The 57,671-nt window shown below is 56.4% G+C and carries 47 protein-coding genes, 3 tRNA genes, 1 other RNA gene and 1 pseudogene (2 of these 52 only partly in view); 15 read left to right on the forward strand and 37 right to left on the reverse strand.

Translation table 11 applies throughout. The annotated features are described in order from the left end of the window. From clpP to CHB79_RS19540, 5 genes are all read right to left on the reverse strand, one after another. Positions 1 to 550, reverse strand: the 5' portion of a protein-coding gene (gene clpP / locus CHB79_RS19520; protein ID WP_010490214.1) for an ATP-dependent Clp endopeptidase proteolytic subunit ClpP. The gene continues 92 nt to the left of window position 1, outside the view; only the first 550 of its 642 coding nucleotides appear in the window; it begins with the start codon at positions 548 to 550; the stop codon falls past the left edge of the window. Positions 551 to 642: 92 nt separating this feature from the next. Continuing rightward, positions 643 to 1,953 (reverse strand): trigger factor, encoded by a 1,311-nt coding sequence (tig, locus tag CHB79_RS19525; protein ID WP_010490215.1) that lies wholly within the window; start codon positions 1,951 to 1,953, stop codon positions 643 to 645. 516 nt (positions 1,954 to 2,469) lie between these two features. Further along, positions 2,470 to 2,554: transfer RNA gene (locus tag CHB79_RS19530), tRNA-Leu, on the reverse strand. 59 nt (positions 2,555 to 2,613) lie between these two features. Further along, positions 2,614 to 2,689: transfer RNA gene (locus tag CHB79_RS19535), tRNA-His, on the reverse strand. A gap of 30 nt (positions 2,690 to 2,719) precedes the next feature. Beyond that, positions 2,720 to 2,796, reverse strand: a tRNA-Arg gene (locus CHB79_RS19540). Between the two features lie 280 nt (positions 2,797 to 3,076). On the opposite strand from CHB79_RS19540, the gene folD reads away from it, so the two are divergent. Further along, positions 3,077 to 3,931, forward strand: a complete 855-nt coding sequence (gene folD / locus CHB79_RS19545; protein ID WP_089361114.1) for a bifunctional methylenetetrahydrofolate dehydrogenase/methenyltetrahydrofolate cyclohydrolase FolD — start codon at positions 3,077 to 3,079, stop codon at positions 3,929 to 3,931. 78 nt (positions 3,932 to 4,009) lie between these two features. Here folD and CHB79_RS19550 read toward each other — a convergent pair whose 3' ends face one another. The 6 genes from CHB79_RS19550 to CHB79_RS19575 form a co-directional block, all read right to left on the reverse strand. Further along, on the reverse strand, positions 4,010 to 5,752 hold the full coding sequence (locus tag CHB79_RS19550) for an ABC transporter substrate-binding protein (protein WP_089361115.1): 1,743 nt from the start codon (positions 5,750 to 5,752) through the stop codon (positions 4,010 to 4,012). A 61-nt stretch (positions 5,753 to 5,813) separates the two neighbouring features. Further along, entirely contained in the window at positions 5,814 to 6,086 is a 273-nt protein-coding gene (locus CHB79_RS19555; protein ID WP_089361116.1) for a DUF2160 domain-containing protein, read from the reverse strand. Between the two features lie 10 nt (positions 6,087 to 6,096). Continuing rightward, complete coding sequence (locus CHB79_RS19560; protein WP_089361117.1) at positions 6,097 to 6,894, reverse strand: carbohydrate ABC transporter permease; 798 nt, start codon at positions 6,892 to 6,894, stop codon at positions 6,097 to 6,099. Positions 6,895 to 6,905: 11 nt separating this feature from the next. After that, positions 6,906 to 7,769, reverse strand: coding sequence for a carbohydrate ABC transporter permease (locus tag CHB79_RS19565; protein ID WP_089361118.1), 864 nt, complete (start codon positions 7,767 to 7,769; stop codon positions 6,906 to 6,908). Further along, positions 7,756 to 8,922: an ABC transporter ATP-binding protein gene (locus tag CHB79_RS19570; protein WP_089361119.1), complete on the reverse strand. Its 1,167-nt coding sequence runs from the start codon at positions 8,920 to 8,922 to the stop codon at positions 7,756 to 7,758. The genes CHB79_RS19565 and CHB79_RS19570 overlap by 14 nt, the downstream gene beginning before the upstream one ends. Beyond that, positions 8,922 to 10,016 (reverse strand): ABC transporter ATP-binding protein, encoded by a 1,095-nt coding sequence (locus CHB79_RS19575; RefSeq protein WP_010490229.1) that lies wholly within the window; start codon positions 10,014 to 10,016, stop codon positions 8,922 to 8,924. Before CHB79_RS19575 ends, CHB79_RS19570 begins: the two co-directional genes overlap by 1 nt. 385 nt (positions 10,017 to 10,401) lie before the next feature. Here CHB79_RS19575 and CHB79_RS19580 point away from each other — a divergent pair, with 385 nt between their 5' ends. Beyond that, the gene (locus tag CHB79_RS19580; RefSeq protein ID WP_089361120.1) at positions 10,402 to 12,303 is read left to right on the forward strand and encodes a sigma-54-dependent Fis family transcriptional regulator; all 1,902 of its coding nucleotides are present in this window, start codon (positions 10,402 to 10,404) and stop codon (positions 12,301 to 12,303) included. A gap of 71 nt (positions 12,304 to 12,374) precedes the next feature. Here the strand turns inward: CHB79_RS19580 and CHB79_RS19585 are convergent, their stop codons facing one another. From CHB79_RS19585 to CHB79_RS19595, 3 genes are all read right to left on the reverse strand, one after another. After that, positions 12,375 to 13,928, reverse strand: coding sequence for an arylsulfatase (locus CHB79_RS19585; protein WP_089361121.1), 1,554 nt, complete (start codon positions 13,926 to 13,928; stop codon positions 12,375 to 12,377). 334 nt (positions 13,929 to 14,262) lie between these two features. Next, complete coding sequence (gene cysS, locus CHB79_RS19590; protein WP_089361122.1) at positions 14,263 to 15,645, reverse strand: cysteine--tRNA ligase; 1,383 nt, start codon at positions 15,643 to 15,645, stop codon at positions 14,263 to 14,265. Positions 15,646 to 15,750: 105 nt separating this feature from the next. Then, entirely contained in the window at positions 15,751 to 17,415 is a 1,665-nt protein-coding gene (locus tag CHB79_RS19595; RefSeq protein ID WP_010490237.1) for a glutamine--tRNA ligase/YqeY domain fusion protein, read from the reverse strand. Between the two features lie 465 nt (positions 17,416 to 17,880). On the opposite strand from CHB79_RS19595, the gene CHB79_RS19600 reads away from it, so the two are divergent. Further along, positions 17,881 to 18,375: a peptidylprolyl isomerase gene (locus CHB79_RS19600; protein ID WP_010490239.1), complete on the forward strand. Its 495-nt coding sequence runs from the start codon at positions 17,881 to 17,883 to the stop codon at positions 18,373 to 18,375. Then, complete coding sequence (gene lpxH, locus CHB79_RS19605) at positions 18,372 to 19,097, forward strand: UDP-2,3-diacylglucosamine diphosphatase (protein ID WP_089361123.1); 726 nt, start codon at positions 18,372 to 18,374, stop codon at positions 19,095 to 19,097. Before CHB79_RS19600 ends, lpxH begins: the two co-directional genes overlap by 4 nt. Before the next feature lie 49 nt (positions 19,098 to 19,146). Here lpxH and CHB79_RS19610 read toward each other — a convergent pair whose 3' ends face one another. The 5 genes from CHB79_RS19610 to CHB79_RS19630 all read right to left on the reverse strand — a co-directional run bounded on the left by CHB79_RS19610 (position 19,147) and on the right by CHB79_RS19630 (position 24,672). Continuing rightward, on the reverse strand, positions 19,147 to 20,676 hold the full coding sequence (locus CHB79_RS19610) for a DHA2 family efflux MFS transporter permease subunit (RefSeq protein ID WP_089361124.1): 1,530 nt from the start codon (positions 20,674 to 20,676) through the stop codon (positions 19,147 to 19,149). A 56-nt stretch (positions 20,677 to 20,732) separates the two neighbouring features. Continuing rightward, positions 20,733 to 21,941 carry an HlyD/EmrA/EmrK family protein gene (locus CHB79_RS19615; RefSeq protein ID WP_089361125.1) on the reverse strand — a complete coding sequence of 403 codons (1,209 nt, stop codon included), beginning with the start codon at positions 21,939 to 21,941 and terminating at the stop codon, positions 20,733 to 20,735. Positions 21,942 to 21,957: 16 nt separating this feature from the next. After that, on the reverse strand, positions 21,958 to 23,439 hold the full coding sequence (locus CHB79_RS19620; protein WP_089361126.1) for an efflux transporter outer membrane subunit: 1,482 nt from the start codon (positions 23,437 to 23,439) through the stop codon (positions 21,958 to 21,960). Beyond that, positions 23,436 to 23,912 (reverse strand): MarR family winged helix-turn-helix transcriptional regulator, encoded by a 477-nt coding sequence (locus tag CHB79_RS19625; protein ID WP_010490249.1) that lies wholly within the window; start codon positions 23,910 to 23,912, stop codon positions 23,436 to 23,438. The genes CHB79_RS19620 and CHB79_RS19625 overlap by 4 nt, the downstream gene beginning before the upstream one ends. A gap of 154 nt (positions 23,913 to 24,066) precedes the next feature. Beyond that, positions 24,067 to 24,672, reverse strand: coding sequence for a MiaE family protein (locus tag CHB79_RS19630; RefSeq protein ID WP_010490251.1), 606 nt, complete (start codon positions 24,670 to 24,672; stop codon positions 24,067 to 24,069). A 268-nt stretch (positions 24,673 to 24,940) separates the two neighbouring features. Here CHB79_RS19630 and CHB79_RS19635 point away from each other — a divergent pair, with 268 nt between their 5' ends. Then, positions 24,941 to 25,804, forward strand: coding sequence for a universal stress protein (locus CHB79_RS19635; RefSeq protein ID WP_089361148.1), 864 nt, complete (start codon positions 24,941 to 24,943; stop codon positions 25,802 to 25,804). A gap of 27 nt (positions 25,805 to 25,831) precedes the next feature. Here CHB79_RS19635 and CHB79_RS19640 read toward each other — a convergent pair whose 3' ends face one another. Beyond that, on the reverse strand, positions 25,832 to 26,113 hold the full coding sequence (locus CHB79_RS19640; RefSeq protein WP_010490255.1) for an antibiotic biosynthesis monooxygenase family protein: 282 nt from the start codon (positions 26,111 to 26,113) through the stop codon (positions 25,832 to 25,834). Positions 26,114 to 26,614: 501 nt separating this feature from the next. Between CHB79_RS19640 and CHB79_RS19645 the strand changes: the two genes are divergently transcribed. Then, entirely contained in the window at positions 26,615 to 27,532 is a 918-nt protein-coding gene (locus tag CHB79_RS19645; protein ID WP_089361127.1) for an AraC family transcriptional regulator, read from the forward strand. 61 nt (positions 27,533 to 27,593) lie between these two features. Here the strand turns inward: CHB79_RS19645 and CHB79_RS19650 are convergent, their stop codons facing one another. The 7 genes from CHB79_RS19650 to dnaX all read right to left on the reverse strand — a co-directional run bounded on the left by CHB79_RS19650 (position 27,594) and on the right by dnaX (position 36,259). Next, complete coding sequence (locus tag CHB79_RS19650) at positions 27,594 to 28,742, reverse strand: acyl-CoA dehydrogenase family protein (RefSeq protein WP_089361128.1); 1,149 nt, start codon at positions 28,740 to 28,742, stop codon at positions 27,594 to 27,596. Positions 28,743 to 28,897: 155 nt separating this feature from the next. After that, a complete protein-coding gene (locus tag CHB79_RS19655) occupies positions 28,898 to 31,342 on the reverse strand; it encodes a TonB-dependent siderophore receptor (RefSeq protein WP_089361149.1) in 2,445 nt (814 codons plus the stop codon). 88 nt (positions 31,343 to 31,430) lie between these two features. Beyond that, positions 31,431 to 32,390, reverse strand: coding sequence for a FecR domain-containing protein (locus tag CHB79_RS19660; RefSeq protein WP_089361129.1), 960 nt, complete (start codon positions 32,388 to 32,390; stop codon positions 31,431 to 31,433). Between the two features lies 1 nt (position 32,391). Continuing rightward, the gene (locus CHB79_RS19665; protein WP_089361130.1) at positions 32,392 to 32,904 is read right to left on the reverse strand and encodes a sigma-70 family RNA polymerase sigma factor; all 513 of its coding nucleotides are present in this window, start codon (positions 32,902 to 32,904) and stop codon (positions 32,392 to 32,394) included. 158 nt (positions 32,905 to 33,062) lie between these two features. Continuing rightward, positions 33,063 to 33,665 carry a recombination mediator RecR gene (gene recR, locus CHB79_RS19670; RefSeq protein ID WP_089361131.1) on the reverse strand — a complete coding sequence of 201 codons (603 nt, stop codon included), beginning with the start codon at positions 33,663 to 33,665 and terminating at the stop codon, positions 33,063 to 33,065. A 159-nt stretch (positions 33,666 to 33,824) separates the two neighbouring features. Beyond that, the gene (locus tag CHB79_RS19675) at positions 33,825 to 34,151 is read right to left on the reverse strand and encodes a YbaB/EbfC family nucleoid-associated protein (RefSeq protein WP_010490263.1); all 327 of its coding nucleotides are present in this window, start codon (positions 34,149 to 34,151) and stop codon (positions 33,825 to 33,827) included. A gap of 20 nt (positions 34,152 to 34,171) precedes the next feature. Next, on the reverse strand, positions 34,172 to 36,259 hold the full coding sequence (gene dnaX, locus CHB79_RS19680) for a DNA polymerase III subunit gamma/tau (RefSeq protein WP_089361132.1): 2,088 nt from the start codon (positions 36,257 to 36,259) through the stop codon (positions 34,172 to 34,174). A gap of 488 nt (positions 36,260 to 36,747) precedes the next feature. Here dnaX and CHB79_RS19685 point away from each other — a divergent pair, with 488 nt between their 5' ends. Next, positions 36,748 to 36,969: a hypothetical protein gene (locus CHB79_RS19685; protein WP_010490265.1), complete on the forward strand. Its 222-nt coding sequence runs from the start codon at positions 36,748 to 36,750 to the stop codon at positions 36,967 to 36,969. A 187-nt stretch (positions 36,970 to 37,156) separates the two neighbouring features. Next, entirely contained in the window at positions 37,157 to 37,444 is a 288-nt protein-coding gene (locus CHB79_RS19690; RefSeq protein ID WP_010490266.1) for a DUF3509 domain-containing protein, read from the forward strand. Between the two features lie 228 nt (positions 37,445 to 37,672). Here CHB79_RS19690 and ffs read toward each other — a convergent pair. Continuing rightward, positions 37,673 to 37,769: signal recognition particle sRNA small type (ffs, locus tag CHB79_RS19695), an RNA gene on the reverse strand. Between the two features lie 507 nt (positions 37,770 to 38,276). On the opposite strand from ffs, the gene CHB79_RS19700 reads away from it, so the two are divergent. Beyond that, positions 38,277 to 38,555, forward strand: a complete 279-nt coding sequence (locus CHB79_RS19700) for an HU family DNA-binding protein (RefSeq protein ID WP_010490267.1) — start codon at positions 38,277 to 38,279, stop codon at positions 38,553 to 38,555. Positions 38,556 to 38,646: 91 nt separating this feature from the next. On the opposite strand, the gene ligA is transcribed toward CHB79_RS19700, so the two are convergent. The 4 genes from ligA to CHB79_RS19720 form a co-directional block, all read right to left on the reverse strand. After that, the gene (gene ligA, locus CHB79_RS19705) at positions 38,647 to 41,019 is read right to left on the reverse strand and encodes an NAD-dependent DNA ligase LigA (RefSeq protein ID WP_089361133.1); all 2,373 of its coding nucleotides are present in this window, start codon (positions 41,017 to 41,019) and stop codon (positions 38,647 to 38,649) included. A gap of 60 nt (positions 41,020 to 41,079) precedes the next feature. Further along, positions 41,080 to 41,895 (reverse strand): cell division protein ZipA, encoded by an 816-nt coding sequence (gene zipA / locus CHB79_RS19710; RefSeq protein ID WP_010490269.1) that lies wholly within the window; start codon positions 41,893 to 41,895, stop codon positions 41,080 to 41,082. 308 nt (positions 41,896 to 42,203) lie between these two features. Beyond that, positions 42,204 to 45,701, reverse strand: coding sequence for a chromosome segregation protein SMC (gene smc / locus CHB79_RS19715; protein ID WP_089361134.1), 3,498 nt, complete (start codon positions 45,699 to 45,701; stop codon positions 42,204 to 42,206). 12 nt (positions 45,702 to 45,713) lie between these two features. Next, on the reverse strand, positions 45,714 to 46,373 hold the full coding sequence (locus CHB79_RS19720) for a GntR family transcriptional regulator (RefSeq protein WP_010490271.1): 660 nt from the start codon (positions 46,371 to 46,373) through the stop codon (positions 45,714 to 45,716). Between the two features lie 541 nt (positions 46,374 to 46,914). On the opposite strand from CHB79_RS19720, the gene xdhA reads away from it, so the two are divergent. The 4 genes from xdhA (at position 46,915) to guaD (ending at position 53,184) form a co-directional block, all read left to right on the forward strand. Then, positions 46,915 to 48,366, forward strand: coding sequence for a xanthine dehydrogenase small subunit (gene xdhA / locus CHB79_RS19725; protein WP_089361135.1), 1,452 nt, complete (start codon positions 46,915 to 46,917; stop codon positions 48,364 to 48,366). Continuing rightward, positions 48,359 to 50,755: a xanthine dehydrogenase molybdopterin binding subunit gene (gene xdhB / locus CHB79_RS19730; protein ID WP_089361136.1), complete on the forward strand. Its 2,397-nt coding sequence runs from the start codon at positions 48,359 to 48,361 to the stop codon at positions 50,753 to 50,755. The genes xdhA and xdhB overlap by 8 nt, the downstream gene beginning before the upstream one ends. Positions 50,756 to 50,980: 225 nt before the next feature. Beyond that, the gene (xdhC, locus tag CHB79_RS19735; protein ID WP_089361137.1) at positions 50,981 to 51,820 is read left to right on the forward strand and encodes a xanthine dehydrogenase accessory protein XdhC; all 840 of its coding nucleotides are present in this window, start codon (positions 50,981 to 50,983) and stop codon (positions 51,818 to 51,820) included. A 59-nt stretch (positions 51,821 to 51,879) separates the two neighbouring features. Beyond that, positions 51,880 to 53,184 carry a guanine deaminase gene (guaD, locus tag CHB79_RS19740; RefSeq protein WP_089361138.1) on the forward strand — a complete coding sequence of 435 codons (1,305 nt, stop codon included), beginning with the start codon at positions 51,880 to 51,882 and terminating at the stop codon, positions 53,182 to 53,184. Between the two features lie 23 nt (positions 53,185 to 53,207). On the opposite strand, the gene CHB79_RS19745 is transcribed toward guaD, so the two are convergent. Both CHB79_RS19745 and CHB79_RS19750 read right to left on the reverse strand, forming a co-directional pair. After that, on the reverse strand, positions 53,208 to 53,540 hold the full coding sequence (locus CHB79_RS19745) for a luciferase domain-containing protein (RefSeq protein ID WP_089361139.1): 333 nt from the start codon (positions 53,538 to 53,540) through the stop codon (positions 53,208 to 53,210). 30 nt (positions 53,541 to 53,570) lie between these two features. Next, a pseudogene (locus CHB79_RS19750) lies at positions 53,571 to 54,077 on the reverse strand (DUF1993 domain-containing protein). A gap of 341 nt (positions 54,078 to 54,418) precedes the next feature. Here CHB79_RS19750 and CHB79_RS19755 point away from each other — a divergent pair. Further along, entirely contained in the window at positions 54,419 to 55,615 is a 1,197-nt protein-coding gene (locus tag CHB79_RS19755; RefSeq protein ID WP_010490278.1) for an MFS transporter, read from the forward strand. Between the two features lie 15 nt (positions 55,616 to 55,630). Continuing rightward, positions 55,631 to 55,984, forward strand: a complete 354-nt coding sequence (locus CHB79_RS19760) for an MmcQ/YjbR family DNA-binding protein (RefSeq protein ID WP_010490279.1) — start codon at positions 55,631 to 55,633, stop codon at positions 55,982 to 55,984. Here the strand turns inward: CHB79_RS19760 and CHB79_RS19765 are convergent. The 3 genes in view from CHB79_RS19765 to CHB79_RS19775 are tightly spaced (at most 30 nt apart) and all read right to left on the reverse strand, a layout consistent with a single transcriptional unit that may run on beyond the window. Continuing rightward, positions 55,979 to 56,674: a DUF1294 domain-containing protein gene (locus tag CHB79_RS19765; RefSeq protein ID WP_089361140.1), complete on the reverse strand. Its 696-nt coding sequence runs from the start codon at positions 56,672 to 56,674 to the stop codon at positions 55,979 to 55,981. The genes CHB79_RS19760 and CHB79_RS19765 overlap by 6 nt on opposite strands. Positions 56,675 to 56,704: 30 nt before the next feature. After that, complete coding sequence (locus tag CHB79_RS19770; RefSeq protein WP_089361141.1) at positions 56,705 to 57,532, reverse strand: AraC family transcriptional regulator; 828 nt, start codon at positions 57,530 to 57,532, stop codon at positions 56,705 to 56,707. 14 nt (positions 57,533 to 57,546) lie between these two features. Beyond that, positions 57,547 to 57,671 carry the final stretch of an undecaprenyl-diphosphate phosphatase gene (locus tag CHB79_RS19775; RefSeq protein WP_089361142.1) on the reverse strand. The gene runs 706 nt beyond the window's last position, so 125 of the gene's 831 nt are visible here — the last part of the coding sequence; its start codon lies off the right edge, out of view — the gene reads right to left on this strand; the stop codon is at positions 57,547 to 57,549.

The raw sequence follows: 57,671 nt of genomic DNA on the forward strand, positions 1-57,671 counted from the left end.
CACGCTCAATGGTTTCAAGCGTTTGACCGGTGTGATGGGCCAGCAAGGTATTGAGACGGTGACGAATGTGAAGGATTTCCTTCGCATGGATGTCAATGTCCGATGCCTGGCCCTGGAAGCCACCCAGAGGCTGGTGAATCATCATGCGCGAGTTTGGCAGGCAATGACGCTTGCCTGGCGCGCCACCGGCCAGCAGGAACGCACCCATGCTGCAGGCCTGGCCAATGCAGGTGGTCGACACGTCCGGCTTGATGAACTGCATGGTGTCGTAGATCGACATACCCGCAGTTACCGAGCCACCTGGCGAGTTGATATACAGGTGAATGTCTTTATCCGGGTTTTCTGCTTCAAGGAACAGCAGCTGCGCGGCAACCAGATTGGCCATGTAGTCTTCGACCGGACCAATCAGGAAGATCACTCGCTCCTTGAGCAAACGTGAATAGATGTCGTAGGCGCGCTCACCACGGGCCGACTGCTCGACAACCATAGGTACCAAGCCGCCAGCGGCTTGCATGTCAGGCATTTGTTGCATGAAAGGATTGCGGGACATTTCTTGCACTCGCTCCCTAGATAGTCATATTTCAAATACGCATAAGCCAGCACGAGGGCTGGCTTATGGTGTGTTCGAACGAGGTAAAGAAATCAGTCGGCTTTTGGAGCTTCCACCGGCTTGACAGCTTCTTCGTAAGAGACCTTTTTATCGGTCACATTCGCCTTCTGCAAAACAGTATCTACAACTTGCTCTTCGAGCACAACAGAGCGAACTTCGTTCATCTGCTGATCGTTCTTGTAGTACCAGGAAATAACCTGCTCAGGCTCTTGGTAAGCAGAGGCCATTTCAGTGATCAACTCTTTAACGCGAGCATCATCCGGCTTCAGATCGAACTGCTTGACTACCTCGGCAACGATCAAGCCCAGCACCACACGACGCTTGGCCTGCTCTTCGAACAGCTCGGCTGGCAGTTGGTCTGGCTTGATGTTGCCGCCGAACTGCTGAACAGCCTGAACGCGCAGACGGTCAACTTCGCTCGACAGCAGCGCCTTTGGCACTTCGATCGGGTTGGCAGCCAGCAAGCCGTCCATCACCTGGTTCTTGACCTTGGATTTGATGGCTTGGCGCAGCTCGCGCTCCATGTTCTTGCGAACTTCGGCGCGGAAACCTTCAATGCCGCCTTCCTTGATACCGAACAGCGCGAAGAAATCGTCATTCAGCTCAGGCAGCTTTGGCGCAGCAACAGCAGTCACATTGACAGTGAACTCTGCGGTTTTACCGGCCAGGTCGAGGTTTTGGTAATCTTCAGGGAAGGTTGGATTGATGACCTTCTCTTCACCAGCCTTGGCGCCAACCAGGGCGTCTTCAAAGCCAGGAATCATACGACCAGAACCCAGAACCAGCTGGGTGCCCTTGGCCGAACCACCTGCGAACTCAGCACCGTCGATCTTGCCAACGAAGTCGATAGTCAGCTGGTCGCCAGTTTCAGCGGCACGCTCAACAGCTTCAAAGCTGGTGTTCTGCTTACGCAGGATATCCAGCATGTTGTCGACATCAGCATCAACAACTTCAGCTTCCAGGCGCTCGACAGCTATGGTGTCCAGGCCGGTTACTTCGAACTCGGGAAACACTTCGAAAGTAGCGACGTACTCGAGGTCCTTGCCCTTTTCGAACGACTTTGGCTCTACCGCTGGCTGGCCAGCCGGGTTCAGCTTCTGCTCGACAACAGCTTCATAGAAGGTCGCCTGGATCAGCTCGCCCAAGGCTTCTTGGCGCGCCGAGTCTTCGTAGCGCTGACGAATAACGCTCATCGGTACCTTGCCTGGACGGAAGCCAGGGACCTTGGCGCGACGAGCAGTCTGCTGCAGACGCTTGTTGACTTCGGTCTCGATGCGCTCGACGGGTACACCGACGGTCATGCGACGCTCGAGTACGGAAGTGTTTTCAACAGAAACTTGCATTGATAATCCTCGTTGCACAGACATTAAGCCGACTGTTTCCAGTCCCAGATCAAGGGCATGCATTCTAGAGGGTCAATTTACAGAAGTCACCCTAGATGCAGGCGGCAAACGGGAGATAACTAATAGATGGTGCGCACGCAGAGCCTTGGACTCATGCATTGGCCACCATCGCAGCAACGCCTTTAAATACGGGCGCTGTGCTTTGTTAATCAGCGTATTTGTGTTCCCCAAACGCGGTAATGGTCTAGCCAGGTACAGCCTTCAGGGCACAGCCGGGGCGCATAATACACCTTTTGTATTGACCAATGGTAAAAAGCTATTTTTCACCAGCGCCGCAGCGACCTGCTCCGGCAAGACAATACAAATCAACGGCTTAACCAGCCCCTGCGCAATGATTCAGGCATACAGGCATCATCCGCCTGAAACACCCTTAAACGAAAAAAGGCAGCCGTTGCGGGCTGCCTTTGAACTTTGCTTTCAGATCGAACGTTTCCCGACTGAAAACACTACCTTAATTGGTGCGGACGGAGAGACTCGAACTCTCACAGCTTGCGCCGCTGGAACCTAAATCCAGTGTGTCTACCAATTTCACCACGTCCGCAAAACAAGGGGGTGAAACATAAGAGCCAGGCCTAAGGCCTGGCTCTTATTTCAGCAATATGGGGTGGACGATGGGGATCGAACCCACGACAACAGGAGTCACAATCCTGTGCTCTACCAACTGAGCTACGCCCACCATATAACTACTTGAGCCAAAGCTGCCAAATGGCACGCCCGGCAGGACTCGAACCTGCGACCATCCGCTTAGAAGGCGGATGCTCTATCCAGCTGAGCTACGGGCGCTTATCCATCTGCAGAAGCAGACTTTAAGCTTTCGGCATTCTCACAAACACTTACCAGATAAGTAGCTTGCTTGTTTGCCGTCTTACCCAGCGACTGGCTGTGCTCGACAAGCGGGGCGAATGTTAATGGCGGATTACATATCCGTCAACACTAAAATCAAAAAAAATCAGTGAGATAAAGGAGTTACACGAATTTCGTGGCTTAGCGCCTTTGCCCCACGCCTGCTCCGTGCGAGAATACGCATCCTTTTTCCACCCTCTCTAATGGTTAACCACGCGCAATGACCGCACAACTGATTGACGGTAAAGCGATTGCTGCCAGCCTTCGCCAGCAGATAGCCAAATCTGTCGCCGAGCGACGCCAGCAAGGACTGCGAGCGCCGGGCCTTGCTGTGATCCTGGTGGGCAGCGACCCTGCCTCTCAGGTTTATGTCTCGCACAAACGTAAGGACTGTGAAGAAGTAGGCTTCCTGTCGCAGGCCTATGACCTGCCAGCCGATACCCGCCAGGAAGATTTGGCGGCACTGATTGATCAATTGAACCAAGACCCAACCATCGACGGGATCCTTGTTCAACTGCCGCTTCCCGAACACCTCGACTCTTCGCTGATTCTTGAGCGAATTCGCCCAGATAAAGATGTCGATGGCTTCCACCCTTACAATATTGGCCGCCTTGCGCAGCGCATGCCGCTGCTGCGTCCATGCACACCAAAAGGCATCATGACCCTGCTCGAAAGCACCGGCGTCGACCTTTATGGCTTGCACGCGGTGGTCGTTGGCGCATCGAATATTGTCGGTCGACCAATGGCCATGGAGCTGTTGCTCGCCGGTTGCACCGTGACAGTGACTCACCGTTTCACCAAGGACCTGGCTCGCCACGTTGGCGATGCCGACCTGCTGGTGGTCGCGGCTGGCAAGCCTGGGCTGGTCAAGGGCGAATGGGTCAAGCCGGGCGCGATCGTGATTGATGTCGGGATCAACCGCCAGGAAGATGGCAAGTTGATTGGTGATGTGGTGTACGAAACCGCCCTGCCTCGCGCAGGCTGGATCACACCCGTACCCGGCGGTGTTGGCCCGATGACGCGCGCAGGCTTGCTGGAAAACACCTTGCACGCGGCAGAACACCTGCACGACTAAGCACAGGGCTTGAATAAAAAACGGCAGGCGCTTAGCGTCTGCCGTTTTTTATTTGTGCGAGCTTTACTCTGGCTTGGCTTACTTGCGCGCCTGCTCCCATGATTTCAGCAGGTCGGCGTAGTTAACCGTCTCCCCCTTGGGCTTCTCGTTAGCCAGCTTGGGCTTTGGCGCGCCCGGTTGATCCAACCAGTACTGCGGATCACGGGGCTCGTTAAGCTTGGGCCCACATTCGCCCAGTACATTGGCCCGCTCCAAACGACCGAGCATGGTGTCCTGTGCTGCGGCCAGGCCATCCAAAGCCTCTTGCGGGGTTTTGTCGCCACTGGCGGCCTCGGCAATAAACTGCCACCAGAGCTGCGCCAGGCGCGGATAATCGGGCACATTGGTACCTGTTGGCGTCCACTGCACACGCGCCGGGCTGCGATAGAACTCAACCAGACCACCCAGTTTCGGCGCGATGTCGGTCATGGCCTGCGAGTTGATGTCCGACTCACGAATAGGCGTCAGGCCAACCAGGGTCTTCTTCAGCGACACGGTTTTCGAGGTCACGAACTGCGCATACAGCCAGGCGGCAAGACGCTGTTTCTCAGGCGTCGACTTGAGGAAGGTCCATGATCCGGTGTCCTGATAACCGAGCTTCATGCCCTCTTCCCAGTACGGCCCTTTAGGCGAAGGCGCCATCCGCCACTTTGGCGTGCCATCAGCATTAACCACCGGCAAACCTGGCTTGGTCATATCCGCGGTAAAGGCGGTGTACCAGAAGATTTGCTGGGCAATGTTACCCTGTGCAGGCACGGGCCCTGCTTCAGAGAAAGTCATGCCCTGCGCTTCTGGCGGTGCGTACTGGCGCAGCCAATCGACGTACTTCTGGGTCGCAAAGACGGCCGCCGGAGCATTGGTGGCACCGCCACGGGCAACGCTCGAACCCACCGGGCGACATCCGTCTACCCGAATACCCCACTCATCAACTGGCAGGCCATTGGGCAAGCCCTTGTCGCCGCCGCCCGCCATGGAAAACCAGGCATCGGTGAAGCGCCAGCCGAGCGATGGGTCTTTCTTGCCGTAATCCATGTGGCCGTAGACTTTCTTGCCGTCGATCTCCTTGACATCTTCAGAGAAGAACTTGGCGATGTCTTCGTAGGCCGACCAGTTGACCGGCACACCCAACTCATAGCCATATTTTTCCTTGAACTTGGCTTTCAGGTCAGCGCGCTCAAACCAATCCGCGCGAAACCAGTAAAGGTTGGCGAACTGCTGGTCGGGTAGTTGATACAGCTTGCCATCCGGCCCGGTGGTGAAGGATATGCCGATAAAATCGGGCAGATCCAGGGTTGGCGAAGTGAAGTCCTTGCCTTCGTTGGCAATCATGTCGCTGATGGCCACTGCCTTGCCGTAGCGAAAGTGAGTGCCGATCAGGTCAGAGTCGTTGATATAGCCGTCGTAGATGTTTTTATCTGATTGCATCTGGGTTTGCAGCTTTTCAACCACGTCGCCTTCTTGCATCAGGTCATGGGTGAGCTTGATCCCGGTGATTTCACTGAAGGCCTTGGCCAGCACCTTGGACTCATACTCATGGGTGGCGATGGTTTCGGATGCCACGTTAATGGTCATGCCGCGAAACGGCTCTGCCGCCTTGATAAACCACTTGAGCTCGGCCAGTTGTTGTTCAGGCGTGAGTGTCGAGGGACTAAACTCACTTGCCATCCATTTCTTCGCCGCATCCTCATAAGCATCGGCCCAAGCCGCGCCACTGAGTCCGGACAACGCCAGCAAGGCAGCCAGCGCCATGCTATGTCGGGTTTTGTTGTTATTTTCGAACATAGAGACCTCCATCTCAGGGTATTTACCAAAGCCAGGAAATGCCGCTACCAACTGCCCTCCACTAGCCCCAACGCATCACTACAACCAACCACACCACGGACAGCGCCGAGGCTATCCAGACACTCCAGTCAGTCACACCTATCACCATGAGATGCAGGTATGCGCTGCCTAAAAGCCCGATAAACAAACGATCACCACGACTGGTGGCAATAGGTAAAAAGCCGCGGCGCTCAACACAGGGCGAACGCAACTCCCAAACCGTCATACCAACCAGCAACAAGCCGATACCGCCAAAAAACAGCGCTGTCGGTAATGTCCAGGCCATCCACTCCATGGGATTCTCCTTACACCCGGCCCAGGGCAAAGCCCTTGGCCACATGGTTGCGCACGAACCAGATCACCAACATGCCCGGCAAAATGGTCAAGACTCCAGCAGCGGCCAGCACGCCCCAGTCGATCCCCGAGGCTGAAACCGTACGCGTCATTACCGCGACGATGGGCTTGGCATCCACCGATGTCAGGGTTCGTGCCAACAGCAGCTCAACCCAGGAAAACATGAAGCAGAAAAATGCCGTCACTCCAATTCCGGAGCCAATCAGCGGGATAAAGATCTTCACAAAGAATTTGGGGAAGCTGTAACCGTCGATATAAGCCGTCTCATCGATTTCCTTCGGCACGCCGGACATGAAACCCTCGAGAATCCACACCGCCAGGGGCACGTTGAATAGACAGTGCGCCAGGGCCACTGCGATATGGGTGTCAAACAAGCCGATCGATGAATAAAGCTGGAAAAACGGCAGCAGAAACACAGCGGGCGGCGCCATGCGATTGGTCAGCAGCCAGAAGAACAGGTGCTTATCACCGAGAAAGCGGTAGCGCGAAAATGCATAGGCGGCCGGCAAGGCCACACTGAGCGAGATCAGGGTGTTCAAGCTCACGTAATACAATGAATTGAGGTATGCCTGATACCAACTCGGGTCGGTGAAGATCACCCTGTAGTTATCCAGCGTAAAGCTGCTGGGCCAGAGCGTCAGGCTGCCCAGAATCTCGGTATTGCTCTTGAACGACATGTTCACCAGCCAGTAGATCGGCACCAGCAGAAACAGGATATAGAGCACCAAAACCACGCGTTTACGTAACATTGCCCGCCTCCTCAACTGTTCTTATCGCTGTGGGTCATGGCGGTGTAGAACAGCCATGACACCAACAAGATGATCAGGAAGTAGACCAGGGAGAATGCAGCCGCCGGACCGAGGTCGAACTGGCCGACAGCCATTTTGGTCAATGTCTGGCTGAGGAAGGTCGTTGCATTGCCGGGGCCGCCCCCGGTCAGCACAAAGGGCTCGGTATAGATCATGAAGCTGTCCATGAAACGCAGCATCACAGCAATCAACAACACACTCTTGAGCTTGGGCAACTGGATGTAGCGAAACACCGCCCAGGATGAAGCGCGATCAATACGTGCAGCCTGGTAATACACATCGGGAATCGCCCGCAGGCCTGAATAACACAGCAGCGCCACAAGTGAGGTCCAATGCCAGACATCCATCACCAGCACCGTGACCCAGGCATCAGTGGTATTGGACGCATAGTTGTAGCTGATGCCCAGCGCATTCAGGGTCCAGCCCAGCAGGCCAATGTCGGCGCGGCCAAATATCTGCCAGATGGTACCGACGACATTCCATGGAATCAGCAATGGAATCGCCATCACGATCAAGCAGGCTGACGCCCAGCGCCCCTTGGTCGGCATGGTCAGGGCAATCGCAATGCCCAGTGGAATTTCGATCAGCAATACACAGCCTGAATAAATAAACTGGCGCAACAGGGAGTCATGCAGGCGCGAGTCACGCAGCACCTGCTTGAACCAGTCAACGCCAACGAAGAAGCGGCTGGATGAGTCAAATATGTCCTGCACCGAGTAGTTGACCACGGTCATCATCGGCACTACCGCGCTGAACGCCACCAGCAAGAACACCGGCAACACCAACCACCAGGCTTTATTGTTATGCACTTTCATGGCGCGCCTCCTGTGCGTCTACCGTGACCAGAAAGTCATCGGCATAGACCATCAGCCACTGCGCCGAAAAACTCACCGATGCCCGATGCCTGGGTACGACCTGATCCTCTTGCAGGCGCACCTTGAGCGGCTGGCCATCCAGGTTCAGGCTGAGGATTTTATATGTGCCCAAGTCCTCGACATGTACCACCTCGGCGCTAAAGGCGTCGCTGTCGGCCGCGACTTCAACCAAGGATTCAGCACCGGGAAGATCGCTGCCGGGAAGATCCCAGAGATGAACAAACTCGGGTCGAATACCTATTTTCAATTGCTGATAATCCAGCGAATCAAGTCGCTGGTTGAGCGCCGCGCCAAGGCTCAAGCGAGTGTTGGCAAAGCAGACTCCATCCGCGCAACGCTCGACTTCGATCAAGTTCATCCCGGGGCTGCCAATGAAATAACCGACGAAGGTATGGCTGGGCCGCTCGAACAGTTCACGCGGTGTACCAAACTGCACAATCTGGCCGCCATACATCACCGCGATCTTGTCGGCAAAGGTCGAGGCCTCCAACTGGTCATGGGTGACGTAGATCATGGTGATATTGAACTGCTCGTGAATCTGCTTGAGCTTGCGCCGCAGTTTCCACTTCAGGTGCGGGTCAATCACCGTCAGCGGCTCGTCAAATAGAATCGCCGAGACGTCATCACGCACCAGGCCACGGCCCATGGAGACTTTTTGCTTCTCATCGGCGCTCAGGTTGCTGGCCTTTTTCGTCAGCAAAGGATGCAAATCCAGCACTTCGGCAATCTCGTGCACCTTGCTCAATACTTGCGGTTCAGCCATGCCCTGGTTACGCAGTGGAAAGGCCAGGTTATCGAACACGGTCATGGTGTCGTATACCACTGGAAACTGGAAAACCTGGGCGATATTGCGCATTTGCGGGGTCAAGTCGTTGACCACCCTTGAATCAAACAACACCTGGCCATGGGACGGGCTGAGCAGCCCGGAGATGATGTTCAGCAGTGTCGACTTCCCACAACCTGATGGCCCCAGCAGCGCATAGGCACCGCCCTGCTCCCAGGTATGGTTCATTTCGCGAATCGCATATTCAGCGGCGCTGCTTGGCGTGCGACTGTAGCTATGGGCAAGATTCTGCAAGCGGATCTCAGCCATCAGGCAGCCCTCCCCGTGCGTCGCGCTGGGGCCTGCTTGAGTTGGCCCTGAACATCAAAGACAAATAATTTGTGGGTAGGGATATAAATCAGAATCGGTGTATCCACGTCGTACTCATGTACACCGGGAAGGTGCAGCACCAACGAGAACTGCTCGCCTCGCACATGCAGGAAGGTTTCCGAACCGCTTATTTCGGCAAGGTCAACCGTCACCGCCAGCTCGAGGTCATCATCATTGGAAGGCACCAGGCCAATATGGCTTGGGCGCATGCCAAACCGGTATTCGCCGGGCTCAAGCTGTTGCAAGTCAGGGTTCAGGGGAAAATGCACGGTATCGGCAAAACTCACTTCGGTCCCGCTGATCTGGCCTGGGAGAATATTGATTGGTGGTTCAGAAAACAGCTCTGCAGCCAATATATGCTGCGGACGGTGGTAGACCTCGGGCGTATTGCCGCTCTGGATAATGCGTCCCTGGTGCAAAATGGTTGTGGTACCCCCCAGCGCAAGCGCTTCATTCGGCTCGGTGGTGGCGTAGATGGCAATGGTATGGCGTGCGGCAAATAGCTCGCGCATCTCCTGGCGCAGCTCTTCGCGCAATTTGTAATCCAGATTGACCAGCGGCTCGTCAAACAGAATCAGGGAAGCATCCTTGACCAGCGCCCTGGCCATGGCCGTGCGCTGTTGCTGGCCGCCGGAAAGCTCCAGGGGAAAACGCTTGAGCAAGCCCTCGATGCGCAGCATCTTGGCCGTGGCGTGGACTTTCTCGGTAATTTCGGCCTCCGAGCAACGCGCCTGGCGCAATGGCGAGGCGATATTCTCGAATACGCTGAGCGTGGGGTAGTTGATGAACTGTTGATACACCATCGACACGTTGCGTTGGCGTACTGGGATGGCGGTCACATCCGCACCATTCATCAGGATCCGCCCCTTACTTGGACGGTCCAGGCCGGCCATCAGTCGCATCAGGCTGGTTTTCCCGGACAGGGTGCGTCCCAGCAGCACATTGAATGAACCAGGCTCGAAACTCAGGCAGGCATCGTCGATGTAAACCTGGTTATCAACCCAACGGCTGACATGCTCCAGCGTCAGTGACATGGCGTTTCCTTTTTTTGTTATGCCATTTCACACAACCAAGCGATGTCCGTGCCAGTTCAGCGATTATTGTTCTATGTTCTTGTCTGGCAATGCATATTTATTTATGGCCGCGGCAGTTTCTGTAGCTCACTGAACAGCTTTGAACAGTTGTGGACTGAACAACTGAACAGCCGGGCGTTGACATTGAACAGTCATCAGCGACACTCAGTAAACCGGCAAAACCACAGGGACTGAACGCGCGAAATTCGGTTTCGGCCAAGCGTTCGGCTACAAGCAAATGCCTTGCTCGGCCTGGCCAATGCTGTTGCATTGTGGGCATGAGAATAAGTGCGGCGAAGACCGTGGCTAACAACAATAAGAAACACTGCAACGGAGAACTGCCTGCATGGCTGAATCTGCCCGCATACTGACTCACCAGGCAATTGTTGAGGATTCCTGGTCACGCTGCCGCGAATTTGGCCTGACGCATCAGACAGCGCCTAGCTTTGGCTCCCCGGTGCGAGGCGAAGTCAGCGCCCTGCTTGAGCGCCATCAAAGCCTTGTCGTCACGACGCACCAGGAAGTCCTGCCGTATTACGGCAACATCCTCGCCAACTCCAATTGCCTGATCATGCTGGCGGACAACCGGGGCCAGGTCTTGCAGTCATGGGGCGATCAACGCTTTCTCGACGCAGAACGCAGTGCGGGCTTTGTCGCTGGCGCCAGCTGGCAGGAACGCCAAACCGGCACCAATGCCATAGGCACTGCCCTCAATTGTGCCCAGGCGGTACATATCCAACACGACGAGCATTACCTCAAGGCCAACCGATTCATGACCGGCTCCGCCTCGCCTATCTTCGATGAACAGCGCCAGGTGATTGCGATACTCGATGTCTCCAGCGACAGCTATTTGCCACCCTCGCACACGTTGGGCATGGTCAAGATGATGAGCCAGTCGGTGGAAAACCGGTTGATCCTGAACCTGTTCAAGCAGCACTATTTTCAGCTGACCTTCAACACCAGCCTCAATAACCTAGAAAGCCCCTGGGCGGGGCTGGTGGTGTTCGACGAAAGCGGCCAGGTGATATCGGCAAATCGTCGGGCGGACAACCTTCTCGGCACCAGCCTGGCGCTGGTCAATATCGAAATGTTATTCGATGTGCCGCTGCAGCAGTTGCTCAACCAACCCTCCGGCCAGCCGTTCAACTTGAAAGCCGGCGGACGCTTTCGTTTCCATGCCCATATCACCCAGCCACTGCAGCCCGTAGCACCAACCGCCCGTGATTTCCGGCGGCAGGCCAAGGGCGCGGCAATCTCTCAAGACGATCATGGCCTGCCCGCCGATAACCTAAGCCTGGATAACCTGAGCATGGGTGATGCCCGGGTCGACAAGGCCATCCAGCAAGCCCAACGCCTGATCGAGAAAGACATCCCCCTGCTCATCCATGGCGAAACCGGCGTGGGCAAGGAAGTTTTCGTCAAAGCCTTGCACCACGCCGGCAGTCGCGCGGCGCAGCCATTGATTGCAGTCAACTGTGCCGCCATTCCCAGCGAGCTGGTTGAGTCCGAGCTCTTTGGCTACGAGAAAGGCGCCTTCACCGGCGCCAACCAGAAAGGCAGCAGTGGCCTGATCCGCAAGGCAGACAAGGGCACGTTGTTTCTCGATGAAATCGGTGACATGCCAGCGCGGGTCCAGGCGCGTCTGTTGCGAGTGCTGCAAGAACGTTGCGTGCAACCGCTGGGCAGCAGTGAAAACTACCCGGTGGATATCCGCTTGATCTCGGCGACCAACCGTCCACTGCGAAATGATGTTGAACAGGGCTTGTTCCGCCAGGACCTTTACTACCGGATTAACGGGCTCAGCCTCGAACTGCCCCCGCTACGTGAACGCAGCGATAAAGCCGCCTTGTTCAAACGCCTGTGGCAGCAATACCGGGAACCACAGCAATGGGCAGGCTTGAGCAATGAAGTACTTGAATTGTTCAATGCGCACCCATGGCCCGGTAATCTGCGCCAGCTCAGCAGTGTGATCCAGGTCGCCCTGGCAATGGCTGATGATCAGCCGATCAGAGTCGAGCATCTGCCGGATGATTTTATTGCCGAGCTGCAGGCCCACCAGCCAGCGACAGCAAGTTCCATGGCGCAAGCAAACACCGGCGCTGGCACCCATGGTGGCATGAGCGGCGCGTCTGACCTCAATCAAAAACTACAGGCCTGCGCCGGAAATGTATCGCAACTTGCCCGGCATTTAGGCGTAAGCCGCAATACCCTCTACAAGCGCCTGCGTGAGCAAGGTGTAAAAACATAGGTCTGGTGCAAGGGTACAAAAAACCGCTCGAAAGCGGTTTTTTTGTACCTCTGGACAGCTGGCGCAAAGGCCTATTTGCCTTTGAAATCCATCAGTTTTTCAACCATTTGGTCGATCGTGAACGAGGCTGGGCGCTGACGTGGCGGGAAATCCTTGAACGTCATCAGGAACTGCTGGGTACGGAAGATCCCAGGGAAGATTGCCGACTGGGCTTTCTTGTCCCACCACACGTTGTAGCTGTTGGAATCTGTATCGGCACGCTCGAATGGATCACGACGCAGGTTGAACAGCTTTGGCGCACGCAGGTCTACGAAGGGATCGCGCCATACATCAAAGCGGTGCGCGCGCTGCTCAGCATAAACAACCTTCCAATCACCATCACGCATGCCCAGCAATTTACCGTCGTCACTGAAGTAGTAGAAATCAGTACGCGGGCCTTTAGGTTCCTTGCCCTCAAGGTACGGCAATTGGTTGTAGCCATCGAGATGGACCTTGAAACTCTTGCTACCGGCCGTGTAGCCAGTGAGCAGTTTCTCTTTGACATCCGGTACACCAGCGGCAGCCATCAATGTTGGAACCCAGTCCTGAGCCGAGACTATCTCGTTGGAAACAGAGTTAGCCTTGATGTGGCCTGGCCAGCGAATGATTGCCGGGACGCGATAACCACCTTCCCAGTTGGTGTTTTTCTCACCACGGAATGGGGTGATTCCGGCGTCAGGCCACTGGTTGAAATGCACACCGTTATCGGTGGTGTAGATCACGATGGTGTTTTTAGCGACACCCAGGTCATCAAGCTTCTTGAGCAACTCGCCGACCTGGCCATCATGCTCGACCATGCCGTCGTTATAGAAACCCTGGCCCGAAAGCCCCTTGGTTTCTTCCTTGATGTGGGTGTAGTAATGCATGCGCGTTGAGTTAAACCAGACGAAGAACGGCTTGTCTTGTTTAACCGCCTTGTCCATGAAGTTAAGCGACGCATCCAGGAATTCCTGGTCGATGGTTTCCATGCGCTTGCGGTTCAGCGGGCCAAGATCTTCGACCTTACCGTCGGCGGTGCTGTGAATGATTCCGCGCGGGCGAATGGCTTTATCGATGACCGGGTTCTTGGTCCAGTCCTCGTCCTCAGGCGCTTCCTCGGCATTGAGGTGATAAAGGTTGCCAAGGAACTCGTCAAAACCATGGTTGGTCGGTAAAAATTCGTCGCGATCACCCAAGTGGTTCTTACCGAACTGGCCGCTGGTATAACCCAATGGCTTGAGCAATTCGGCCAGCGTCGGATCTTCTTTTTGCAGCCCGACTGTCGAGCCAGGCATACCGACCTTGGTGAGCCCCGTACGTACCGGGTGCTGGCCTGTAATGAAGGCTGCGCGACCGGCGGTACAGCTTTGCTCCCCGTAATAATCGGTGAACATCATGCCTTCATTAGCTATGCGGTCGATATTGGGCGTTGGATAGCCCATCATGCCGTAGCTGTATTTGCTGATGTTAGTGATGCCAATATCATCGCCCATTATCACCAGAATATTGGGCTTATCGGCGGCAGATACCAGGGAGGCTGCGCATACCGAAGACGCTAGCAGCGCGGCCGTGCCGATGGTTTTTAGACGTACTCGTAACCAAGTCATCAGGACATCCTTTGAGTCATTATTATTAGCCTGCGGAGCAAGCGTGGGCATCGATGAACCCAGTCGTTGCTGGGCAAATGCCCACGACAATCACGCGTTAACTCCAACCTTCACAGGCACCGACTGCACGCGTGACAACGCCAGTAGGTGCCTGAGGTTCAAACGAAACAGTGCTCCAGGCTGCAAGGTACGGCTTTGCCATATGCCTGCGCTTGACATTACACGACAAAGGTTTGTTTTTACGTGACAGGTTTTGACATCAGCAACCTCTGCCCCACCATCGGCGCATAAAAAAAGCCGCATAAGCGGCTTTTCTTACAGGCTTGAAAACGCCTTACTCGGCTAAACGCCAGGTTGTACCGCCCTTGCCGTCCTCAAGAACGACTCCCATAGAGGTCAGTTGATCGCGAATACGGTCGGATTCAGCCCAGTTCTTCTCGCTACGCGCTTGCAACCGTGCAGCTATCAATGCGTCTACCTGCTCGGCATCAACCTTGCCCTGCGCTCCCGCTTGCAGGAAGGACTCAGGCTCAAGCTGCAGCACCCCCAGCACCGAAGCCAGCTGTTTCAAGCGCGCAGCCAAACCGGCGGCGGCCTCTAGGTCGGTATCGCGCAGGCGATTGATCTCACGAACCATCTCAAACAACACGGCGCAGGCTTCTGGGGAGTTGAAGTCATCATCCATCGCCTCGGCAAAACGCCCGGCATAGGCATCGCCACCAGCAGGAGCGGCCTCAGGCAACCCCTTGAGTGCGTGGTAGAAGCGCTCCAGCGCGCCCTTGGCTTCTTTCAGGCTGTCTTCGGAGTAGTTGATGGGGCTGCGGTACTGACTCGACACCAGGAAGTAGCGCACCACTTCAGGATGGTATTTTTCCAGCACCTCGCGGATGGTGAAGAAGTTGCCCAGGGATTTAGACATTTTCTCGCCATCCACGCGTACCGCGCCAGCGTGCATCCAGGCATTGGCGTAAAGCTTGCCGGTGGCGGCTTCGCTCTGCGCGATTTCGTTTTCATGGTGCGGGAAAACCAGGTCGGGACCGCCGCCGTGAATGTCGAATGTCTCGCCAAGGCAGCAGGTCGACATGACCGAGCATTCGATATGCCAGCCGGGTCGCCCTTCCCCCCATGGCGATGTCCAGCTTGGCTCGCCAGGCTTGGCGCCCTTCCACAGGACAAAATCAAGCGGGTCCTGCTTGGACTCGTCGACTTCAATGCGCGCCCCGATGCGCAGGTCTTCGATCTTCTTGCGCGAGAGCTTGCCATAACCGACAAACTTGCCCACCCGGTAATACACATCACCATTGCCCGGGGCGTAGGCAAAGCCTTTGTCGATCAGGGTTTGAATCATTTCGTGCATGCCGGAAATATGGCTTGTCGCACGGGGTTCCATGTCAGGACGCAGCACCGAAAGACGGGCTTCGTCTTCATGCATGGCAGCAATCATTCGCTCGACCAGCACTTCAAAGCCTTCGCCATTTTCCTGGGCGCGACGAATAATCTTGTCGTCGATATCAGTGATATTGCGCACATAGGTCAACTCATAGCCACGAAAGCGCAGCCAGCGTGCAATCACATCAAACGCGACCATCACCCGGGCATGACCGATGTGGCAGAAGTCATAAACCGTCATGCCGCAGACGTACATCCGTACCTGGTTGCCGACTAGCGGTTTAAGCGCTTCTTTGGTCTTGCTCAAGGTGTTGTAGATGGTCAGCATAAAAAATCCTTAAACGCGGCCCTTTAAGCCACAAAATCTGCTGCATAACCCAGGGCCGCAGGCTCACTGCGGCCCTGGATTACTCACTCAGCCCTGTGCCTGGGCTCAACCCCAGGAGTCACGCAGGGTTACGGTGCGGTTGAAGACCAGCGCACCCGGCTTGGAATCTTTCGAGTCGAGGCAGAAGTAACCTTCGCGCTCAAACTGGAAACGATCGTCAACCGTTGCGTTGGCCAGCGACGGCTCGGCGCGACAGCCCTTGAGCACGACCAGCGACTCGGGATTGATGTTGTCCAGGAAGCTACCGCCTTCATCGGCTTTTTCCGGATTGGCCGAGCGGAACAAACGGTCATAAAGCCGCACTTCACACTCAACGCTGGCAGCGGCTGGCACCCAGTGCACCACCCCCTTGACCTTGCGCCCTTCCGGGTTCTTGCCAAGGGTTTCAGGGTCGTAGGAGCAACGCAGTTCGATCACATTGCCCTCGGCGTCCTTGATCGCTTCATCGGCACGAATCACATAGCTGCCGCGCAAACGCACCTCGCCACCCGGCTCGAGACGCTTGTAGCCTTTTGGCGGGTTTTCTTCGTAGTCGCCAGCATCGATATAGATCTCGCGGGCAAACGGCAGCTCACGGGTGCCCATGTCCTGCTTTGGATGACGCGCCAGGCTGAGTAGCTGAACCTCATCCTCCGGGTAGTTGGTGATCACCACCTTCAGGGGCTTGAGCACGCACATGGCACGCGCGGCGTTGGCGTCAAGATCTTCGCGGATGGCGAATTCAAGCATACCGATATCCACCACGCCGCCGGCACGATTGACCCCGATCATGTCGCAGAAGTTACGCATCGATGCAGGCGTGTAGCCACGACGGCGATAGCCAACCAGCGTTGACATGCGTGGGTCGTCCCAGCCATTTACATGGCCTTCGTCCACCAACTGCTTGAGCTTGCGCTTGCTGGTGATGGTGTAGTTGAGGTTAAGCCGCGCAAATTCATACTGGCGTGGCTGTGCCGGTACAGGCAAATGCGCCAGGAACCACTCGTACAGCGGACGATGGTCTTCGAACTCAAGGGTGCAAACCGAATGGGTAATGCCTTCTATGGCATCGGACTGGCCGTGCGTGAAGTCATAGCTTGGGTAAATGCACCACTTGTCTCCCGTCTGGTGGTGATGGGCATGGCGTATGCGATAGAGAATCGGGTCGCGCAGGTTGATGTTTGGCGCTGCCATGTCGATTTTAGCCCGCAGCGAGCGTGCGCCATCGGCAAATTCGCCTGCTTTCATGCGGGCGAACAAATCCAGGTTTTCTTCAACCGAACGGTCACGAAACGGGCTGTTCCTGCCCGGCTCGGTCAAGGAGCCACGGTATGCCCGCGACTCTTCAGGCGACAGGTCGCAAACATAGGCATCACCGGACTTGATCAGCGCTACAGCCCAATCATGCAGTTGGTCGAAGTAGTTGGAGGCGAAACGTACGTCGCCTGCCCACTGGAAACCCAGCCATTGCACGTCCTGCTTGATCGCATCGATGTATTCCTGGTCTTCCTTGGCCGGGTTGGTGTCATCGAAACGCAAATGACAGTCACCACCAAACTCTTTAGCCAGGCCGAAGTTCAGGCAGATCGACTTGGCGTGGCCAATATGCAGGTAACCGTTCGGTTCCGGCGGGAAACGGGTAATAACCTTCGCGTGCTTACCTGACTCCAGATCAGCCTGGACGATGGGGCGAAGGAAGTTCGTTGCGGCGGGAGTCTCTGACTTGCTCATGGTGTCCTTGATCATGCAGGTTCGCGGCTTAGCAACGGCCGACTAAAACGATGAATGCGCTGAAAACCTCTAGACCAGTGTGCTGAGCGAGCGTTACAACATTGCATTGGCGCTATCGCAGAACCACGCTACCGGGGTAGCGCAAACGATAACCAAGCGGTGCACGACAATCACAATGGTGATGGTTTTCCGGCAATTGCAAAGCGCCTATCATAGCCGAAGCTGTCAACCCCCTGACAGGCCTTGAAACCAGTTCATTTGCGCTGCGTAGCACTTAAGTTACGTTTACAATACCCGCTGCACCGATGAGCGCATCTAAAACTCGCGCAAAAATGCGGCCTGCAAAGCCACGGACACGCAGATCCTTTACCTCTGCGCCATGACCTGACGCACGAGTTTCAGGGCTTTGTGGGTTGGCTTAGCGCGCCCCAGCCTCCTGCTTATTTTGATAGAGCGATTACTACCATGATCAAGCTGCACACCAACCACGGCGTTATCACCCTGACCCTGTTTGCCGACAAGGCGCCAGAAACCGTGGCCAATTTCAAGGAATACGTAAAAAGCGGCCACTACGATGGCACCGTTTTTCACCGCGTGATCAGCAACTTTATGGTTCAGGGTGGCGGTTTTGAACCTGGCATGAAACAGAAGCCGACCAACGCCACCATCAAGAACGAAGCCAACAACGGCGTTTCCAACAAAGTGGGCACCGTTGCCATGGCGCGCACCATGGAGCCACACTCGGCCTCTGCCCAGTTCTTCATCAACGTAGCCGACAACACCTTCCTCGACCACACCGCACCTACGGTCCAAGGCTGGGGCTATGCAGTGTTCGGCGAAGTGACCGATGGCATGGATGTAGTCGAGAAGATCAAGGGCGTGCCTACCACCATGAAGTCTGGCCACCAGGATGTTCCGGTGGACGACGTCATCATCGAGCGTGCCGAGATCGTTGAGTGATCCTACTGATCTCTGATCTGCACCTTGAACAGGAGCGCCCGGACATTACCCGGGCGTTTCTGCATTTCCTCGGCACCCGCGCACGCCAGGCTGAGGCGCTGTACATTCTCGGGGATTTCTTCGAGGTCTGGATTGGTGACGATGCAATCAGCCCCTTTCAACGTTCGATTGCAGACGCACTGAAACAACTCAGTGAAAGCGGCACCGCCATATTCCTGATGCATGGCAATCGCGACTTCATGATTGGCCAGCGCTTTTGTCGCGAAGCCGGCTGCACTCTGCTGCGCGACCCCAGCGTAGTCGAACTGGCCGGTGAAGCTGTGTTGCTGATGCATGGCGACAGCCTGTGCACCCGCGATGAAAACTACATGCGCATGCGCCGCTACTTGCGCAACCCCCTGAGCCTGTGGATTCTGCGACACCTTCCACTGGGGACTCGCCATAAGCTCGCGCGCAAGCTACGCAATGAAAGCCGGGCCCAAACCCGGATGAAAGCCAGCGACATTGTCGACGTCACCCCGGATGAAGTCAGCCGGGTCATGGCCGAACACGGCGTCAAGACCCTGATCCACGGTCATACCCACCGACCGGCCGTGCACAAGCTGCTGGTAAACGGCGAGCCCGCCAGGCGTATCGTCCTGGGGGACTGGGATCGTCAAGGCTGGGCCTTGCAGGTCGATGAAACCGTCTTCAACCAGGCGCCATTCAGCCTCGACGCCTGATAAAAAACGGTGCCTTTGCACCGTTTTTCTCAACCGACACTCTTCCTGATCAGTGCCCTGCGGCTGCTGGCCCTGCGTTGGCGGTAAAGGGTGGCTTGGCCAGCCATACAATGAGTATCAGGCTTATGAACACCCAGCCCATAAGGGTGAAGTAATCCACGGTCGAGACCATGTAGGCCTGGCTGGTCAGGGTCTGCTCAAGTTGGGCATAGGACTGGACGTTGGCCCCACCGAGCTGATCCAGCGCCTGGCGCGTTACCGGGTCGTACACGCTGATATGCTCACTCAAGTAGGCGTGATGCACTTCGGAGCGACGTATCCAGATCCAGGTGGTCAGCGATGCGGCAAAACTACCGCCCAGATTACGCAGGAAAGTCGCCAGTCCCGAGCCATCTGCAATCTGATCCGGCGGCAAGTCCGAGAGCAGGATGCTCAACGTTGGCATGAAGAACAGTGCGACACCTATCCCCATGAACAGCTGGACCAGGGCGATATGCTGAAAATCAACTTGCGAGTTGAAGCCGGCGCGCATGAAGCAACTCGTGCCAATCGCCAAAAATGCGATGCCTGCCAGAATTCGCAAGTCGAACTTATGCGCATAGTTGCCCACGAATGGAGACATCAGCACCGGCAAGACGCCAAGCGGCGCCACGGCCAGGCCCGCCCAGGTCGCGGTGTAGCCCATCTGCGTTTGCAGCCACTGGGGCAAGATCAGGTTGATGCCAAAGAAGCCGGCATAGCCCCCAACCAGCACTATGGTGCCGATCCGGAAGTTGCGATGGGCAAACAGACGCAGGTTGACGATCGGATGACGGTCTGTCATTTCCCAGATAATGAATATCGCCAGTGAGATCGCCGAGATCAGCGTGCCGATCACGATGAAATTCGACTCGAACCAGTCCAGGTCATTGCCCTTGTCGAGGACAATCTGCAGCGCGCCGACACCGATGATCAGGGTCAGCAAGCCAATGTAGTCGATAGGCTGATGACTGGTGACCACCGGCCGCTTGCGCATTTGCTGGGTCACCACGAAGGCGGCAAACAAACCTATTGGCACATTGATAAAGAAGATCCATGGCCAGCTGTAGCTGTCGGTTATCCAGCCGCCAAGAATTGGCCCGGCAATGGGCGCCACAACAGTCACCATCGCCAGCAAAGCCAGCGCCAGCCCCCGTTTGGCCGGGGGATACACCGCAATCAACAGGGTTTGTGTCATCGGGTACAGCGGCCCGGCCATCAACCCCTGTAGCACCCGAAAGCCCACAAGCTCAGGCATGGAGCGCGAAATCCCACACAGAAATGAAGCCAGTACGAACAGCATGGTGGCCCAGACAAACAGCTTTACCTCGCCATAACGGCGGCTCAGCCATCCGGTCAGCGGCAAGGCAATTGCGTTGCTGACGGCGAACGAAGTAATGACCCAGGTGCCCTGCTCCGCACTGACCCCGAGGTTGCCTGCGATCGTCGGCAGCGCCACGTTGGCAATAGTGGTATCGAGGACCTGCATGAAGGTCGCCAACGACAAGCCAATGGTGCAAAGCAACAAGCTGGGCGGTGTGAAAGAAGCTTGAGAGCTCATCACCACTCCTTAATGTATTAAGACTGGCCTCGCCCGATAAGCGAGGCCCGAGGGGATTAACGCGCCGCGGTTTTGGCCACTGGCTCGCTGTTGTCCTTGATCAGCTTGCTGATCAGGGCATCGGCATCAGCCAGCTGCTGCTTGTAGACATTGGTGGTGTACGAGGCCTTGACCGGCGGCTGCTGGGCCAGGACCGGGCCGCTTTGGTCGTGCAGGTTGACATTGACCAGGGTTGACAGGCCAATGCGCAGCGGGTGCTTGGCCAACTCGTCGTGGTTGATATGGATGCGCACCGGAACACGTTGCACGATCTTGATCCAGTTGCCGGTAGCGTTTTGCGCGGGCAAGAGTGCAAAAGCACTGCCAGTGCCCGCCCCGAGGCTGTCGACCGTGCCGTTGAAAGTCACGTCATCGCCATACAGGTCGCTGGTGATCTCGACTGACTGTCCAATACGCATTTTGCTTAACTGGGTCTCCTTGAAGTTGGCATCGATCCACACTTGATCCAGTGGCACCACGGCCATCAACGGCGTGCCCGGCTGGACGCGCTGGCCAAGTTGCACGGTACGCTTGGCCACGTAACCGGTCACAGGAGCAATCAAGGCACTGCGTGCATTGTTGAGGTAGGCTTGACGCAAATCGGCTGCCGCAGCCAGCACATCCGGATGCGAAGCGATAACGGTGTCATCGACCAGCGCCCGGGTGCTGTTGAGTTGTTGTTGCGCGTTATTCAAGGCGCTTTGCGCCGAGGTCAGTGCATCACGGGCGTGGGACAGTTCCTCGCGGGAAATCGCCCCGCCAGCGGCCAGGCTCTGCCGGCGCTGGTAGTCTTTCTTGGCTTTTTGCACCGCAGTCAACTGTGTTTGCACCTGCGCCTTCATGGCATCGACATTGCTGTACAAGCCGCGCACCTGGCGTACGGTGCGCGCAAGATTGGCCTTGGCGCTTTGCAACCCAACCAATGCATCGCTTGGATCGAAGTTGACCAGCACCTGGCCCTCATGCACCAGGTCACCATCATCGGCACCAATACTGACAACAGTGCCGGTAATCAGTGGCGTGATCTCGACAACGTTACCGTTGACGTAGGCATCGTCGGTGTTTTCATTCCAGCGCCCATAAAACTCGTACCAGGCCGCAAAGCCCAAGCCACCGAGAATGACCACCAGCAAGAGTACAAACAGCCAGGTTTTGCGCTTGCGCTTATTGCCCGCATCAACTGCTTGTTGGTTTTCAGCGGGTTCAGAATGAGTAGCTGTAGCCATGGCAAGTTACCTTTGATTATTCAGTGAGCGGCGCGTTGGCGTGCGCGCTTAGCGATGTGGTGTCGAGGGCTGTGGTATCAGGTTGGTAACCACCACCTAGCGCCTCCATAAGCAGGATCGACAAGTTGATTTGTTCGGCATTGAGGTTGGCCAGCTGGCGCTGTGCGCCGAGTAGCTGCTGCTCAATGCTCAACACGTCGAGATAATTGCCTATCCCCGAGCCATAGCGGTCGGCGACAGTGTCGTAGGAGTTCTGTGCAATCCGGGCAGCAAGGCTTTGCGAATCTATTTGCTGGTCAATCGAGCGCAACTGGCTGATGGTGTCACTGACCTGCCCCAGCGCCTGCACCAGGTTCTTGTTGTACTGAGCAACCGCCAGGTCGTAATCGGCATCGCGCGCATCAAGATCCGCACGTAGGCGGCCCCCGTCAAACAGCGGCAGCGACAGGCTTGGGCCTATGGAGAAAAATCGGCTGGCATTGCCAAACATGGCATCGCCCAGCAGCGATTGCACACCACCCGAGGCGCTCAGGTTGAGATTGGGGTAAAAGCGCGTCTTGCTGGCATCAATATTTTTGCTGGCGGCTTCAACTCTCCAGCGTGATGCGACTATATCCGGGCGCCGCCCAAGCAACTCAGCCGGCAACTGGCTGGGCAAGGCAACGGCACTGGCCTGCAAGATCGCAGGCCGGGCGATTTGCTCACCACGGTCAGGTCCCTTGCCAAGCAACACCGCCAGAGCAATCTTGGCGCTTTGCAGATTCTTTTCCGAGGCAAGCAACTGCTCTTTGGAACTGGCGGCAAGACTCTCGGATTGCTGGTACTGATAAACACTGTCAATACCTGCATCCATGCGGCGCTTGCCGAGCTTGACCATCTGCGTGGTGCGCTTTAGGTCTTCAAGGGCCAGGTCATGCAGCGCATGGGCTTGGCCCAGGTTGTTGTAGGCTCGGGCCACGTCGGCGGCAATCGTCAGCTGTGCAGCTTTCTGATCCACTTCCGCGGCGCGTGCCTGCCCCAGGGCGGCCTCCCAAGCGGCACGTTGCCCTCCCCACAAATCGAAGTTGTAGTTGAAGTCTATGGCTGCGCTGCGCAAGGTGCTGTAACGGCTGCCCTCGCCCGTGGGATCCTGGACGCGGGCCAAGCGCTCACGATCAACTCCGGCCTGGGCATCAATTTGCGGCATTCGCTCGGCATCCACCGCATAGGCTGCGGCACTTGCCTGGTGCGCACGCGCCTCAGCCACCTGCAGGTCCGGACTGTCTCTCAGGGCTTCTTCAATCAACCCATTGAGCTGGGCATCGCCGAGGCTTCTCCACCAGTCGCTTTTGGGCCAGCTGGCCGGGGAAACCTTGACCTCACTTAACGACTTCTGGGCTTGCAGTTCACTGGCATCAATGCCCGTGCCCGAAGTATTGAGACCTGAATAATTGGCACAGCCGGCAATACTCAGCGCCAGCAGTGCAAGGGAAAATTGCTGCCTGATTGCGCGACTCATTGATGATCACCCAGACGTTGCATAGTGATGGTGTCTCCTGCGCTGAACAGTATTTTCTTGAGGATTCTCTCGAGCATGGCGCGCTCTTCCGGCTCCAGCACCCCAAGCAACTCATCCATCGCAGCAGTACCGATTCTTGGCAGTTGATTCGCCAACGCCAGTCCGTCTTCGGCCAACGCCAGGCGCACATGACGGCGGTCTTCGGCACAGCGACGCCGGATAACCAATTGCTTGTGCTCAAGCCGATCGAGCATGCGGGTCATGGCACCACTGTCCAACGACAGTTGCCGGCAGAGCTCGGCTGGGGTATCCACCTCAAAGTGGGCAATCATGATCAGCACCTTGAACTGCGCTGCCGTGACCGAATAAGGCTCCAGGTTGCGGTCCAGGATCTGGTCTTTAAGCAATGCCGTACGACCGATCAACAGGCCCATCACGGAAAATGGAAATAATGGCGGGGTTGGATTACTCATTGCGCACCTAAAAAGCTGCCTAGGCAGAGAATGCGCTAGATATTACTGCCTAGGCAGCTATATTTCAAAACATTTTGTTGCATTTTTCAGGCGCGAGCGAGCCGCAAGCCAAGGCTTGCTGCTGAAAACCGCGTTTTAGAGGGGGTACAGCAGGTCAGGAGGCGACTGGCACGCCACTGTGAAAGCGAAACTCTGTGTCGGGGCTGGCAATCAGTTCCTGCTCGATTGCCCTTATCCGCTCGATGCTCCGCTCAACATCCGCCGCATCGCCAAACTGATAGGCAAACTTGAGGTAATGCTGGTAATGCCGAGCTTCCGACTTCAGCAAACCATGGTAGAATTTGCCGAGTTCTTCGTCCAAATGCGGGTAAATCTTGGCAAAACGCTCACAACTGCGCGCCTCGATAAAAGCACCGACCACAAGGGTATCGACCATCTTCACTGGTTCATGGTTGCGTACCCCGGCGCGTAAACCTGAGGCATAACGGCCGGCTGACAGTGGCCGCAATTCGATTTTGCGCTTTTTCATGATGCGCACGACTTGCTCATGGTGCACCAGCTCTTCACGGGCCAGGCGCGACATATAGACCACTAGGTCGGTATGGGTGTTGTACTTGGCAATCAGGCTCAAGGCGGTTGATGCGGCCTTGAATTCACAATTCTTGTGATCCAGCAGCATCACTTCTTGCTGGTCAAGCGCCGCATCGATCCAGCCTTGCGGTGTTTCACTGCCCAGAAACGCATTGATTTCAGTCAGCACAGGCACGCTCCGTAGTGATGGACACAAATAACCAAGCCAGCACTGTGGCTGACACTAGGGGCGTGCGAAGACGCGACAAACAATCAATATTGGCTGGCGGTTGCATAGGCTCACAACAATCAAGGACGAAACCGGCGTAGATACCGGCGGCACATTATACGAATGACACGGCGAACAGCTAGCCCGGCAGATTGACTTGCATCAACTACACAGTGCGCTGGTTGCATCTATAGTTGATGAAGTGGTGCAGATTCCCTGGGAGATCATCATGCAAGCAATCCGAAGCATTCTCGTTGTGCTTGACCCCGCACTGCCGGACGCTCTGGCGCTCAAGCGTGCCAAATTGATTTCCGGCGTCACCGGCTCGCACTTACACCTGCTGGTTTGCAGCCACAAAGGCGACCACTCGGCGTTTCTCGCAGACCTTTGCAGCATGGTGATTGACGAGGGCTTTAGCGTCAGTAGCAACCAGGCCTGGCGCGACAACCTGCACAACACCATTATTACCGAGCAGCAGGCCGAGGGCTGCGGCCTGGTCATCAAGCAGCACCTGCCAGACAACCCACTCAAACGCGCCCTTCTCACGCCCGATGACTGGAAACTCCTGCGCTATTGCCCCAGCCCGGTGTTGATGGTCAAGACCGATCGTCCCTGGACCGATGGAGTGGTGCTGGCGGCAGTCGATGTTGGCAACGATGACTACGAGCACAAGGCACTCCACGCCGGGATTATCAGCCACGGCTTCGAGATTGCCGGCCTGGCCCACGCCAAGCTGCACGTAATCAGCGCACACCCGACACCGATGCTGTCTGCCGCTGACCCAACATTCCAACTCAAAGAAACAATCGAGGCGCGCTACCGGGCAGCCTGCAAGGAGTTCCAGGCTGAGTTCGACATCAGCGAGGACCGCCTGCACATTGCCGAAGGCCCGGCCGACTCATTGATCCCACTTACTGCGCATAACCTTGGCGCGGTGGTCACCGTCATTGGCACTGTCGCACGCACGGGGATTTCCGGCGCATTGATCGGCAATACTGCCGAGGTGATTCTCGACGCGCTTGAGAGCGATGTGCTGGTACTCAAGCCCGACGACATTATCGACCACCTCGAAGAACTGGTCGCACAAGCCTAACCCCTCCCCTAAAGCTGCAGCGCGCCCCTAGGGCGCGTTGCAGTTGATTTCCTGGATCCAACCTTGTTGCAATGCGTGACTGAGCACCTGCGCCAGTTGCTCGCTGCCTATAAACGCGCGCATCGCCTCTGGTGATTCCCAGGTTGCACTCAACAGCCAATTGGCGCTGAGTTGCGGATCTGCCTCGACAGCAAATGCTCGGCAACCGGCCATGGACGAAACATCATCAAGGGCTTCGCACAAATAAGCTCCAAGCACTTCATCACAGCCGCTGTTGGCCCGGATCAGGGCACATTGATAAGTCGTCATGTCGCTCTCCATCTCTTTGTTAACCGCTGTTTCAGCCTGCTGACGCGACAGGGATCGCCAAATACAGTTACAACGGCAAGACAGTCAGCGATAAATTCGCGCCAACGGCCCCGAGAGTCTGTACCTGCTTTTGATTGGCTAGCGTAATGGCTTTGACCAGAGCTTGGGTCAGAGCCGATTCAGTGCAGATCGAATATCTGCTGAACCTGTGCGTCAGCGTTGCACTGCGCCTGGGTAATAGAACATTTCCCAGTAGCTAAAGAGTAATCGGCTAGCCGCTATTGCCACTAGTCAATTACTGGTTGGTTATTGCCTAAAACTGCAAGAGCAGTTTGTTATTGGCTGGTGTCGCTTGAGTCAAAACCATTTAACCTGTAGGCGCGGCATCGGCAATTGCCTGTTAAAAGCCAATTTTTGCCTATTCCTGCAATAGTATTTCCCAGGCCACCAATTGCCTGATCTACCGGGCTAAGCTTTGGCGACCAATCGAGAGACCCGCGCATGACAAGCCCTGAACACACAGCCGTACTACTCGCCCAGCGCCAGGACGAACTGGCCGCACTGATAAGCCGGCTGGTGCCGACTGATGATGTGGTCGAGACCGCAATCAAGGGTGTATTTCTCGCCCGCGCCGACCAGCCAACGCTGCCGATGCCGGTGCTGTACAAGCCAAGCCTGTGCATCATTGCCCAGGGTCGCAAAGAGGTACGCCTGGCCGATGAGGTGTACCTGTACGACCCGCTCAATTACCTGGTGGCCTCCGTCCCTTTGCCCGTCAGCGGGCATATCACGCAAGCCACGCCTGAAAAGCCCTACCTCTGCCTGCGCCTGGATATCGACCCGGCGCTGGTCAGCAATCTGATAGCCGACACAGGCCCAATAGGCGTACCCAACAGCGGGCCGCGTCGTGGCTTGTATCTGGACCGGGTTGACTTGCCGCTGCTCGATGCCGTGATTCGCCTGGTGCAATTGCTTGAGACACCGCGTGATATCAATATCCTGGCGCCCATGGTGCTGCGCGAAATATTCTACCGCTTGCTGCACAGTGCCCAAGGGCATCACCTGCATGCAATAGTGATCAATGACAGCCAGAGCCATCGCATTGCCCGGGCGATTGACTGGCTCAACAGCAATTACACCGAGCCCTTGCGAATCGAAGACCTGGCCCGCGAGGTCAATCTCAGCCAATCAACCCTGCACCACCGCTTCAAAGCAGTAACAGCACTGAGCCCGCTGCAGTACCAGAAACAGTTGCGCCTGCAAGAAGCCAGGCGCCTGATGCTTAGCGAAGGCATGGAAGCGGCGGTTGCAGGCTACAAGGTTGGCTACGAGAGCCCGTCCCAGTTCAGTCGTGAATACAGCCGCCTGTTCGGCGCGCCGCCTTTACGCGATCTCGCCCGCCTGCGCAGTGCCAGCTAATTTGTAGCCTGATGACTGATATGGCGCTCTCGCAGGCTACAAGCCTGCGTTGCCACAGCCGCTATAGGCCCATCTGCTTGCTGATGATCTCGTTCATGATTTCGCGCGAACCACCACCAATCGAAAGAATCCGGTTGTCGCGATACAGGCGTTCGACAAGGCTTTCGCGCATATAACCCATGCCGCCTAATATCTGCACGGCGTCATAGGTAATCTTGTCGGCGATATCAGTGGCGAAGTTCTTGGCCATGGATATCTCCTTGATCACGCTCTTGCCAGCCGCCATCTGCGCAGCCTGGCGATAGGTGAACTCACGCGACACTTCGAGTTGAGTGGCCATTTCAGCCAGGCGGTGCTTGAGCACCTGGAACTTGGCGATAGGTTTGCCGAACGCCTGCCGCTCACGCGCCCACTGCAAGGAGGCCTCAAGCGCCAGCTGAGCCGTCATGTTCGCCATGATTGCCAACGACAGACGCTCACTCTGGAAGTTGGCCATGATGCAGGCAAAGCCCATGTTTTCAACGCCAATCAGATTTTCGGCTGGCACCTTGCAGTCATCAAAGAACAACTCTGCGGTGTCCGACGCCCACCAGCCCATCTTTTTCAATTTGCGGCCGACGCTGAACCCAGGGGTGCCCTTCTCGATCAGCAGCAAGCTGACACCGCCAAAGCCATCACCACCGGTTCGCACGGCAACCGTATAGAAATCGGCGCGCACGCCGCTGGTGATAAAGGTCTTGCTGCCCGTTACCCGGTAGTAATCACCCTCGCGCACCGCACGGGTCTGCAGGTTTGCAACATCAGAGCCACCGCCGGGCTCGGTAACCGCCAGCGCCATGATCTTTTCACCTGCAAGCACCTGTGGCACAACACGATCACGCAGTGCCGGCCTGGCCCACTTGAGCACCGGTGGCAAACCAATATCCAGCGATCCCAGGCCGGCGACCAAGCCTCCAGAGCCTGAACGCATCAACTCCTCGCTGGCGGCAACCTTGGCGAATACATCGCCCTCGTGACTGCCACCAAAATCTTCCGGGTAACCAATTCCCAGGATGCCTGCGGCGCCTGCCTTTTGATACAGCTCACGCGGGAATTCCCCAGCCTCCTCCCACTGATCGACATGCGCAAGAATTTCGCGCTCAACAAAACGCCGGACGGTATCGCGAACTAAACGATGGGAATCGTCAAAATAGTCGTGCATGGCAGTCATGGGTTGTGCTCGTTATTTTCTTGCGACCATACCAAGCGCTTGCTAGGCAGGCAAGGTGAGATACCCGCCATAACGCCGACTCAACAGCCGCTCGATTGCAAAGCTGCAGAAAAAAGAACGCCGGAGTTACTAGCTCCGGCGTTAGGGACACAAGATCAGAAGTTGTAACTGGCCGTCGCAGTGATGTTGCGTTCTTCGCCAAAGTAGCAATAGTTAAGGCTGCCGCAAGACGCCACGTACTTTTTGTCAGTCAGGTTATTGGCGTTCAAGCGCACATCGACGCCGGTCAGGCCCAGCTTGCCGAGGTCATAACCCAGGGATGCATCGACCAGCGTGTAGGATGGCACCTCAAGTGTATTCTCGGCATCCGCCCAGCTATCGCCCACATAGCGCACGCCTGCACCGATTTTCAGCCCCTCAAGGCGACCACCAAGGAAGCTGTAGTCGAGCCACGCCGAGGCCATGTGCTCGGCGGCCTGGGTCGGTGAGTTGCCCTTGTTGTCCAAGGTTGGATCGACGGTGCTGATGATTGATTTCGAGTATTCGATATCGGTGTAGGTATAGCTGCCAAGCAGGCGCACAGCTTCTGTCAATTGCAGGCGTGCCTCAAGTTCCAACCCTTGCGAGCGCACAGCGCCGACGGGGCGGTAGAAGTCTTCATCGGCGGCCTTGGTTGCAAGGTTTTCCTGATCGATATGAAACAGCGATGCGGTGTACAGGTCATCGGTACCATTAGGCTGGAACTTCAAGCCAAACTCCCATTGCTTGCCTTCCGTGGGCGCCAGCGGATTGCCGTCCTGGTCGGCATAGGCGTTGGGGTTGAAGGACTCCGAGTAACTCATGTACGGCGCAAGGCCGTTATCAAACAGATACAACACTCCGGCACGCCCGGTGAACTTGCTGGGTTCATCCTTGCTGGTGCCGCCGTAGATTTCGTCTTCTGACTCGACCTTGACCCAGTCCTGGCGCACGCCCAGCGAAAAACGCCAGTTATCCAGGGCGATCAGGTCTTGCAGGTACACACCGGTTTGCTCAAGCCGTCGCGTGGAACTGCTTGACCATGCCGGATTGATGGTTACCGTGCCGCCGTAGACTGGGTTGAAAGCATCGATATTGCTGGCGGTGCCGGCGGTGTAGTCGACCCGGGTTTTGCGCCGCTGATAGTCAAGCCCGCCCACTACAGTGTGCTGCGCTGCGCCAGTATTGAATTCGGCCTGGAGCATATTGTCGATGATCCAGGCGTGCAGCTTTTCATCAGCGCCGGTATAGGCACGATACAACTCGGTATCATTGGCCCAGCCAGCGGCATAGACTTGCTCGGCACTGACATCAGAGGTTTGATAGCGGAAGTTTTGCCGCGCCGACCAGGTATCGTTGAAACGATGCTCGAACTGGTAGCCGATCATCTGCTGCTCACGCTCGAAGCTGTCCTGATCCGGCTCACCTTCGAAAAAATGCTCGGAGATATGGCGCCCCGCGTGACGATTGATCGTACCCTCTGCAGGCAGGCCGCCATGGTAGCCGCTGTTCGGATCTTTCTGCAGGTAAGCCTGCAAGGTCAAATGGGTGTCTTCGCTGAAGTCGATCGAAACACTTGGCGCCAGGGTGTAACGCTCTTCATCGGCGTAATCGAATTGGGTGTCAGCGCTGTCGACCAGCCCGGTCAGGCGATAGGCAATGCGCTGCTGGTCATCCAATGGCCCGGTGAAGTCAAAACCAATACCTTTCTTGTCGTTGCTGCCGGCAATGGCCTGGATTTGTCCTGAGGCCTGAAACTCTGGTTTCTTGGTGGTCATCGCCGCAAGACCGCCCGGAAGGCTACGCCCATAAAGCACTGAGGACGGGCCTTTCAGAATATCGATACGCTCAAGAAAGTAAGGGTCGATCTGCAGGCTGCTGTAGGTGCCGCTGTCGCCCATCATCTTCAGCCCGTCGAGGAACAGATTGTCCACCGAGCCGTCATTGAAACCGCGCATCGCTACATAATCATAGCGATGCGTCGCGCCGTACGGATTGGTCATCACACCCGGGGTGTAGCGCATGGCTTCGGCAACGGTTTGCGAGCCTTGGTCATCCATTTGCTCGCGCGTTACCACCGAAACCGACTGCGAGGTTTCAAGCAGGGGCAAGCTGGTCTTGGTGGCAACGCTACTGTGCGTGGCGTTATAGCCATCGATGCTGCCCAGGGCATTGCCCAGGGCAAAGCCTTTGACTGTGGTGGCGGGCAATTGCATGGCGCCGTCACTGCCCTGGTCATGCAGCGTATATCCGCCCTGCTCGCCCTGGCTGATACTCAGGCCAGAGCCTTGGAGCAAGCGGGTAAAGCCTTCGTGAACACCGTACTCCCCGTTCAAGCCCCCTGTTTGCTTGCCTTCGGTAAGCCGTGCATCGACCGAGAGCATCACCCCCGCCTCACCGGCAAAACGGCTCAGTGCAGATGACAAGTTGCCAGGCGCAATATTGTATTGGCGCACTTGCTGGCTCGCCGCCTGGGCTTCAGCAGCCACGGACTGCTGCGGCATCAGCGCAAGTGGAAACATCAGTGCAGCGCAGCGAATAGCCTGGCGCAAATGAGTTGGACGAAAATCGTTGGAGCGCATCGGATGACCCTTTGGCAGATGGTTATGTTGATAGGCCAAACGAGTCGCGAAAAAGGGAACCCATCGCATAAAAAAACAATCGCAGGCCTTAACCTGAAACCGGCTCAAGGGTGATCCACCATGGCCAGCGCCGATTGACACGGATGGGTAAACTCGCCTCAAGCGCCGCATAGATGCGTTCCGGGTCATTCAACGGGAATGCGCCAACCAGATGCAGACCGGCAATCCGTGGGTCGACTGCCAAATGCCCGGGCACATGCTCGGCCAGTTCGCTGATGAAGTCGCCGAGCGCACGATCGTCCGCCAGCAGCATGCCGCGCTGCCAGGCATTACGGGCAGGTGAAACCTGGCTGATGGGGCCAATCTGCCGCCGATCAAACCAGGCCTGCTGTCCAGCGCCCACCACTTTGCTCGCCCCCTGAGCACAGGTAATGCGGACACGGCCTTCAAAGACACTGAGCAATGTGCCAGCCTGCTGCATGCGCACGCTGAAGCGAGTACCCAACGCCTGCAAGCGCCCGTCAACCGTGTCGACACACAACGGCCGGGCTGGCTGCTGGATATCCGGGGCGCTGTCGACCAGCAACTCGCCTTGCCACAAACGTAATAACCGCAGGTCAAGGCTGTAGTCGATATCGACTGAACTGTTGCTGTTGAGCCACAACTGGGCGCCGTCTGCCAAGTGCAATTGTCTGATCTGGCCGGTTGTGCTGCTCTGGTCAGCCATCCAGGCCTGCACGGGCTTGCGCGACACAGTCAGGCCCAAACCAGCGCCACCCACCAACAGCAACAAACTGCTAAGCACTTGACGACGAGTACGAACGCCTGCGCGCAGAGCATTGTGGCCAGGCTCACGCTGGGCGGCAGGCAAGGCCTGGAATTGACCACTGATTTGCTGCACCCGATGCCAGGCGGCCTGATGCGCCGGATTGCTCGCCAGCCACAACTGCCACGCCTTGCGCTGCCTGTCACTGACAGATTCGCTCGCTAACACCGCAAACCATTCGGCGGCCTGTTCAAGTACCCGGAAATCGGACTGGGCAGACATGCTATTGCTGCGCCAGCATCAGGCAATGCAACATGGCCTGCGCCATGTATTTTTTAACCATACGCTCGGATACAGCCAGGCGCTGGGCAATGACGGCATAGGTCAGGCCATCAAGTTGCGACAAGAGAAATGCCTCGCGCACCTTGCTCGGCAGTCTCAGCAACATCGCATCGATGGCCAGCAGGGTTTCCACAATCACTTCACGTTCTTCTGGCGATGGAGCCAGCGCCTCTGGCTGCGCCGCGAGCGCGTCCAGATAAGCCCGCTCGACCGACTGTCGCCGCCAGAAGTTAACGACCAGGCCATGGGCGATGGTCGACAGGTAAGCACGGGGTTGTCGCAAGGTGGCCAGGCCATCAGGCGATTTGAGCAGGCGAACAAAGGTGTCCTGCGCCAGGTCTGCGGCGTTATGCGCGCAACCAAGGCGCTGACGCAGCCAGCCATTGAGCCAGGCATTATGGTCACTGTAGAGACGTTGTACGTACTGCTGGGAAGACAACTGCACAACCGACATCGCAGGCACTCACAAGCATCTTTTAACGGAAGATGCTAATGGTAATGCTTCTCAACAACAAATATCCAGTGATCCACTCGAATCAGCGTCCAAACCAGACCTGCAACACAAGCCTGCGAGCCAATTCGGTACCGCCCTTGAGCGTATAGACCGGCGTATCAGATAGAGATAGGCCGACGACCTGCCAGCGCATGCGCCAAAGTACCGCCATCGACCAGCTCCAACTCGCCACCCAGCGGCATGCCATGGGCAATGCGCGAGGCGATCAGGCCTTTGTTGGTCAGCAACTGGGCGATGTAGTGTGCGGTGGCCTCACCTTCTACCGTCGGATTGGTTGCCAGGATCACTTCGGTAAAAGTGCCTTGCTGTTCGATACGGGCGAGTAATTGCGGGATACCAATGGCTTCAGGCCCAAGCCCGTCCAGTGGTGACAAGTGGCCCTTGAGCACAAAATAACGGCCGCGAAACCCGGTTTGCTCGACCGCATAGACATCCATCGGGCCTTCTACCACGCATAACAGGGTGTCATCCCGCCGCGTGTCCTGGCAGATGTGGCAAATAGTTTCTTCGCTAAGCGTACGGCACTGCTGGCAATGGCCAACACCTTCCATTGCCTGGGTCAGGGTCTGCGCCAGGCGCAAGGCACCACTGCGATCACGTTCGAGCAACTGCAAGGCCATGCGCTGAGCAGTCTTCTGCCCCACTCCCGGCAATACACGCAGGGAATCGATCAACTGGCGAATCAATGGGCTGAAGCTCATGGCAATACTCGCGTGGGCAATAAGGCGAAGAAATCGATGGTTATCCAAGCCTGTCAGCTGAGCTGCCAGGCAGGATGAAATATGTTCGCCGCGAATTTACCCAGGTAAAACCGCCGCGAACATAGGAAAACAGTCATTCGATCAGACTGTCGGCGCTGCCTAGAATGGCATTTTGAAGCCAGGCGGCAACTGCATGCCGTCAGTCATGCCGGCCATCTTGCTCTGGCTGTTTTGCTCGACTTTACGCACGGCATCATTGACGGCCGCAGCAATGAGGTCTTCGAGGATTTCCTTGTCTTCCTGCATCAGGCTGTCGTCCAGGCTGATGCGCTTGACGTCGTGGCGACCAGTCATCACCACGCTAACCAAGCCGGCGCCGGATTGACCGGTAACTTCAGCGTTGGCCAATTCTTCCTGCATTTTCTGCATTTTTTCTTGCATCTGCTGCGCCTGCTTCATCAAGCCGGCCATGCCGCCACCTTTCATCATGGTGCTGTCCTCGGTATTCAGGGGTTAACTGGGGTATCAATGGGTTCAATACTGTCAGCGCGGATAACCGCGGTGAACTGTTGGATCATTTGCTGCACGAAGGGGTCATTGTTGATCGACTCTTCAGCCTCACGCTGGCGATCAGCGCGCTGACGCGCCGCAGCCTGCGCAGGTGTTTCCTGTTCAGGTGTAACCAATTCGATTTTCAACTCGATGGCACGGCCCAGTTGGGCATTGAGTGCATCATTGAGCCGCCGCTGCTGGGTCGCATTGAACAAGGCGCTATGGCCTGGATCAAGGTGCAACAACCAGCTATCGCCCTCAACCGAGATAAGCGTGCAATTTGCACCAATACTCCCGGTCATGCCCGACAGGCCAAGTTGCGGGAACAACTGCAACCAATCAGCCGCCAGGCCTGTTGCCGGCTGCATGGCAGGCTGCGGTTCAGGCTCCGCTGGTACTGAAGGCTCGACCGCGTCGAAATCGTAATCAATGGAATCAGCATCCATTTCCACGTAATCATAATCCAGCGGCGGCTCGTCATCGTCGCTTTCGTCGGCTTCTGGCTCAGCCACAGCAATGACCTGCGCGCCCTGCTCGATCGCCTCGACAATTTCAGCGGGCGGATTGACCAGCTCAGCGGCGGCCTCTGCGCCAACAAGCGGCTCGGGCGCCTGCTCTTCCCAGGGCAAATTGGTTACCGCAGGTGCACTTGGTTGTGGCTCGACAACGGGAGCAGGCGCAGGGGCTGCATTGGCAATTGGTTCTGCTACGACAGGCGAGGCAACAGCATCTGGCTGATCGGCCACAGTTTCGGCTGCGGACTCAACCACAGGCTCGATGGCGACTGTTGATACAGGAGCTTGAGCCGTAACAGCCGCAGGCGTTTCAACGACAGGCGCTGGAGCAATAGTTGCCGGAGCCGCTTGTGCAGCGCCAGCCACTGATTCTGTTGGGGGATTAGCAGTGGCCTGGCTAATCCCTACCGGCTTTAGCGCCACCCTCGGCGCATCATCGCTATCGGCAGGCCTGAACGCCAGCATGCGCAGCAGCACCATCTCGAAACCGCTGCGGGGATCCGGTGCCAGTGGCAGGTCGCGACGACCGATCAAGCCCAGCTGGTAATAAAACTGGATGTCCTCTGCAGGCAAGGCCTGGGCCAGCGCCATGACTCGCTCCCGGTCGCCCTGGCCATTATCCACTGCATCCGGCAGGGCCTGGGCAATGGCGACGCGGTGCAATACATTGAGTATCTCGGCCAACACGCCAGCCCAGTCGGGTCCTTGCTCAGCCAGGTGACGCACAGCATCGATCACAGCGCGAGCATCGCCTTCAAGCAAGGCATGCAGCACGCCGTAGACCTGGCCATGGTCCAGGGTGCCAAGCATTGCCCGTACGTCAGCGGCAAGCACCTTGCCCTCGCCGAACGAAATCGCCTGGTCGGTCAAGCTCATGGCGTCACGCATGGAACCATCGGCTGCGCGCCCAAGCAACCATAGGGCGTCATCCTCAAATGGAATCTGCTCAACACCAAGTACGTGGGTCAGGTGCTCGACAACGCGCTCAGGCGGCATGTTTTTCAGCGAAAACTGCAAGCAGCGCGAGAGAATAGTGACTGGCAGTTTTTGCGGGTCTGTCGTCGCCAGCAGGAATTTAACGTGTGGCGGCGGCTCTTCCAGGGTTTTGAGCAAGGCATTGAACGAGTGCGAGGAAAGCATGTGCACTTCGTCGATCAGGTAGACCTTGAAGCGCCCACGGCTCGGGGAATACTGGACGTTGTCGAGCAACTCACGGGTGTCTTCGACCTTGGTCCGGCTGGCAGCATCGACTTCGATCAGGTCTACAAAGCGTCCTTCATCGATTTCCCTGCAGATCGAGCAGGTCCCGCATGGGGTCGAACTGATACCGGTTTCGCAATTCAGGCACTTGGCAATAATTCGGGCAATAGTGGTTTTACCCACGCCACGGGTGCCGGTAAACAGATACGCATGGTGAAGGCGCTGGCTGTCTAGTGCATTAATCAACGCTTTGAGTACGTGGGTCTGCCCCACCATTTCGCTGAATGTGCGCGGACGCCATTTGCGTGCAAGAACCTGATAACTCATCGAAACCCGTCGCGTGAGGAAGCAAAAGTGAGCTAATCCTAACGGAGCACCGGGTAAATTGCATCCGCTGTGCATTGCAGTAAATGTGCGCCAGTTTGGCTACCAATAAAAGCCCTGGCTATTTTTTGATCAAACGGCTAGTATTGCCGCTGTTCGTACCACGCTGTAAGTCAAATAGGCTCCCGTCTGATAGACGCAAGGCCCCCTCGTTGGAATTTAGTTGCAGAGCGCATTCGTAACAACGGTGCCACACAGCTCTCAACCAAGCCCACCCTGCTGACTGACCAGGCTGCCTCGCTTAAGCGATGCTGCTCGCCTGCCTCCGAAGTACAGACCCGATTGAACGACCAGCAACGCCAAGCTGTTGCCGGAACTTAATCGCGCAACTTCGCTCCGATTACATCAAGACCTCCAGCCTAAACTGGGCCGGATGTTGGAGCTTTATCCGCGCAATGATGCGCATGCAGTTTTAGGAAACACCCAAAAAAATGAATACACATACTCAAATTCAGGATGCCATTCGCACCCTATCCAGCGCATTTGCGCCGTTTGATTGCCGCATCCTCGCTGCCCGCAAAGGTAGCTTCAGCTTCACCATTGTCAATCAGGCCGGCATTGCCAAGCACAGCCAGCGCCTGTATCCAGGCCAATACAATGGTGAGCGTTTGCAGCAGGTTATTGAGCGCGCCCGTGAGTCACTCGTCGCCTAGGCGAGTCTTCGATACCAGCGCGGCAAGGCACTGCTTCTCTGTATAGAGAAAAATGCATCTAACTCAGGGCTTTGCCAGTGATTGCAGCTAGATTCCAAGCAATGCAGCTGCAATCTAACCGGCAAACTGCGAACTTTGCCGGTAAACTCGCCTCTAACTGAATCACCATATAGGATGGAATAAGGGAATGGACAACACTATTCAGTCAAACGTAGAGAACCTGTTTGCCCCGCTACGCACCACATTCAGCTCACCACGCCCCGATGGCAGCATTGTTCTGTCATTGCTGGATGAGACTGAAACCAATGTCTATAGCCGCGTGCTAAGCGCAGAGCAACTCAATAACACCGAGAGCTTCGCACAAAGCCTCGAAGAAATCCGCCTGGAGCTGGCCGTACGCTCCGGCTCGATTCCTGCGGAAATGCGCAAAGCCCTGAAAGAACAGGACAGCGTTCTCAGCTATCACATTTCTTGATGCCTGGCTGGAATACAAAAACCCCGCAATGGCGGGGTTTTTTATTGCCTGCAGCTTTAGCAGCGCAGCATCAATCAGTCGCATTGAACCAATAACAACGATTATTTGCGCCGTTATGCAGCTAAAGACATTAAGAAAATAGGGATTAAGCAGCGAGAGACTGCAATGCCGAGACGGCGTATTTGACTGATAAATCCTCGAGCCCAAGGATTTATAGATTGGAGGCGGTCCCACCAGCCACACCCCGGCACACAATGTTCCCGCTGTGGCTGCTTCCTTCCGGATCTGACCAGGTTCACGGGTAATCGTTGCGGGGGGACCGGCAGGACCACCATCACGCTGCTCACCAGAAGCGAGCCGCGCCATTGTACCGGCTTGAATTAAAGTTACAACCGCTTCAAGCACTTAGCACTGAAATTGCCTCGCTTGACTGGCAACTTGACTGGCAATAGGCCTGCACCTGCAAACTGTAGCGCCAGATCAGTGCTCATCACTCAAAAATTGACATGTATCATGACCTGCGCCGCACAAAACACCGATGCTACTGGATAATCGAGCGCAGCCCTGTGTCATTATCGGTCTCATGGCAACGCGCGGGTCGATTCATTTACCCGGATATATTTGCAACTGGTGTGCACAGCAGGCTATCAAGGCCTGTGACGCCGATATTATTAATCGTAGAAATGCATTCCCAACGGAATTTCTTGTCGAACCGCGAGTCAGAAACAGGTCGCTATCTTTAGGCAATAACCTATAAACAAGACCTGCGACTCAAAACGCACTTACCTGCGTGGGCACGACAAGAGCCCTCAATCAATCAAGGAGCTACAACATGGCTATGACCAAAGACCAATTGATCAGTGATATCGCCGAAGCCATCGACACCCCAAAAACCACTGTACGTGCCGCGCTTGATCAACTGAGCGAAATCGTAAGTGATGCACTGGAAAATGGTGACGAGATCACTCTTCCTGGCATTGGCAAGCTGAAAGTAACTGCACGTCCTGCACGCACCGGGCGCAACCCGCAAACCGGCAAGGCCATCGAGATCGCAGCCAAGAAAGTCGTTAAATACGTGCCAGCCAAAGCACTGACTGACGCGATCAACTAAGCATTGGAGCGTCGCGAGGTCTTCAAGCAGTAGACCCGCACGATGTACCGCTCAAGTCGATTAATCCGAATACTTGAGCGGTTACTCTAAGCTAGAGCGCTACACCGTACCCGGCCAGCACAGCCAGAAACGCATCCTCATCAAGTACCTTCACGCCCAGGTCGTTAGCCTTGGCCAGCTTTGACCCCGCGCCCGGCCCTGCAACCACACAACTGGTCTTAGCCGAAACAGAGCCCGCGACTTTAGCGCCCAAAGCCTCAAGCTTGTCCTTGGCGACATCCCGACTCATGACCTCAAGACTGCCGGTCAACACCCAGGTTTGCCCCGCCAGCGGCAGCCCTTCGAGCTGCTTTCTTTCGCTCTGCCAGTGCATGCCGAACTCACGCAACTGATTTTCTATCGCCAGCGCATGCTGCGCGTTGGCCGGGTCGTCGAAGTAATCGCGCAACGACTTGGCTGCCCTTTCGCTGAGCCGCTCGACCTGGCGCACATCAAGCCAGTCAGCATCGATAATGCCCTGGACCGAGCCAAATTTAGCAGCTAGCCGCTCCGCTCCAGTGGCAGCAATAAAGGCAATATTCAACTTGGTAATAAAACCGGCAAGGGTGGTGCTGGCTGCGAACTCAGGGTGCAAGTCACCTTCTTCCTGCAACTCGATGCCGTGCTTGAGCAGTTGGCCTATGACGCCTTGGTTATGCTCATCGGCAAAGAAACTATGGATTTCATGGGCCACTTCCAGGCCGACATCGGGCAAGTAGGTCAGCACTTCGGGTAGCGCCTGGCGAATGCGCGCCAACGAGCCCAGGGCTCGGGCCAGCAGCTTTGCGGTCTCCTCGCCTACGTCAGGTATCCCAAGTGCATAGATAAACCGTGCCAGGGTTGGCTTGCGGCTTTGCTCGATAGCCTCGAGCAGGTTGTTAGTCGACAACTCGGCAAAGCCTTCCAGGCCAACGATTTGCTCGAACGTCAGCGCATAGAGGTCTGCAGGTGAATTAACCAGGCCTTCATCCACCAACTGCTCGACGCTCTTCTCGCCCAGGCCTTCGATATCCATCGCCCGACGGGAGACGAAATGGATGATGGCCTGCTTGAGCTGCGCACCGCAGGCCAGGCGCCCCACACAGCGATAGATCGAGCCCTCGACAAAAGACTCCTTGCCCTTGCTGCGCTTGACCAACTGCGTGCGCTCGACAGCCGACCCACATACCGGGCAATGCTCCGGGACTTTTACGCTGCGTTGCTCACGCTCCTCCGGACTCCAGTTCGGCCGGCGCTCGCTGACCACCTGTACCACCTGGGGAATAACATCGCCTGCCCGGCGGATAACCACGGTGTCTCCAACCATCAGGCCGAGCCGGGCAACCTCGTCCATGTTGTGCAGGGTTGCGTTGGAAACCGTGACCCCAGCGACCTTGACCGGCTTTAACCGTGCCACAGGTGTTACCGCGCCGGTACGGCCCACCTGAAACTCCACCGCAAGCAGTTCGGTTAGCTCCTCAAGCGCCGGAAACTTATGGGCGATGGCCCAACGTGGCTCACGCGCCCTGAACCCAAGCTCGCGCTGCTGGGCCAGGCTGTTGACCTTGAACACCACGCCGTCGATCTCGTAGGCCAACGAAGTGCGCCGCTGGCCTATATCGCGATAATAATCGAGACAGGCCTGGGCACCCTTTGCCAGCTTCAGCTCACGACTGATTGGCATGCCCCAACCCTTGAGCGCGTGCAGGATGCCAATATGGGTTTCAGGCAAATCACCCTGCACCCGGCCAATGCCGTAGCAGCAAAACTCCAGAGGCCGACTGGCGGTGATCTTCGAGTCCAGTTGGCGCAGGCTACCCGCAGCAGCATTACGCGGGTTGGCAAACACCTTGCCGCCCTGCTCCAGCTGCCTGGCATTAAGCGCCTCGAACCCCGCCTTGGACATGAAGACTTCACCGCGCACTTCAAGCACCTGCGGCCAGCCTTCGCCTTGAAGCTTCAGCGGTACATTACGAATGGTGCGTACATTGACGCTGATGTCTTCTCCGGTACTGCCGTCACCGCGCGTAGCGCCGCGTACCAGCAAGCCGTTTTCATAGAGAAGACTGACAGCAAGGCCATCAAGCTTGGGCTCACAGCTGTATTCCACCGAGCCAAACAGATCGCCCGCAGGCAGATCCAGACCCTCACGGACACGCCGGTCAAAATCCTCAAGATCGGAATCTTCAAAGGCATTGCCCAGGCTTAGCATCGGCACTTCGTGCTTGACCTCGCCAAAAGCTGACAGCGCCAGGCTACCGACCCGCTGGGTTGGCGAGTCTGGTGTCACGAGTTGGGGATTTTGCGCCTCAAGCGCCTTGAGCTCGTGAAACAGGCGATCGTACTCGGCATCGGGAATGCTAGGCTCATCGAGCACGTGATAACGATAGTTGTGCTGATCCAGCTCGGCACGAAGCTGCAAGATACGTTGGGCGGCGTCAGTCATGTTGCTCTCTCAAAAACACAGAAAGCAGCCAAAGCTGCTTTCTGATAATCACGGTTGCGTTTAACGCTTACTGGTCAGTTGGCGACGCTCAAACTCGACGATACGCTGGCGATAATGCTCGATGGTTTGAGCGGTCATCACGCTGCGCTGGTCATCCTTGAGTTCACCGTTGAGCTCATGGGCAAGCTTGCGTGCAGCAGCCACCATTACATCAAAAGCCTGCTTGGGGTGACGCGGGCCAGGCAAGCCAAGGAAGAAACTCACGGCGCGTGTGCTGAAGCCTTCAATGTCATCCAGGTCGAAGGTTCCGGGCTTGAGTGCATTGGCCATGGAAAACAATACTTCGCCGTTGCCTGCCATGCTTTCGTGACGATGGAAAATATCCATTTCACCGAAACGCAAACCGCTTTCCAGAATATTCTGCAGCAATGCTGGGCCTTTGAAACCATTGGCATCGCGGGCAATCACGTTAATCACCAGGACTTCGTCAACCGGCGCCTGCTCTTTAGCCTCGACCTTGCTCGCCGGAGCATCATCAACCGGGTTAAGCAGCGTCGGGACCGGCTCGTCCACATCAAGATTCAAGTCACCCTGCTGGGGTTCATTGTTACGTCGACGGCTCAACTCGCGTGCGCTCATCGATGGTAAATCATGCTCATCGAAGGAAGGTTCTTGATGTTGCGGCTTATCGACCACTCGGGCGGGGCTCAACAACTCCGGATCACTGTCATCATCCGGCAGGTTGGACAGGTTTCGATCAAGCTTGAATTTCAACTTCCCTTTACCACCACGCATCCGGCGCCAGCCATCAAACAAGATGCCAGTAATCACAATGATGCCGATAACGATCAGCCACTCACGTAGACCGAATTCCATGAAATACCTTAACCCCTAATGACAATTAATATACACAACGGAAGCATTCAAACCTGCTCCGATAACTCAAAAAACGTGGGGCCAACACCATGTTCCAACTGGCACTTTCCACGCGTAACAAAAGTGGGCATTAAGCTAGCACGACGAAAGGTTACTTTACACTGCTGGCGAGTTTGAAAACACACTACAACAGTAGGCTAAAACGATGAAAAGGTGAAAAAAACCCCTTATATCAAGTTAGCCGTAACATTTTGCTCAAAACTTGACCACATCACAGCAGAGCATCACTTCCAAGGACTTGCCCAACACTAGGCGTCCACCATCGCCAGCGCCTCTTCGACATCCACAGTCACCAAACGCGAACAACCCGGCTCATGCATGGTCACCCCCATCAATTGATCCGCCATTTCCATGGCGATCTTGTTGTGGGTGATGTAAATAAACTGCACTTTCTCAGACATCTCCTTGACCAGGCGCGCATAACGGCCAACGTTAGCATCGTCCAGAGGTGCGTCGACCTCATCGAGCATGCAAAACGGCGCCGGATTAAGCTGAAAGATTGCAAAAACCAGCGCTAGCGCGGTCAAGGCCTTCTCTCCACCGGAGAGCAAATGGATAGTGCTGTTCTTCTTGCCAGGTGGCCTCGCCATAATTGTTACACCAGTATCGAGTAAATCTTCGCCTGTGAGTTCCAAATAAGCTGTGCCACCACCAAAAACCTTCGGAAATAACGCCTGCAACCCCGCATTTATTTGATCGAATGTTTCCTTGAAGCGATTACGTGTTTCGCGGTCAATCTTGCGAATGACATTCTCCAGCGTATCCAGGGCCTCGACCAAATCCGCATCCTGGGCATCCAGATAGCGCTTGCGCTCCGATTGTTGCTGGTACTCATCGATTGCCGCGAGGTTGATCGGCCCCAGGCGCTGGATGCGCGCCGCCATGCGTTCGAGCTCTTCTTCCCAGGACTTCTCACTGGACTCACTCGGCAGCGTTGCCAGAACACCATGCAAATCGTAATTGTCTTCCAGCAACTGATCCTGCAACGCTTTACGCCGCACCGTCAGCGATTGCCATTCCATGCGCTGCTGCTCGAGTTGACCGCGCAATAATTGCGACTGCTGCTCAGCCTGGGTACGGCGTTTCTCGGCGTCACGCAATTGTCGATCCGCATCCTCAAGAGTCAAGCGCGCCAGCTTTAACTCATCCTCGACACCCATGCGGCGATCGAGCAATTCTTCGAGCTTGATACGCAACTCTTCGAGCGGTGCGGCACCTTCCTCGAGATTAAGATTCAACTGCTCGCGACGCTCATGCAGGCGCTCGGACTGCAGGCGCAAGCGCTCAAGGGCCTGACGGGTTGAGTCGTACTGCGCACGCAGTGAGCCCAGGCGCACGGCTAGCTGGTGAGCATGATCCTTGTGCTGGCGCGCATCATGACGAACCCGATCAAGCTGCTCACGCAACTGGTCACGACTGGCGAGCAGCGTCTCGCGCTGATCGTTGTCTTGGGCCATGGCATCCAGCGCGTCCTGCAGCTGCAGCCGCGACTCACCGAGTTGCTCCTGCTCAAGCTCACGCTGGCCAGACAGTTCGCTCAGTTCAGTGTCGAGACGCTGTCGACGCAGCAACAACTGCTCGGCCTTGGCGGCACTGGCCGACAACTGTGCCTTGAGCTCCCCCAGGTGTCGCGATTGCTCCTGCACTTGACGACGCAATTGCTCGCGCTGCTCCTCATGCTCGCGCTGTTGTTCACGAAGGCCGAGCAAGCGCTCCCCGAGCAACTCCAGTGCCGCCTCACGCTCCGTGCACTCGAACCCAAGCTGCTCCAGTTCCTGCCCGCGTGCCAGCACACCACTTTCAGCCTCGCTGGCGCGCCGCACCCGCAGGAAATGCTTGCCAACCCAGTAGCCGTCACGACTTATCAGGCTTTCGCCTTCACCCAGACCACCACGCAGGGCCAAGGCCTGATCAAGTGTTTCAACTGGGCGAACAGCACCCAACCATGGCGATAAGTCGAGAGCAGACTCAACCTTGTCGAGCAAACTGCCCGCCACTCTCTGGCCATTTTTAGCCGGGCTAAGCAGGCGTAGATCACCTTGCTCGAAATCTGAAAAGTCCAGTTGGTTTAAAGCCTCAGGCTCATCCAGCAACACCGCTTGAAGATCAGCGCCGAGAACCGTCTCGACTGCCAACTCCCAACCGTTTTCAACCCGAAGCCCTTCGGCCAACCGAGGCCGATCAAGCAACTGTTGCCGATCCAACCATTGGGCGGCCCCCTGCCCCGGCTCCAGCGCCGCTTGTTGCAGCGCCTCCAGCGAAGCCAGCCGCCCCTGCAAGCGCTGCAGCTCACCTTGGGCCTGTTGCTGGGCCTGCCCAGCTTGCTCCAGCTCTCCACGCAGCAGTTGCAAGCGGTCAGCGTGCTCTGCCTCGGCGACTTGCAGCTCCTCGATGCTTAATTCGCTAACCGCAACCTGCTCGCCGAGCGCCTGTATCGCCGCATCCTCCGGATCGGCGGCAAGCTGCTGCAGCTCCTCACTGAGTCGCCGCTGGCGCTCGACCAGGCGTTCAAGACTCTGCTCCAACTGCCCAATACGCGACTGCTGTACCTCAGCCTGGCGGCGCGGCTCAGCCGAGCGCTGATTGAAAACGTCCCACTGCTCCTGCCAGCCATGCATTGCAGCCTCAGCCAACTCAAGCGCCGCGGCTGATTCTTCGGCCGCGGCGGCAATCAGTGCCTGCTCGGGCTCCAGTTGGGCCAACTCCTCGCCGAGGGTCGCAGCCAAGGTGCTGTCATGACCCAAGTGGGACTCGGTTTCCTGACGCGAGCGCTCGGCCTCGTTGAGGTCTTCCTGCAACTGACGCACCCGCTGCTGGCCATGCTGGATACTTTGCTCGACCCGGGCAATATCGCCACCCACCGAATAAAAGCGCCCCTGCACCAGGTTGAACTGTTCAGACAATTCATGGTGACCGTCGCGAAAGCGCTCGATACTGGCATCGGCATTACGCTGCTCGGCAACCAACGCTTCAAAACCCACTTCCTGATCACGAATGATCGACTCACGCTGGCCCACTTGCTCGTTCAGGGCCTGCCAGCGCAGGGCTGTGAGTTGTGCTTTGAGTTGGCGCTCTTCTGCCTTGTATTCCTGATACTTCTCAGCAGCCTGGGCCTGGCGATGCAAGCGTTCGAGCTGGCGCTCCAGCTCTTCGCGCAGGTCAGTCAGGCGCGCAAGGTTTTCATGGGTGCGTCGAATCCGGTTCTCGGTCTCGCGGCGGCGTTCCTTGTACTTTGAAATCCCCGCGGCCTCTTCGATGAAGTTGCGCAAGTCTTCGGGCTTGGCCTCGATCAGCTTGGAGATCATGCCTTGCTCGATAATCGAGTAGCTGCGCGGCCCCAAGCCAGTTCCCAGAAAGATGTCGGTGATGTCACGACGACGGCACTTGGTGCCGTTGAGAAAGTAGGTATTTTGGCTATCGCGGGTCACCCGGCGGCGAATCGAGATCTCGGCATAACCCGCGTACTCACCCACCAGCGTTGAGTCGCTGTTATCGAAAATCAGCTCGATCGAGGCCTGGGTCACGGGTTTACGTGTGTTCGAGCCATTGAAGATGACATCGGTCATCGACTCGCCGCGGAGATTCTTCGCCGAACTTTCACCCATTACCCAACGAACAGCGTCGATTATGTTTGATTTACCACAACCATTGGGCCCAACGACCGCTGCCATGTTGCTGGGAAACGACACGGTGGTTGGGTCAACAAAGGACTTGAAACCTGCGAGTTTGATCGACTTCAGACGCATGCAAAGCGTTCCTTAGCGTTCAGCTAATGCTGCCAGCACCAGTTTAGAATTATGTGCGCAGTAGCCTTTAAGCACTTCGCGTGCCTGATTCTCATCGCGCTCGATGATCGCTTGCAACAAGCGAGTGAAGCTATTGATGAACTGCCCCATTTCACTGCGCCGCCGCTCGAATGCCAGATAATAGGTGCGGCTGATCGCCGGCAGCAGGTTTTCTACGCTTTGTTGCAAATAAGGGTTGTTTGAAAATCCATAGGCGGCACGCATGATATCGAAGCTGTTATCGACAAAGGCATTGATATCGCCCTGCTGGAAGTTGCTGGAAAGGCGTTTTTGGATATCAACGAACGGCTCCAGCTCAGACTGTTCGCGCCAGCCACGCGCAACCGTACAGGCCAGCAAGCCGTAGAGCTCAACCACTAGCGCGTACAGGCTCTTGACATTGTGCGCGGTCAACTCGCTAACCTGTGCGCCGCGCCGGGGCTGGATAATAATCAAGTGCCGGCGCTCAAGTATCAGCAAGGCCTCGCGCACAGAACCCCGACTGACATTCAGCAACTGGGTAACTTTCTGCTCTTGAATGCGTTCACCCGCCCGCAACTCACCGCGAATGATACGTTCTGACAAATGCTGCGCAATCTGCTCGGCGAGGCTATCCGGGGCCTTGAAGGTCATGCTGTTCCTTAAAACCTGAGGGTGCTTTGCAAGAAATTATCGACAGGCGCAATAAGCGCCAACATGCAAGGTTACGGACGAACATCCGGGTCAAGCTCGAACTTGGCCGCAGTCGCTGCAAGTCGCTAGGTGATAGGCGCTGAGATTGTTCCACAGATCTTCAAAGTGTAACACAGGGCCCTGGCTTGCAAAGCTGTCACGGCCAACGCACCAGATCATGGCACCTAGGCCACAACTACATACCGAATTCGCGCAATGGGGAGCCCGGTTTTCGCCGGCTCGGCTCATCTGTCCGGGTATCCGATGCAGTACGACCGCCTGGCATGAAAAAAGCAGCGAGCATCAGACATTCATTGGCAACCGACTTACTCATAACTATCGGGCATGAAAACCACCTGACTCGCACGTCAAATATTAGTTGACCCAAAAGTCAGAAATCACTAGATTTAGTTCAAACGGATTGCTTGAACCCTGGCTGGCTCCTTCTCGGATCAGCTTCAGGCCAGCAAATCGACAACAATAAAATGCCTGGAGGTCTTCCTTGATCCAGTTTTTACTTAACCGGGAGCTGCGCACAGAGCAGCAACTCGACCCCAACGTCACAGTGCTCAATTACTTGCGTGAGCACCTTGGCAAACCCGGTACCAAAGAAGGCTGCGCCTCTGGTGACTGCGGTGCATGCACCGTGGTGGTTGGCGAGCTTGATACAAGTGAAGGCCGCGAGCGCATTCGCTATCGCACACTCAACTCATGCCTGACCTTTGTTTCTTCGCTGCATGGCAAGCAACTGATCAGCGTTGAAGACCTCAAGCACCAGGGCCAACTGCACAGCGTGCAACAGGCCATGGTTGACTGCCACGGCTCGCAATGCGGCTTTTGCACTCCCGGCTTTGTCATGTCGCTGTTTGCCTTGCAAAAGAACAGCAACGGCTACAACAAGGCTGAAACCCTCGAAGCACTTGCAGGCAATCTGTGCCGCTGCACTGGCTACCGTCCGATCATCGATGCTGCCGAGCAAGCCTGCTGCCAGAAACAACCGGACCAGTTCGATAACGCTGAAGCCCAGACCATTGCCCAGCTCAAGGCCATTGCTCCCCTTGATACAGCCGAACTCAATAGCGGTGACAAACGCTGCCTGCTGCCACTGACTGTTGCGGACCTGGCTGATATCTACGCGGCCAACCCGCAAGCACGCCTGCTTGCAGGTGGCACCGACCTGGCGCTTGAAGTCACCCAGTTCCACCGCGAACTGCCCGTGATGATTTATGTGGGTCATATCGAATCGATGAAACGCATCGACATCAATGACGAAACCATCGAGATTGGCGCCGCCACGGCGTTGAGCGATTGCTACTCGGCTCTGGCCAAGGATTACCCCGACTTCGGAGAGTTGTTGCACCGGTTCGCATCCTTGCAAATCCGCAATCAGGGCACCCTTGGCGGCAATATAGGCAATGCCTCGCCCATTGGTGATGCCCCGCCGCTGCTGATAGCCCTCGGCGCGCAGATCGTGCTACGCAAAGGCAATGAGTCACGCACCTTGCCACTCGAAGATTACTTCATCGATTACAAGGTTACGGCTCGCCAGGAAGCCGAGTTTATCGAAAAGATCATAGTGCCTCGCGCGCAAGCCAATCGTGCCTTCCGCGCTTACAAGGTCTCCAAACGCCTGGATGACGATATCTCGGCAGTCTGCGCAGCATTCAATATCGAAGTGCTAGACGGCGTGGTGCACAGCGCACGCATCGCCTTTGGCGGAATGGCCGCCATCCCCAAGCGTGCCGCAGCCTGTGAAGCGGCCTTGAACGGTGCTGCCTGGTATCCGGGGGTTATCGAGCAAGCCTGCGCGGCTCTGGCCGAGGACTTCACGCCGCTGAGCGATTTCCGCGCCAGTAAAGAGTATCGCCTGCTTATCGCACAAAACCTGCTGCGTAAGTTCTTCCTTGAAATGCAAGCTCCAGAAGTTGAGACGCGGGTGACTGCATATGTCTAATCACATCATTCAAAAAACCCAGGCTGAATTGGCTGAACTGTTCCGCGCCGACCTCACAACTGGCGTTGGCCGCAGTGTCAAACACGAAAGCGCAGCCAAGCATGTTTCTGGCGAGGCCACCTACGTCGACGACCGCCTGGAATTCCCCAACCAGCTCCATGTCTACGCACGCATGAGCGACCGTGCACACGCGCGAATCGTCAAGATCGATACTGCACCCTGCTATGAAATTCCCGGCGTGGCCATAGCCATCACCAGCAAAGATGTACCCGGGCAGTTGGATATTGGCCCAGTAGTCGCTGGAGACCCCCTGCTCGCCGACGGCAAGGTTGAGTTCGTTGGCCAGGTGGTACTGGCGGTAGCCGCAAATAGCCTGGACGCTGCACGCAAGGCAGCCATGGCAGCCGTTATTGAGTACGAAGACCTGGAGCCTGTGCTCGATGTAGTCGATGCCTTGCGTAAAAAGCACTTTGTTCTCGACAGTCACCAGCACAAGATCGGCGACTCTGCTGGCGCTCTGGCTGCGGCCCCACACCGCCTGCAAGGCCGCCTGCACATCGGTGGCCAGGAGCACTTTTACCTGGAAACCCAGATCTCCTCGGTGATGCCCACCGAAGACGGCGGGATGATTGTGTACACCTCGACGCAGAACGCCACCGAAGTGCAAAAACTGGTGGCTGAAGTGCTGGGCGTGGCGATGCACAAGATCGTCATCGACATGCGCCGCATGGGCGGTGGTTTTGGGGGCAAGGAAACCCAGGCGGCCGGGCCCGCATGCTTGTGCGCCGTGGTTGCTCATCTCACCGGGCGGCCAACCAAGATGCGCCTGCCGCGTGTCGAAGACATGCAGATGACCGGCAAGCGCCACCCTTTCTATGTCGAGTACGATGTCGGCTACGACGACGACGGCTTGCTCCAAGGTATCGAGCTTGAACTGGCGGGCAACTGTGGCTATTCGCCCGACTTGTCAGGCTCCATTGTCGACCGGGCGATGTTCCACTCTGACAATGCCTACTTCCTCGGCAACGCGACCATCAACGGCCACCGCTGCAAGACCAACACCGCCTCGAACACCGCCTACCGCGGCTTTGGCGGCCCGCAAGGCATGGTCGCGATCGAGCAAGTGATGGATCATATTGCCCGCCAGCTTGGCAAAGACCCGCTGGAGGTGCGCAAGCTCAACTATTACGGCAAAGAAGATCGCAATATCACCCACTACTACCAAAAGGTAGAGCACAACATGCTGGCCGAAATGACCAGCGAGCTTGAAGCCAGCAGCGACTACAGCAAGCGTCGCGAGGAAATTCGTGCATTCAACGCGCAAAGCCCGGTGTTGAAAAAAGGCCTGGCGCTGACGCCGGTGAAGTTCGGCATCAGCTTTACTGCCACCTTTCTCAACCAGGCTGGCGCGCTGGTACACATCTACACCGATGGCAGCATCCATCTCAACCATGGCGGCACCGAGATGGGCCAAGGGCTCAACACCAAGGTCGCACAGGTCGTGGCTGAGGTTTTCCAGGTCGATATATCACGTATCCAGATTACCGCGACCAATACCGACAAAGTGCCCAACACCTCGCCGACCGCAGCCTCCAGCGGTGCCGATCTAAACGGCAAAGCCGCACAGAACGCTGCAGAAACCATCAAGCAACGCCTGGTCGACTTCCTGGTGCGCGAACATAAGGTCAGTGCTGAAGACATCGAGTTCCGCAACGGCCAGGTCCGCGTGCGCGACCAGTTCATTGCCTTTGACCAGGTGATCCAGCAGGCATACTTTGCTCAGGTTTCGCTGTCGAGCACCGGTTTCTATCGCACACCGAAGATTTTCTACGATCGCGATAAAGCCGCTGGCCGCCCCTTCTATTACTTTGCATACGGTGCCGCGTGCTCCGAAGTCATAGTCGACACCCTGACTGGCGAATACAAGATGCTGCGTAGCGACATTCTTCACGATGTCGGCGCCTCGCTTAACCCGGCAATCGATATTGGCCAGGTTGAAGGCGCATTCGTTCAGGGCATGGGCTGGCTGACCATGGAGGAACTGGTCTGGAACCCGAAAGGCAAGCTGATGACAAATGGTCCGGCCAGCTACAAGATTCCAGCCATCGCCGACATGCCACTCGATCTGCGGGTCAAGCTGGTCGAAAATCGCAAGAACCCGGAAGACACGGTATTCCACTCCAAAGCCGTGGGTGAGCCGCCATTCATGCTGGGCATTGCCGTGTGGTGTGCGATCAAGGATGCCGTCGCCAGCCTGGCTGACTATCGCCAGCAGCCCGACATCGACGCACCTGCAACGCCCGAGCGCGTGCTCTGGGGTGTCGAGCAAATGAAGAAATACCAGCAACCGGCCAAGGCGATAGCGCGTGAGGCTGCAGAGCCTGTCTAATCGGGTGCAATGAGCGGCGTGATGCTACGCCGCTCTGTTTTCTCAATGGTGTACAACAATGACAAATACCACCGAAAATTTAACCGAAACAGCCAAAGCCCCTGGCCATCAGGTGTCGCCGCTGTTTGTGCTGGCGCCATCAAGCACTGTTGTTGAGCAACCTAAAGTTGCTAACTGGTGCCTGTCACGCCCTGCCAAACCCTTACACAGCTGGAGGCTGAGAAAATGAGCTGGATCAGCACCCTCGCCGAGCTTCAAGAGCAAGGCCTGCCTTGCGTACTGGTCACCATCATCGACGAACGCGGTTCAACCCCGCGTAATTCCGGCTCGAAAATGGTGGTCACCGCCGAGCGGATTTACCAAACCATCGGTGGTGGTCATCTTGAATACAAGGCGATGGAAATGGCCCGCCAAATGCTCGCCAGTGGCTCCCAAAGCACGCGCCTGGAACGCTTCAACCTGGGCGCCAGCCTTGGCCAGTGCTGTGGCGGCGCAACAGTATTGCTGTTCGAGCCAATGGGCCAGCCGCAGGCGCAAATCGCCGTATTCGGCGCCGGCCATGTCGGCCGCGCCCTGGTGCCGCTGCTTGCCGGCTTGCCATGCAAAGTGCGCTGGATTGACTCACGTGAAGCCGAGTTTCCAGAGCAGATCCCAAGCGGTGCCGAGAAAGTGGTCAATGATGAAGTGGTCGATGAAGTCGATAACATGCCCGCCGGGAGCTACTTCATCGTCATGACCCACAACCATCAGCTCGACCTTGAGCTAAGCGCCGCAATCCTCAAGCGCGATGATTTTGCCTACTACGGCTTGATCGGCTCGAAAACCAAGCGTGCCAAGTTTGAACACCGCTTGCGTGACCGTGGCTTCAATCCCGAAGTGGTTCAGCGCATGCGCTGCCCTATGGGCCTGGGCGAAGTCAAAGGCAAGTTACCCGTCGAAATTGCAGTGTCGATTGCGGGCGAAATCATCGCCACCTACAACGCCCATTTTGGCGAGCAAAAGCACAGTAAATCCGCCGGCCCCATCGCTCAACTATTACCGGCTTCACGCCGCAACCACGCTTAATTCCAGTGCCGTCCGCCAAGGATAATGGCGGACGGTGACTACAGACTGCCGAGAACATTATGTCCAGCCCTGCAAAAGCTTACCGCGCCTCCATACTCCACAGCCTTGGCGACCCAGCGGTGGTAGGTATCGAACAATCCTATGAGTATTTCGAGGACGGTATCCTGCTCGTTGAAGACGGTCGCGTGGTGAAGGTCGGCCACGCGGCAGATTTACTCGACAAACTCAAAGGTATAGAGATTGTCGAGTACCACGATGCACTTATCACCCCCGGTTTTATCGACACTCATATCCACTACCCACAGACCGGCATGATTGCCTCATACGGCGAGCAATTGCTGGACTGGCTCAACACCTACACCTTCCCGACCGAACAGCAGTTCGCCGATAAAGCCCATGCAGCCGATGTTGCCGGTATATTCCTCAAGGAACTGTTGCGCAACGGCACCACCACCGCGTTGGTGTTCGGTAGCGTACACAAGCAGTCGGTTGATGCATTCTTTGAGGCCAGCGAAGCGCTCAACCTGCGCATGATCGCCGGCAAGGTGCTGATGGACCGCAATGCGCCCGATTACCTGACCGACACAGCCGAGTCCGGCTACGCCGACAGCAAGGAACTGATCAAACGCTGGCACGGCAAGGGTCGCCTGCACTATGCAGTCACGCCACGGTTCGCACCGACCAGTACCCCGGATCAACTTGAGCTGGCGGGCAAGCTGTATCATGAGTTCCCCGACCTGTACATGCATACGCACCTGTCCGAGAACCTCAAGGAAATCGACTGGGTCAAAGCCCTGTTCCCTGAGCGCACCGGATACCTGGATGTCTACGACCACTACAAACTCATTGGCGCCCGCTCGGTGTTCGCCCACGGCGTGCACCTGTGTGACGATGAATGCAAACGACTGGGCGAAACCGGCTCTGCCGTTGCCTTTTGCCCAACGTCGAACCTGTTCCTCGGCAGTGGCCTGTTCAACCTGAACAAGCTTGAACAGCATGGTGTTCGCGTCGGCCTGGGCACTGATGTCGGAGCCGGTACAAGTTTCTCGCAACTGCAATCACTGAACGAGGCTTACAAGGTGATGCAACTGCAGGGCAACAAGCTTGATCCATTCAAGTCGCTCTACCTGGCAACACTTGGCAGCGCCAACGCCCTGTATCTGGACGACAAGATCGGTAACTTCGCGAGCGGCAAGGACGCCGACTTTATCGTCCTCGACTATAAAGCCACACCGCTGATTGACTACCGCATGCAGCAAGCCAAAAGCCTGGAAGAGAAACTTTTCGCCCTGACGATCCTGGGCGACGACCGCGCCGTGAAGGAAACCTTTGCTGCAGGTCAATCAGTCCATCGTCGCGATTGAATCTGTCCGCTGCTGGCCCGGGCTCAAGCAGTGGACTCACGCTCGGCTATTGCCAGCCTGATGAGGCGAACGACCTCATCCACCTCATCAGCACTGGTATAACGCAACTCGATATAAGCAGATGAAGCCGAGCGCCTTGGATGCTTTATCGAGTTCGCCGGATGTTGCAAACCCAGCTGCTTGATCAGCGATTTGCCCAGCGCCAGATCAAGCTCATTGTCGTGGTGAAAATGGGCAATTTCCTTTTGGCCATGGTTTAGCGTAGTAAAGCCATCCGATCGCCCAGGCCAGACCACAATCTGCATGCCCGGCAAGCTTTCGATCGCCTCAAGCAATTGCGCCTTCAATGCATTCATCCTGTCGGCTGCCCTTGGTGATTGACTGGTTCAAACTGCGCCCAAGAAGTCCATCTTGCCAATTTTCACACCATTGTGGCGCAAGATCGCGTAGCTACAACTGATGTGAAAATAGAAGTTCGGCAAAGCAAAATGCAGCAGGAACATTTGCCCATTAAAGCTCAACTCGCGCGAAGGCAGCTTGATGTTGATGGTTTTGTCCTCGCTGCCATCAATCTGCTCCGGCTTGACGGTTTGAATAAAAGCAAGGGTCTTGGCAATCCGCGCTTTGAGTTCAGCAATGCTTGCCTCGTCGTCGGCATAGCTCGGCACATCCACTCCGGCAAGGCGCGCGACACAGCCTTTGACTGCATCGGTGGCGATTTGAACTTGTCGCGCCAAGGGGTACATATCGGGTGCCAGGCGGGCATTGACCAGCACAGTTTAATCGAAACCTTCAGCCTCGGCGTGTGCCAAAGCCTTATCGAGGATCGCTTCGAGATTGTTCAGCATACGGATAAAAACAGGAACACTGGCTTGGTACATGGACAACGACATGCTTATTACTCCACAACGGCAGGTTGATCCGAGCACATTACACCCGTGGCATTGCTCGCGCGAATTGATATTTCGACTCAAGAGCAAGGGATACCTTGGCCCTGTGCATTCGGCCGGCTAATAAAATCCTGAAATATTCGTTAGCAGGCTTTGTTTTCAGTTGTATGATGAGCCATCATCAAAAGAGGCTCTGGAAACGCCGCGATCGAAAAACGCAAAGGACTAAAAAGCCGAGCTTAGTGGGCCAACCACTCTGAGCAGCTTCCAACCTGGCGATACCTCGCGCAGTTGTTTTCTGGGGTCCGCGATCTTCCGCCGCCATTGCCAATCTGAGCTGCCAAATGACGACCGAGCCGACATCTGCAGACAACTCCACCTTGCAGATCCTGACTATAGTATTTTTCACCTTTATCAGCTTCTTGTGCGTTGGCTTGCCCCTCGCTGTACTCCCCGGCTTCGTCCTGTATGACCTTGGCTATAGCTCGGTACTGGCCGGGGTGGTTATTGGCACACAGTATTTTTCGACCCTGCTGACTCGACCTATATCCGGCTCTATCGCCGACCGCTTGGGCGCCAAACGAGGTGTACTTTATGGCCTTGTTGGCTGCTCGATAAGTGGCGCTGTAACCCTGATCGCCACTTCCCTGATTGCCTATCCACTGGCCAGCTTGATATTACTGATACTCGCCCGGATCATCCTCGGTGTATCCCAAGGCCTGGTCGGTACAGGTTCGATCAGTTGGGGCATCGGCAGGGTCGGCGCGGAAAACACTGCCCGGGTGATTTCCTGGAATGGTATTGCATCCTATGGAGCAGTAGCGCTCGGAGCTCCCCTGGGAGTGATGATGGTGTCCAGCCTCGGCCTCTGGAGCATAGGCAGCCTGACGTTGGCTCTTGCTGGCGGATCATTTCTGCTGGCCCGCATCAAAACCCCGGCGCCCATTATTCAGGGGAAGCGCCTGCCCTTTAGCAGCGTGTTTCTGAAAGTCGCACCAAACGGCGTGGCACTTGCACTTGGCTCAATTGGCTTCGGCACGCTGGCGACGTTTATCACCCTGTATTACGACAGCCGTGACTGGGATAACGCGGCGTATTGCCTGAGCGCATTCGGCGCCGCGTTTATCCTCGCTCGCCTATGGTTTTCCAGTGCAATCAAAAAGCGCGGGGGCTATCGCGTAGCAACCATATGCCTGTTTATCGAGTGCGTTGGCTTGATGATGATCTGGCTTGCACCCACCCCATGGCTAACCTTATGTGGCGCCGCCCTCACCGGCTTTGGCCTGTCACTGGTCTATCCTGCGCTGGGGGTCGAAATCATCTCGCATATTCCGCCTGCCAGCCGCAGTTCGGCACTCGGCGCCTACGCAGTATTCTTTGACCTGGCATTGGGCACCGCCGGCCCTCTTATGGGTGCCGTTGCCGGTCATTTCGGCTTCGGCTCGATTTTTATGGTTGCCGCCTGCATGGCGCTGCTCGGCATGCTGCTGACCCTGGTATTGCTAAGCAGAGATAGCCGCTCAAGATTGGGCTCGGCCTAAAACAGGAACATAAAGATGAACCGCCAACAAATTGCTGCATTTTGCCTGCAGTTGCCGGGCGCCCGTGAAGACTTCAAATGGGGCGAAAACCAGGTATTCTCCATTGCTGGAAACAAGATGTTTGCGATCCTTAACTTCCTTGGCGGTAATCTCGCCTTCAAGGTCGATAAAGACCTGTTTCTCGGCTTTGTTGATCGCCCGGGAATCCGCCCCGCCCCCTATCTGGCCCGCGCGCACTGGATCAGCATGGACTGTGATCAGTTGCCCATCGGCGATCAAGAGCTGCGCGAACTGCTCACCCGCTCCCATCAGCTGGTGGTGGCTAAATTGTCAAAGCGCAAACAGCTTGGCCTGCTGATTGACCTATAAACACCGGATAAAGTGGCCGAAGTACTCGCCACCCAAGACCAACCAATCAAACCAGAACAGTTGATGGGCCAGGATGATCAGCCAGAAAATCAACTGGTAGGCACCTTTTCGGGTTTTATGCCGAAAGCATTGCTGGGCAATCAAGGCGCCAGGCCAACCGCCGGATAACTCAACCATGTGCAATGTGGTTTCCGGTATGCGCCAAGCCCCACGCATGGCTTTGGCTTTGTCACTCCAGTACTGCACGAAGCTAGCCAGGCTCATCAGTCCATAAGCCACCAATATCCAGATAAAACCAGCCTTGAAAAACAACTGGAAACTGCCAAACAGTGGCAAGGCGCATAGACAGGCGAACACCAGGGTTTTGAACCCAAGGTTTTGCATGGGCGCAGAGCCTTGGCGCCTTGGCGGCCTTGAAGCCTTCTTTATTTCAGGCTGCGGCTTGCGCGGCTTGCGACGAATACTGGGCTGATCAAGGGACAACTCCCCGGCAAGACGCAGGTGCTCGGCTCGAATTCGTCCCTTGTCATCTCTACTGGCGATATACAACACCTTGTCACCCACAAGCGGGCGACGATCACCGCGCATTGCCGAAATATGAGCGAACACCTCCGGCCCGCCCAGCTCCGGACGGATAAAACCAAAGCCTTTGTCATCGTTCCAGCTCTTGATCGAGCCATGTACTTCCATGATCAAACAGTCATCCCCGGCACATCACAACTAACCATTCTCACGCGCGCTGGCACGCAGGGCATTTTGTTCCGCAACAGGCAACTTCAAATAGGCTTTGGGCGTAATGCCGATATGCAAACGAAAGCATTTATAAAAAGCAGACAGTGAGTTAAAGCCCGCCGCGAAGACCAGATCATCAACCTTGGCTGACGGCGGGAGCAGTTCGACACTCTGCAGTAAATGCTTGAGCCGCTCATGATTAACATAACGGTAGAAGCTTTGGCCCAGTACCTGATTCAACAGATAAGAGATCTGATTGCGGCTATAACCCGTTTCGCTCGCCACTTGCTGGAGATTGAGCCCCGGGGCCAAATAGGGCTGCTTCTGGGCGAAATACTCTTGCAAGTCCAGCGCCAGAATGCCCAGTTGGCGTGCAGACAGCCCCAGTCGACTGGTGGCTGGGCGGCTGTCCGGCTCATGCTGACCGTCATGCTGTTCGTGGATCAACGACGCGTATTCGTTAACCCGCCAGATCAGCCCGTCCCGAACCGTGATCGCCTCGCTTGAGCGAAACGAAACCAAACCGGGACCGCCACGTAAAGTAATCCGGTACTGGATAAACGCCGTGTCATCATCAAAGCGAATTCGGTCGGTGTGTTCAAGCACCTCCTGAGGCGCAAGCGGCATCGAGCTGCGCACATACTCACGCAGCTGCGTGAAGTGAAACACCTTGTTCTGAAAGAAATCACTGTACTCAACATCCGGATGATAGAGCGCCATCACCGCATCAAGGTCGCTAGCCTTCCATGCCAGATGATAGCGCTGCACCACCTGCTTGGTGATACTGGCTGTTGAGCCGGATAACCTTGTGCTCATAGATGACTCACTAACTAGCCCTGAGCGGTGCTCCAATCGATCATATGCAGTTGCCAGGTTGCCAGGATCAGCAGCCCGAAACCGATCCGGTACCAGGCAAATACCGCATAACTGTGGTTACCAATAAAGCGCAGCAAGG

Origin of the sequence: Pseudomonas segetis, from assembly GCF_900188155.1 — a bacterium.
GTDB classification, from domain to species: domain Bacteria; phylum Pseudomonadota; class Gammaproteobacteria; order Pseudomonadales; family Pseudomonadaceae; genus Aquipseudomonas; species Aquipseudomonas segetis.

What these genes read in the sequence shown, in the direction of transcription:
- tig (WP_010490215.1), bottom strand. Translation starts at nt 1,953, where the DNA reads ATGCAAGTTTCTGTTGAAAACACTTCCGTACTCGAGCGTCGCATGACC.
- folD (WP_089361114.1), top strand. Translation starts at nt 3,077, where the DNA reads ATGACCGCACAACTGATTGACGGTAAAGCGATTGCTGCCAGCCTTCGC.
- CHB79_RS19550 (WP_089361115.1), bottom strand. Translation starts at nt 5,752, where the DNA reads ATGTTCGAAAATAACAACAAAACCCGACATAGCATGGCGCTGGCTGCC.
- CHB79_RS19555 (WP_089361116.1), bottom strand. Translation starts at nt 6,086, where the DNA reads ATGGAGTGGATGGCCTGGACATTACCGACAGCGCTGTTTTTTGGCGGT.
- CHB79_RS19560 (WP_089361117.1), bottom strand. Translation starts at nt 6,894, where the DNA reads ATGTTACGTAAACGCGTGGTTTTGGTGCTCTATATCCTGTTTCTGCTG.
- CHB79_RS19565 (WP_089361118.1), bottom strand. Translation starts at nt 7,769, where the DNA reads ATGAAAGTGCATAACAATAAAGCCTGGTGGTTGGTGTTGCCGGTGTTC.
- CHB79_RS19570 (WP_089361119.1), bottom strand. Translation starts at nt 8,922, where the DNA reads ATGGCTGAGATCCGCTTGCAGAATCTTGCCCATAGCTACAGTCGCACG.
- CHB79_RS19575 (WP_010490229.1), bottom strand. Translation starts at nt 10,016, where the DNA reads ATGTCACTGACGCTGGAGCATGTCAGCCGTTGGGTTGATAACCAGGTT.
- CHB79_RS19580 (WP_089361120.1), top strand. Translation starts at nt 10,402, where the DNA reads ATGGCTGAATCTGCCCGCATACTGACTCACCAGGCAATTGTTGAGGAT.
- CHB79_RS19585 (WP_089361121.1), bottom strand. Translation starts at nt 13,928, where the DNA reads ATGACTTGGTTACGAGTACGTCTAAAAACCATCGGCACGGCCGCGCTG.
- cysS (WP_089361122.1), bottom strand. Translation starts at nt 15,645, where the DNA reads ATGCTGACCATCTACAACACCTTGAGCAAGACCAAAGAAGCGCTTAAA.
- CHB79_RS19595 (WP_010490237.1), bottom strand. Translation starts at nt 17,415, where the DNA reads ATGAGCAAGTCAGAGACTCCCGCCGCAACGAACTTCCTTCGCCCCATC.
- CHB79_RS19600 (WP_010490239.1), top strand. Translation starts at nt 17,881, where the DNA reads ATGATCAAGCTGCACACCAACCACGGCGTTATCACCCTGACCCTGTTT.
- CHB79_RS19610 (WP_089361124.1), bottom strand. Translation starts at nt 20,676, where the DNA reads ATGAGCTCTCAAGCTTCTTTCACACCGCCCAGCTTGTTGCTTTGCACC.
- CHB79_RS19615 (WP_089361125.1), bottom strand. Translation starts at nt 21,941, where the DNA reads ATGGCTACAGCTACTCATTCTGAACCCGCTGAAAACCAACAAGCAGTT.
- CHB79_RS19620 (WP_089361126.1), bottom strand. Translation starts at nt 23,439, where the DNA reads ATGAGTCGCGCAATCAGGCAGCAATTTTCCCTTGCACTGCTGGCGCTG.
- CHB79_RS19625 (WP_010490249.1), bottom strand. Translation starts at nt 23,912, where the DNA reads ATGAGTAATCCAACCCCGCCATTATTTCCATTTTCCGTGATGGGCCTG.
- CHB79_RS19635 (WP_089361148.1), top strand. Translation starts at nt 24,941, where the DNA reads ATGCAAGCAATCCGAAGCATTCTCGTTGTGCTTGACCCCGCACTGCCG.
- CHB79_RS19640 (WP_010490255.1), bottom strand. Translation starts at nt 26,113, where the DNA reads ATGACGACTTATCAATGTGCCCTGATCCGGGCCAACAGCGGCTGTGAT.
- CHB79_RS19645 (WP_089361127.1), top strand. Translation starts at nt 26,615, where the DNA reads ATGACAAGCCCTGAACACACAGCCGTACTACTCGCCCAGCGCCAGGAC.
- CHB79_RS19650 (WP_089361128.1), bottom strand. Translation starts at nt 28,742, where the DNA reads ATGACTGCCATGCACGACTATTTTGACGATTCCCATCGTTTAGTTCGC.
- CHB79_RS19655 (WP_089361149.1), bottom strand. Translation starts at nt 31,342, where the DNA reads ATGCGCTCCAACGATTTTCGTCCAACTCATTTGCGCCAGGCTATTCGC.
- CHB79_RS19660 (WP_089361129.1), bottom strand. Translation starts at nt 32,390, where the DNA reads ATGTCTGCCCAGTCCGATTTCCGGGTACTTGAACAGGCCGCCGAATGG.
- CHB79_RS19665 (WP_089361130.1), bottom strand. Translation starts at nt 32,904, where the DNA reads ATGTCGGTTGTGCAGTTGTCTTCCCAGCAGTACGTACAACGTCTCTAC.
- recR (WP_089361131.1), bottom strand. Translation starts at nt 33,665, where the DNA reads ATGAGCTTCAGCCCATTGATTCGCCAGTTGATCGATTCCCTGCGTGTA.
- CHB79_RS19675 (WP_010490263.1), bottom strand. Translation starts at nt 34,151, where the DNA reads ATGAAAGGTGGCGGCATGGCCGGCTTGATGAAGCAGGCGCAGCAGATG.
- dnaX (WP_089361132.1), bottom strand. Translation starts at nt 36,259, where the DNA reads ATGAGTTATCAGGTTCTTGCACGCAAATGGCGTCCGCGCACATTCAGC.
- CHB79_RS19685 (WP_010490265.1), top strand. Translation starts at nt 36,748, where the DNA reads ATGAATACACATACTCAAATTCAGGATGCCATTCGCACCCTATCCAGC.
- CHB79_RS19690 (WP_010490266.1), top strand. Translation starts at nt 37,157, where the DNA reads ATGGACAACACTATTCAGTCAAACGTAGAGAACCTGTTTGCCCCGCTA.
- CHB79_RS19700 (WP_010490267.1), top strand. Translation starts at nt 38,277, where the DNA reads ATGGCTATGACCAAAGACCAATTGATCAGTGATATCGCCGAAGCCATC.
- ligA (WP_089361133.1), bottom strand. Translation starts at nt 41,019, where the DNA reads ATGACTGACGCCGCCCAACGTATCTTGCAGCTTCGTGCCGAGCTGGAT.
- zipA (WP_010490269.1), bottom strand. Translation starts at nt 41,895, where the DNA reads ATGGAATTCGGTCTACGTGAGTGGCTGATCGTTATCGGCATCATTGTG.
- smc (WP_089361134.1), bottom strand. Translation starts at nt 45,701, where the DNA reads ATGCGTCTGAAGTCGATCAAACTCGCAGGTTTCAAGTCCTTTGTTGAC.
- CHB79_RS19720 (WP_010490271.1), bottom strand. Translation starts at nt 46,373, where the DNA reads ATGACCTTCAAGGCCCCGGATAGCCTCGCCGAGCAGATTGCGCAGCAT.
- xdhB (WP_089361136.1), top strand. Translation starts at nt 48,359, where the DNA reads ATGTCTAATCACATCATTCAAAAAACCCAGGCTGAATTGGCTGAACTG.
- xdhC (WP_089361137.1), top strand. Translation starts at nt 50,981, where the DNA reads ATGAGCTGGATCAGCACCCTCGCCGAGCTTCAAGAGCAAGGCCTGCCT.
- guaD (WP_089361138.1), top strand. Translation starts at nt 51,880, where the DNA reads ATGTCCAGCCCTGCAAAAGCTTACCGCGCCTCCATACTCCACAGCCTT.
- CHB79_RS19745 (WP_089361139.1), bottom strand. Translation starts at nt 53,540, where the DNA reads ATGAATGCATTGAAGGCGCAATTGCTTGAGGCGATCGAAAGCTTGCCG.
- CHB79_RS19755 (WP_010490278.1), top strand. Translation starts at nt 54,419, where the DNA reads ATGACGACCGAGCCGACATCTGCAGACAACTCCACCTTGCAGATCCTG.
- CHB79_RS19760 (WP_010490279.1), top strand. Translation starts at nt 55,631, where the DNA reads ATGAACCGCCAACAAATTGCTGCATTTTGCCTGCAGTTGCCGGGCGCC.
- CHB79_RS19765 (WP_089361140.1), bottom strand. Translation starts at nt 56,674, where the DNA reads ATGGAAGTACATGGCTCGATCAAGAGCTGGAACGATGACAAAGGCTTT.
- CHB79_RS19770 (WP_089361141.1), bottom strand. Translation starts at nt 57,532, where the DNA reads ATGAGCACAAGGTTATCCGGCTCAACAGCCAGTATCACCAAGCAGGTG.